Raw genomic sequence first — 57,671 nt, 5'->3', positions numbered from 1 at the left:
ATCGTTTTCATCCGGGATACACCCTTAGCTCTTGCGGTACGCACATAATCCTGTCCCAGAACGTCAAGCATGCTGCTCTTGGTAAGACGTGTGATGTATGCCATAGGATAAGCTGCCAACGCAATAACCGGAAGCACATAATTCTGGTTCTCAGGACTCCACACCGGAACCCACTTCAGAGTAACGCAGAATACCAGCAGCAAAAGCGATGCAAACACAAAGCTGGGCAACGACGTAAACAATGTTGAAAAGAAAATGATCAGCCGGTCAGGAAGATGATTTCTTGTAAGCGCAGCAAGACTTCCAAAGATCAGGCCAAGCACCAGGGCTGTAAGGATTGCCATTCCTCCAAGTTTTGCAGAAACCTTAAAGGATTCAAAAATTGTTGTTTTGATGTCACGACCTGTTTTTGCGGAAACACCGAAATCTCCATGAGCAAGGTTCTTCATATAAAGAACAAACTGCTCTCCTACCGGTTTATCCAGATTAAATCTCTTCTCCAGTGCCTCTTTTACTTCCGGAGAAAGTGCTTTTTCACCGTCAAAAGGTCCGCCCGGAATGGCGTTCATGGCAAAGAATGTGATACCACAGACAATAAAAACGGTGACAATAGCGAGAAGAACTCGCTTTGTAACGTATTTTCCCACGTAAATACACTCCTTTTTGTTTTTTCTGACAATATTAAAGGGATGCGCTTTTATTCGTATAATTCAGGATTTTCCTATAAAAGAGTTCCTCTGTTTTCGTTTTTTACCACTTTAGCGTAAACATTTGTCCTTATATAGCGGACACTCATGATAAAAAAAATAACAGTCCTTCAGGCTCCTATCTATCCCTTTATTGCATTTACACATTATATCTGATTTCACAAAATTATTCAACTGTTTTTTTGATATCATCTGCAAAAATACGCAAAAAAATTACAGTTTTTTCCTCTGTTCCATGTATTTCCCACAAAAAACAACAGCCTGATCCCTGTTATTCTGCAGGATATCAGGCTGTTACTCTGTTTCCAGCTGCTTTCTGAGATATCTTCCGACGATTCTCGAAAAGTTATATATGTCCCGGATATAGGCAAAATCCTTGCCAAAAATTTTCTTTTCTGTGGCAAGATCTTTTTCCTCCCCGGCGAACACCCCCAGTACACTGACCTCAAGATTTCTCAGTCTGCGGACTTCTGTAGCTGTATCCGAAACCGCAAGATTTCCGCGGTATGGCTGAGGATTTTTGGCATTCGGTCTGTTGACGATCACATCATAGGGCCGCCCGTCGCTGAGTACAATGAGGATCTTCTTTTCTTCCTGTCTTTGGAGAAGGCTGTAGCCCACTGTTTTTATGGCAAGCCCGTCCCGGTTGTTGGAAGAAGTCACATAATTAAAAATATTCTCATTTTCTGTTCTGGGATCATCATACTCCCGGAATCTGTGCAGGATCGTATAGTCCCAGAAAGTACAGAAGCTCATAACTCTGTGAGGAATCTCTACATTGCTCAGAGCCTCACTGATAATATATGCCTGAGCTGCCACCTCGCCCTGACGGCTCATCTGAGATCCGCTTGCATCGATCAGCACATCCACCACAAAATCAGCCGCATCCGCTTTCAGTTCTCTCTGAAATATTTTTGCATCGCTGCTTCTTCCGATCCTCCACAATCTGGACGGAACGATCGTTCCTCTGTCCGACAGCACCGTCTGAGTTTCTGCTCTCAGAGTAAGGGATTTACGAAGGGTATCTGTCAGCTCAGCGATATTATGCTTTACAATTCTGTGCCTGTCATGATACAGCCAGATGTTTTTATTTTTCAGACGGACCGCATATTCATACTGGTAATTTCTCTTTACAGGATTTTTCAGTATTCCCTCTGTGAAATAAAGACTGCAGTCTCCATGTATTCCCCGGCACATCAGATGGTTGATCCGCTTTTCTTCCGCCTCAGTCAGGTAGGTTTTGCCGTAATTCAGTTCTACATACGTGTGGGCTTTTTCCAGCACCTCCGGAGGAAGAACCGTGATCTTCTGTTTTGTCCTTCGTTCTTCTTCCATAGATTCTGTAACGGACCGGTCTTCCAGCGCTGTCATATTTCCTGTCAGCTGCTCCACATAGCTTTCCAGAGCCTCCTCATACAGCTCTTCTGTAAGGTAATCCTCCCAGGGATAATCTGTAAGTTCCTTTACGCTGACCGCAAGTACCTTTTCCAGATTCCCGTGAACAGCTTCAAAAGACGGATCCACAAGACGGTTATAGAGCTCGTCCACAATCCGGATCAGATCCATGGTGTTTTGCGCTCTGCCTGCGCCTGCCACTGTTTCTGTCAGTTCCTGAAGCTTTTTTTCCGCCCGGTAAGAACTGCCGTCCAGACGCCTTCTCAGCACTGCTGCTCTCAGCCTCCCAAGTGTATTGCCCGGAGCGCACATCTGCTCAAATTCCTGATCCAGAATGTCCTCACAGGCTTTTCGCTGAATGGAACGGATTCCCGGACGTTCCTGACAGACTTTTTCTCCCACAGCTTCTTCAATACAAAGCTGGGCAAGCTGCGTCAGGCACATTTCATCTGCCTGCAGGAACACTTTTTTCACCAGATACATTCCCATCATATCTCTGTCATAAAACCTGGCAAACGCCCCCTGTTTGATACCGTCATAAAGGGCAATTGCCTCTGATCTTAGAAACAGGGACACATCCGGTTTCATTTCCAGCGCATAATCTCCGCTGACAGTCCAGAGAAGATTTTTCAGTCTGTTTTCCAGTTCAAACCGGCTGTCCTCCAGTTCTATGGGAAATTCCTTATTCATAGACATCCTCTTTTGTCCATTCCCGTGGAATACGGGTTCTCACTACATCCTCCACGATCTCTTTTTCAAAAACGTCAAAAGTTTTGTTGATCACGCCCATCTGCACCGCCTGCCAGGGAGAAAGTCCTGTATCTACGATCTTCATGGCTGCCAGAAGTCCTCTGAGATCCAGAGGCTTTGTGGAAATCTCACTATTCATGGCTTTTTTCTGAAGATCCAGAAAGACACCGGCAAACTGTTCTATCGCCGATGCTCTGGCGCCTGGAAACATCTGATCAAAAATAAACTTCAGAGAATCCTCTGTCTGAGCCGGCATATCGATCACCAGGAAACGGGAAACAAGAGCTTCATTCAGTTCTTTTGTTCCTGCATATCCATAATTCATGGTTCCGATAAATCTGGCTGCCGGATGGAGGTCAATTCTGTCATAACCCGGAACATCAATGGAGCGGCGGTAATCAAGGGTCGCATGAAGTACAGATACCGCATCATTTTTCGCCATATTGATCTCATCCAGGATTCCAAAACCGCCAAATTCCGCACACTGATAAATACTTCCTTTACGAAGCTTTACTTCGTTGTCAACAAATGTATCTGTTCCAATCAGGTCGCCGCTGTTGGTATTTACATGAAAGGATACATTATAGGAAGGTCTGCCGAAAATATAAGCAAGATTCTCTGCCAGGATATTTTTTCCTGTTGCTTTCGGTCCTGTCAGAAGAAGATTTTCACCCCGGAGAAGACCTGCAATGGCCATCTCCAGGATGTCTTTTCCATAAAAGGGGATCGAGGGCTTCACAATTCTGTAAACAGCAGCCTCATCTGTGGTATAGGTATTCCGAAAGTCTTCTACCTGACGGATCAGTTCCGGAGAAACCTGCTGCTCCTCCAGAAATCTCAACTCTTCCATATTACACCTCAAAAATCAGATCGCCGTAGGAAGGCATTGGCCACATTTCCTTATCCACCAGCATTTCCAGCTCATCCACCGGTCTGCGAAGCTCTTCCATGGCTGTCACTACCTTTTCTCTGCAGTATACGGCACGTTCTCTTCCTTCCGAATACTCTCCGATACGTGATACCATCTCTGCCAGATTCTCCATAGCCTCGTTTGTCTTTGCAAGACGCTCAGAGCATTTGGTAAGAAGTCCAAGCTGTACGCTGACGTCCACTGCCGCTGCTGCACGGACTGTGTTTACAGACTGGGCAAGCACCGTAGTATATTTGATCACTGCCGGAATGATCTGCTTGGTAGCAATATCCAGCATGGTCTTTGCCTCAATATTAATGGCTTTTGCATAAATCTCATACTGGATCTCCGCACGGGATTCCAGTTCTGCCTTTGTAAATACATGGAAGGTTTCAAAAAGCTCTACTGCTTTCTCTGTTGTAAGAGCCGGAATAGCGTCTACCATGGACGGAAGCATTGGAAGTCCCCGGCGTTTTGCCTCTTCCTCCCACTCCGGAGCATAGCCGTTTCCGTTAAATACGATTCTCTGATGCTCTGTTGCATATTCCTTGATCAGATCATGGACTGCCAGGTCGAAATCAGGAGCTGCCTCCAGACGGTCGCAGGCTTCTTTGAAGGCCTGGGCTGCAATGGTATTTAAAACCACATTACATTCAGAAATAGAATCTCTTGAACCTACCATACGGAACTCGAATTTATTTCCTGTAAAGGCAAAAGGAGAAGTTCTGTTTCTGTCTGTGGCATCTTTCATAAAGTCAGGAAGCGTTTTTACACCTGTGTGAAGCTTGCTTCCCTTTTTGCTGTGAGTTGCCATTCCTGTACTGATCAGCTGATCCAGCACATCCTCCAGCTGTTCTCCCAGAAATACGGAAATAACAGCCGGCGGCGCTTCGTTTCCTCCCAGACGGTGATCGTTTCCTACATCTGCCGCAGATTCACGGAGAAGATCTGCATGGATATCCACTGCCTTCAGAATACAGGTAAGAACAAGGAGGAACTGAATATTCTCATGAGGTGTTTTTCCCGGCTCCAGAAGATTGATCCCGTCATCTGTAGTCAAAGACCAGTTGTTGTGCTTACCGGAACCATTGACGCCTGCAAAAGGTTTCTCATGAAGCAGACAGCGCAGACCATGGCGGCTTGCCACTTTTTTCAGAATACGCATCATCATCTGATTGTGGTCTGCTGCGATATTGGCCGGGGCATAAATAGGCGCAAGCTCATGCTGAGCCGGAGCCACTTCATTGTGCTGGGTTTTTGCAGTGATTCCCAGTTTCCAGCACTCTTCATTGACTTCTTTCATATATGCGGAAACTCTCTGACGAATGGTTCCCAGATAATGATCGTCCATCTCCTGGCCCTTTGGCGGCATTGCGCCGAACAGAGTTCTGCCCGTGTAAGTCAGGTCTTTTCTCTGAAGCCATTTTTCTTTATCTATAAGAAAATATTCCTGCTCTGCTCCTACAGACGGAGTTACCTTTTTTGATGTAGTATTTCCAAAAAGACGGATCAGTCTCAGAGCCTGTTTATTTACCGCCTCCATGGAACGGAGAAGGGGAGTTTTCTGATCCAGTGCCTCTCCTGTGTAAGAACAGAATGCGGTTGGAATACACAGTGTGGCGCCTGCTGCATCATGACGCACAAACGCAGGGGAAGTGCAGTCCCAGGCTGTATAGCCTCTTGCCTCAAAAGTAGCTCTCAGACCGCCGGATGGAAAAGAAGACGCATCCGGTTCTCCTTTTATAAGCTCTTTGCCGGAAAAGCTTAAAAGAACCTTTCCGTTTTCCATAGGAGCAGTGATAAAAGCATCATGTTTTTCCGCAGTTACTCCCGTCAGCGGCTGGAACCAGTGGCTGTAATGGGTTGCCCCTTTTTCAATTGCCCATTCCTTCATTTCATGAGCAACTACATCCGCGATCTCCATAGACAGCTCTTTTCCTTCTTCTATGGTTTTTTTCAGATCTTTATAAACCTTTTTGGGAAGTCTCTCCTGCATAACGGAATCATTGAACACATCACATCCAAAGAGTTCTTTTACGTTGGTATAGTCTGACATTAGCTTTCTCCTTTATGTTTTCTGTTTGATTGACTTAATTCTTTTTTGTACTTTTTAAATACAGATTCAGTGCTTTATGCATGTTTTCTATTTCTACGGTTTTCTGGTTTCCGCCAAATTCGCCGTCCAGAGTCCACGGTACCGCTTCCTCTGCCTCTATTGTAATTTTTCCTGTTTTAAATGAATGTACAAGATCTGTGTTGTCCTCAGCCATAACAAGAGCCGTCATGATCTCCTGAAGCTCCAGAGGATTCTTTGGTTTTACGATCAGAGTCACCTCAAAAAGTCCGTCATTCATATCCACATTTTTGCCTGTAAGATTCTTGAACCCTCCTACAGATCTGGAGTTTGTGATCATTCCCACCATAAAATCATCTTCTACTTCGATTTCCTCAGATTTTACTTTCATATGATAGGATTTGATATCAAAAAGTCTTTTGACCCCTTCCAGGATATAGGCAACATGACCCAGAACGTTTTTCAGATCCTGGTCTGTCTCGTAAGATACGTCTGTAAAAAGTCCAAACGCCGCCACATAGGCAAAGGTCTGGTTGTTGAATCTTCCGATATCACAGTGATACAGTTCTTCCTCCATGATCATGGACGCCGCCTCTGTCATATTCTTTGGCATAAACAGACTGTTTGCAAAATCATTGGTACTTCCCGCAGGGATATACCCAATAGGCACATCACTCTTTTTTTCCATGATCCCGGTTACTACCTCATCCAGAGTTCCGTCCCCTCCGCTGCACACGATCAAATCTACCTCGTTGGCATACTCCTTTGCCTGCTCATAGGCATCCTTTGGTTTCTGAGTAGAGCGGATGATCACTTCATAATCATTCTTATTAAAAATATCAATAATATCCAGCAGATGGGTTTTGATCTTTCCCTTGCCTGCCCTGGGGTTAAAAACAAAGAGCATTTTCTTTCCCACAGTCCCATTCCCCTTTCGATTATTGTACTGCCTGTGAAATCAGGCATATTCGATTATTATGATACAACAAAAACGAAAAAATGCCCAGAGGAAATTTTATGCGGATACTTTATAACGGCTGATGTACATCCTCCCCTGATCTTATCCTTTCTGATGTCCTGAAAAATAATCTTTCAGAACCCGGATACTTTCTTCCCGCAAAACACCTGACGTTACTTCCGGTTTCCAGTGTGAGCGTTCAAATACCAGATCTGCGCAGTCATTCCCCTGCTCACCCAGGATTTCACATAGATCTCTGTCACTTGCTCCATACACCAGCCTTCCGAGTTTTACCCATACCATGGCTCCGCAGCACATAAAACAGGGCTCACAGCTTGAATACAGAGTATAATCGCTTAAATCCGTAATTCCTGTTTCTTTGCAAAAACGCCGGATCAATCCTGCCTCAGCATGAAAAGTAGGATCTGTTGCCGTATAGATCTGATTTTCATTTGTGTATACTGTTTCTCCATCTTTTACCAGAACTGCACCAAAAGGTTCATTTCCATGCTCCACAGCAAGCCCGGCAAGCTCAATGGCCTTTTTCATAAATACTTCATCAGCAGTCATAATTCCTCCCCTTCTTTATTCTGTTTGTAATCATCAGTATTTTACCATAGCAGGAAAAAAGTTACTATACAAAAACTTTTTTAGCATCTCTAAAACCCTTTGTATATCACATAAATTCCCGAAAAAAATAAAAATAAATTTTTTTCAAAAAAAGTGTTGACATTTATATATATATGTTATATACTAACGAAGTCGGTTGAGGGAAACGAAAAAAACTTCCACTGAACAGACAACAGATATGGGGTCTTAGCTCAGCTGGGAGAGCATCTGCCTTACAAGCAGAGGGTCATAGGTTCGAGCCCTATAGGCCCCATAACAACCGAATAAACAGACATGGCGAGATAGCTCAGTTGGCTAGAGCATACGGTTCATACCCGTAGTGTCGAGGGTTCGAATCCCCCTCTCGCTACTAAAATCCGAAACTTCAGGTTTCGGATTTTTTGTTGTCCTAAATCCCATTGATCTTTTCTATTTTTACTTCAGCTACAGTCAAAACTCAGCATTTTTATGCTAATCATATCCTTTTCCAATTATTTCATATTAGCTTTTGTGTATTTTGCACAATTATGTCTCTGTTTTTTCTACAAAACCGATTCTTTTCTATCCATATAAAATATGATAAAATAATTACAGATTTTACTTCAGGTACATACAGAAAAAGAAACACCAATGATATTACATAAATATCTTCGGAATCTGCAGAAATCTCTGTTTCCCGGATTCCACATTTCTTGAGACATTTCTTTTTTCTATTGCCAAAGATAAAGTAAAATCTAATAAGGGGTATTACAAAATACATTTTTTTAATGTATTTTGTAATACCCCTTCTCTATCTGTAAAATCCTATAAACGTACACTCTCCCGTTTTCTGTTTATTTCCCGGAACGCCCTTGGCGTCACATGATACTTTTCCCTGAAAACACGGTGAAAATAGCTGCCATTCTCATACCCCACAGCCGCAATGATATCGCTGATCGGAAGATCTGTCTCGCACATCAGCTCCACAGCCTTATTCAGCCGTTTCCTCTGGAGGAGCTCCTTAAAATTGAACCCTGTGTTCTTTTTGATCATTTTACTGAGTACATGCATGGGCAGGTGAAGCTTAACGCACAGCTCTGTCAGGGTAGCCGTCTTATAATTCTGCTCGATATAATCCAGAGTTGTCATGGATATCATATTTTCATACTGATTCGGCACTCTCATCTCTGCATACTGGACAGAATCCAGAAGATACAGAAAAATCAGTCCCATAGTTGTTTGATTGATCCGATTCTGATCTCCCCTGCCTGTCACCAGTGAATAGATCATGTTTTCTAGAAGATTCTGAATCTGCAAAACTTCTGCCACCCGAAAATGAAGATACTCTCCCTTTTCTTCATTCTGCCGCAGCACATTTACAAGAAAATCTGCAAGGATATTATTGCTTCCTGCCATCGAATAGGCCACATCAAAAAATTCCGGGAGAATCATAAAATTAATTGCGATATCATTTTTTTCTGCCGGAAGGATCTCGTGCCTGGTATACTGATTCAGAAATAAAAGCTCCCCTGCCTCAACAATTACCTGCTTTCCCCCTATGATATTAGTAAGGGAACCTTCACATACATAAAGTACCTCAATAAAATTATGCCTGTGAGACGGAAAATATACAAATCTGGTGTGAGTCCGTACTGCGATCAGTTTTCCCTCTTCCAGCATTTTTGCACTGTCCACAGTAAAATCTGTTCCTGATGTATACAACCCCTGGTCTACCTCTGACGCTCCATCAAGAATTCTCTGCTCTTCTTCTGTTATTTTTCTTAAATGATCCAAAAGCGCCTGCTGCATGTTCCGCCCCCTCCTGCTGATTTTCTTTATCATAACACATATAAGAAAGAGACGCCAGGTTCACAGCGTCTCTCTTTAAAAAGGATTCTTAAATGAGTTGGTATAAAAAAGCTTCTTATTTCTATTGCTTTATTTTAGTACAGCTCTGCATACTCTTCAATGTTCTCAGGTGTGAACTGAAGCGGCTCGCCAAGAACAATCTCTGTTCCTTTGTCGTCAGCCTCCGTGATTGTATAATCGCCAAGATTGCCAGCTGTAAATGTCTCGTCAAGTGCGCCTGTAATGTCACCCTTTACAAGTGCCATAGTTGTGTAAGCGCTGAGTTTTCCAAGACCCTGCATATCCCACAGATAGAAGTACGGGCAGGAATGAGCATCGTCATCGCCTGTGTATTCAAGCATTTCAGAGGGAAGGCCAAGACCTGTCAGTTTACATGTGGATTCATTGTCCTGAAGATATTTTGCAGCTGCTGCAATACCAACAGTTGTGGGCGCGCAGATAACTTTCAGATCCGGATAGTTCTGAAGAAGAGCTGCTGTCTGATCTGTAGATTTCTGTGGCTCGTCATCACCGTAAGCAACCTCTACAAGTTCCAGTTTGCTGTATTTTTCATCTTCTTCCATAATTTTCTTCATAGCGTCAATCCATGCGTTCTGGTTTGCGGCCTGAGATGTGGCAGAAAGAATTGCGAACTGTCCTTCTCCTCCGGAAATATCAAGAACAGCATCCATAAGAGCCTGCCCTACCGCCACAGTACCAGCCTGGTTTACAAATACCTGACGACTGTCTTTGTTTGGCGCAGAGTCAAAAGAAGATACCTTGATTCCTGCATCCATTGCCTCTGTCAGTTTTGCCTGAAGAGCGTTCACATCATTTGCAGCAATACAGATTGCGTCAAAATCCTGGGAAATCAGGTTGTCAAGAACTTTGATCTGAGCATCCGCAGTCGCTGTTTCCGGATATACAACCTCTACTTTTCCACCTTCTGCTTCAACCGTCTCCTTAAAAGAAGTCGCTGCAATCTCAAAAAACGCATTACCTGCCGATTTCCCAACAAGTGCTATCTTCTGTCCATCTCCTGCACCTTCAGCCATAACTGGAGTTGCTGCTCCGAAAACCATTGCTCCACAAAGAAGTGCGCTGATAACTTTTTTGTTCATTTTGTTTTCCTCCCTTGGAATAATATAGTTTTTGGTTACTGAAATCAGTAACTTTTCTGCTGCATAAACTACAGCATTTTTATATGGAACTGCTCTCATCTCAGAAAAAGCAGTACCTTTCATAAAACAATATTTCATAATTTTACAATTGTTTATTTACTTTTTGCAGTTCTTCTGAGCTGTCCGATAATATTTGGAAGAGCAACTGCCGCAATCAGAAGAACTCCGATAATAAGAAGGATTACCTGTGCATGCACATTCTGCTGTCCCAGTCCGACACGGAGACATACGATGATAAATGCCGCAATCACACCACCTGCAATATTTCCTTTACCGCCTGTAGAGGAGATTCCTCCGAATACTGCCATAGCAATAGCGTCCATCTCAAAACCGTTTCCTGTTGTAGTATTGGCTCCAAAAGATGATGACAGAAGGAAGATAGCGCAGAGACCGGAAACCATTCCCATCACTGTATAAATAATCATGCGAATCTTCTGTACATGAATGCCGGAATAATATGCGGTCAGTCGGTTTGTTCCAATAGCATATACTCTTCGTCCAAAAGTGCTTTTTCCAAGAACAAGGGCAAAGATCACAGACAGGATCACAACCAGAAACAGAATGTAAGGAACCTGCCCCACTTTTCCTGCAATAGCAGTGAAACCATCCAGATTTGTCATTGTGATACTTCCGCCGCTTCCCAAAATAATCTCTGCAATACCACGGAAAATAATCTGAGTTGCCAGTGTAACAATCATTGGAGGCAGCTCTGTAAATTTTGTAAGAATCAGTCCGTTAATAGCGCCACACAGAGTTCCCACAGCAAGACCGGTAAGGACTACTACAATAAACGGTGCATCCATGTTGCACACAATGCAGCACATAGTCGCTGACAGACACACAATAGAACCAACAGAAATATCAATCTCACCAAGAACCAAAATATAGGCCATGGGGAGCATAAGAAACACCTCTGCCAGATAAACCGGCATCTGACGAAGCAGACTGCTGATATTGTAAAACTCAGAAAACATTGCACAGAAAATATTGACGGCAATAAAAATCAGAACCAGAATCCCCTCCCAGGAGAAAATCATTCGCTTTACCGAACTTTCTGGTACATTATTTATACTTCTTCCGGATTTTCCAGCCATGATTACATCTCCCTTCCTTTCAGTGCATTTTTGTCTGCCACACGCTGCAGCACTACGTTCATTACAACTACGATCAAAATAATCAGTCCTTTTATGGTATTCAGCCAGAGCTGATCAAAGAATGGTATCAAAGGAAGCGCCTTTGCGATAGTCGCAAGGATCAAAGAACCGAACAAAGCCCCCAAAACACTTCCGCGACCGCCGTTCATGCTGACACCGCCGATCACGCAGGCAGCAATAACATCCATTTCACCGCCATACTGCATATCAGGCATTGCAGATGCATATACCGAAACTTGAAGAGCTCCACCAAGACCTGCAAGAAGCCCCATAATCACATAAACAAGTAGTTTAATATTCTTTACATTGATACCAGAAACCTCTGCCGCACTGGCATTACTTCCTACCGCATAAATCATTCTTCCTGTTCTGGTCCACTTCATAAACCAGAAAAAGAATGCATAACACAGAATCACCACCCAAATTACATGATTCAATCCCAGAAAAGTACCTGTAGCAAAATTTTTAAAATCACCAAGTGCCGCTGCACTGGCCCACTCGCCGCCATTAGATACCAGATATCCCCTAGCGCGAAACACGTACATAAATCCCATTGTGGCAATGATCGGAGGCACATCTGCCCTGGATATTACAAGACCAACCACAAGCCCACAGATCATACCAATTCCCACAGCAATCAAAAACACCAGCGGTGTGCCTGTAATCTTGTCATTTTTTAAAAGCATACCAATAGACATACCGGACAGTGCCAGAGTAGACATAATGGAAATATCAATTCCGCCTACCAACATAACGCACAGCATACCCAGAGCCATTACCATGGTTACCGCATTGTTCTTCAGCATATCCATCAGAGATTTTGTAGTCAAAAAAGCCGGATTAATGGCTGTTATGACAATAAAAAGCACAATCAGAACAACTGCAAGCAGGGCTTCACGAGAGCCTGTAAACTTTTTTACCAATGATTTCTTTTCCATTATTTTGCAGCCCCCTTTTCCATGGCAAGTTCAAGGATTTTTTCCTGAGTTGCTTCCTCTCTTCCAAGCTCACCGGTCTTTCTTCCGTTGCACATTACAATAATACGATCTGCCATACCAAGAATCTCAGGCATTTCTGAAGAGATTAGAATTATGGCATATCCTTTTTTTGCCAGTTCTCCCATAATTCCATAGATTTCTGCCTTTGCTCCAACGTCAACGCCTTTGGTGGGTTCGTCCATGATCACAACCTTCATTTCCTGACTCAGAGCCTTGGCTACCACCACTTTCTGCTGGTTTCCACCTGACAGAGAGCTGGCAGGCTGGAAAATATCCACGGCCTTGGTATCTACCTCTTCTAGAAGCTTCTTTGCCAGATCCCGTTCTGTCTTTTCGTCATTCATTCCGCCTTTTGCATATTTACTGATGGTTGGAAGGGTTACGTTTCTTCCTAGTCCCCAGCTCATAATCAGCCCCTCTTTCTGACGGTCTTCCGGAAGAAGGATAATACCTTTTTCCATTGCATCAGACGGTTGCTTGATATGAACTTCCTTTCCTTCCAAATAAATCTTTCCAAAATCCGCACGGGTAATTCCGCACACAGCTTCCACCACTTCTGTACGGCCTGCGCCTACCAAACCCGTCAGACCAAGAATTTCTCCTGCTCTTACCTCAAAGGAAATATCTTTAAAATATCCTGTTCTGGAAAGTTTTTCCACTTTCAGAATTTCTTCTCCCGGCTGAATCTCAGGTTTCGGAAAAAGATCAGTGATCTCACGACCTACCATTGCCTTGATCAGATCTGCATTTGTAATTTCATTTACATCATAGGTTCCAATGTACTGGGAATCACGAAAAACAGTAACTCTGGAAGCCAAACGGTACATATCTTCAAAACGATGAGAAATAAAAATAATGGAAACTCCCTCTGACTTTAATTTGTCCACAAGTGTGTAAAGTTTTTCTGACTCAGATCTTGTCAGCGCAGCAGTGGGCTCGTCCAGAATAATGATTTTTGCATTGGTAGACATTGCTTTTGCAATTTCCACCATCTGCTGCTGGGCCACACTTAAAGTTCCCATTTCCTCTGTGGCATCAAAATCTGCATCCAGCTGCGCAAGAAGCTTATTGGCTTCTGTATTCATTGCCTTCCACTGGATTATTTTGTTTTTAATGATCTCATGACCCATAAAGATATTTTCTGCAACGGTCAAATGAGGATAAGATGTAGGATGCTGATATACGGCTGCAATTCCTGCCATCTGAGCGTCCTTTGGTCCTCTGAACTCCACTTTCTTACCGTTCAGAAACATTTCTCCTTCTTCTGCTTTATGTACACCAGTAATTACCTTAATAAACGTACTTTTTCCGGCACCATTTTCACCCATAAGTGCATGAACCTCGCCAGGCTTAAGCTGAAACTGTACATTATTTAATGCCTTCACACCCGGGAAAATTTTTGTAATGCCTTTTAACTCAAGTACATATTCAGACACGGCTCTTCCCCTCCTTTTTTATATCTGTTCATTGATTCTATTTTACCATTGGTTATTTTTTTATAAAATGGGAATATCTTTTGAATCCGGGTAATATCTTTTCATTTATATGCACAAAACTTTCTGCTTTTTTCTCGTATTCATGTTTAAAATATGATAAACTATATCTGACTTTTACTTATAACAAGGAGAATCCTATGAAATTACTGATCGTAGACGATGAAGAACTTACTCGCACAGGATTGATCAGTGCCATCGACTGGGCCTCCCTTGGCATTGACCAAATTCTTCAGGCTGACGACGGAATTCACGGTCTTGAAAAGGCCCGTCTTTACTGTCCGGAGATTATTCTGTGTGATGTACGTATGCCCCGCATGGACGGGATCACTATGCTGGAACGGCTGGAAAAGATTCTTCCAGATTCTGTTCCCGTTTTTATGAGTGGCTACTCAGATAAAGAATATTTGAAAGCAGCCATTCGTTTAAAAGCTGTCAGCTATATCGAAAAACCGCTGAATCCTTCTGAAGTTTCCCAGGCAGTCAGAGAAGCGACTGAGCTTTACATACAAAAACGCCGCTCACGAAGAGGGGAATTTCTGAAATCCATGGAAACAGCTTCCCGTCTGGCGCTGCTTCTGACACTTCCCTCACTGCCTGATATTCAGACTGCTCGCAGGCTTTCCAAAGAACTTGGTTTTGCTATGAACAACTCCACCTTTTTTATTTCCTTTATTATAAGAATGGATACATTTCCGGAGCTATCTTCTCTGGAGCTGTTTTATCAGGCACTGTCTGATTTTCTGGAAAAAAGAAATATTCATTTTGTTTACACAGACAAAAAACATCAGAATCTCCTGGGTTTTTTGTTTGGTCAGACAGCCCCATCCTCCCGATGTCTTAGAGAAATCGAGGATTTTATTTGCCATCATCTTTCCTGTATGGGAAAATATTCCATGGCTCTTGGCGAAACTGTTTATGGAATGGCAAAAGCCTATCAGTCTTATGCTTCCGCTGTTATCCTTTTACAGAACAGTTTCTTTTTCCCGGAAAACACACTGCTAACGCCTAATAAACTGAACAGAGATACAAAAGTCTCCCCTGATTTCTGTTTTACCTCACCAGAAATCGACTTTGCAAATTCACTTTCCTCTGAGCTTCCGGAATCAACCTTTGTTCTTCTGGATGAACTTCGGGAATATTTTACTGAAAATACAAAAGTGTTTCAGAATGCTGTAAAAGATCTCTATTATAAACTCTTCCTGGCTCTTGATAAAGTCCGAAAACAAACTTTTCCGTCAGAAGATATTTACGCAGAACCTATTGCGGAGATCATTGACAGATGTTTTACTTTTTCTGAACTGCATCAGACCCTTCGACAGCAAACAGAATATTTGTTGAAACATGTCGGAAATCAGGCACAGGAAAATCCAACCATTCACCTAATCAAAAGCTACATCGGAAAGCACTACATGGATGAAACACTTTCAGTCAAAGATATCAGTGAGCATGTTTTTCTTTCAGCTTCCTATGTCTGTACCTTTTTCAAAAATGAAACAGGACACACTTTAAACCAGTATCTTACCGAATACAGGATGGAAAAAGCCAAGCAGCTGTTAAAGGATTCCAGATACCGGATTTCAGACATTTCATCCCGAGTAGGCTACAGCGACGGCAATTACTTTGGAAAGAGCTTCCGGAAATACAGCGGACTTTCACCTTCTGAGTACAGGGAGAAAAATCTGAGATGACAGGATTATTAAGAAAATTACGTCAGATCTACGGAGACATGAATCTGCAGTCAAAGTTCACCATTGTACTGATTATTGCCATCACTATTCCAGTACTTATCGTTGGAATCTTTTTTTACAGCAGACTGTATGACATGGTTGTTTCTGATACCATACGCAAAGAACAGGACACTTCCTCCAAAGCTGCACCTTTGATAGAATCCAGCATCCAGAAAATTCTGGATGCCTACGAAGAGATTACAGAGTTGGAATTTTATAAAACATTATTTCACCAGCCAGTCAATTCTCCTTTCCAGATGCTTCTGGATTCCCACAATGCAGAAACATTCCAGAAAAAAGTTCAGGAGCTTATTGACCAAAAAAACATTACTGGACTTCAGATCTACATGGATTTCCCAACAGAATCCGTGAAACTTTTTCATGATGAGCTGACTCAGGACTACTTTGTTCCAATGAGTCTTGCCCAGGGAACCTACTGGTACGGAATTTTTCAGGGAACCGGGAAATCCGAACTTTACTGTCCCGAATTTTATCTGGGAGAGCGGGAAAAAAGCACCTTCGGAGACATGGCATACATTGTTTCTACTACCTTTTATTATCAGGGAAAGGCTCATCAGGCTTATATTTCCCTTTATTCTGCCTCAAATCAGCTGACAAAAATATTGAGAAAGAATCTGACTCTGGATGGTAGCATATCTTACATTATTAATGAAAGAAATGCCATTGTAGCATCTACTGATAAATCGGGAACAGGCATTTATCTTTTAGATTACCAAACCGTTGAAGATTCCTTTATGGCTTCCAACGGTTTCATTGAAAGAACAATTCTCGATCAAAAGATTTATGCAGGATTTTACAATATCCGGCAGCCCGGTTGGTTTATGATAACTGTCCTGCCCTCTTCTTCTCTTTTAAAACAAAGTAATTTTATCATGTTGCAGTATATACTCATGTACCTTGCCGTGTTGTTACTTGCCTCAGTCATGGCACACTTCCTGGCCCGATCTGTAAGTAGCCGGATTTCCTCTGTAATTCATCAAATGGGCAAAGTACGGCAGGGTTCCCCTGTTCCCATGGAGAACCCTGTTTATCATGACGAGATTGGCGATCTTATAGATACCTATAACTATATGACTCGAAAAATCCAACAGCTTATGAATGAGCAGATGAAAGCAGCAGAAGAGCTTCGAATCGCAGAATTTAATTCTCTGCAGGCACAGATTAACCCACATTTTCTGTATAATACTATGGATATGATTAACTGGATGGCGCTTCAGGGACAGACCTCCGAGATTTCCAGTGCTGTGCAAAGCCTTTCCCGATTTTATAAACTGACACTGAGCCGTAAAAAAAATATCAATACCATCGGTGAAGAGGAAGAACATGTTTCTATTTACCTGAAAATCCAGAACATGCGCTATCACAACAACATTTCCTTTATTTCTGATATTCCGGATGAGTTGACAGACTATCAGATACCAAAACTTACCTTACAGCCTGTGATAGAAAACTGTGTTCTCCATGGAATTCTGGAAAAGGATACCAAATCCGGAACAATTGTTCTTACCGGATGGATGGAAAACGAAGATATCATACTTCTGATCTCAGATGATGGTGTTGGAATTCCTCCGGAAAAACTTTCCACAATCATTTCCGAAAACAGCACAGGTTCTTCCTCCGGCGGCACAAACATTGCTGTATACAATACACACCAAAGACTTCAGTTGCTGTATGGTAAATCTTATGGTCTCTCCTATTCCAGCAATCCGGGGCAGGGAACCGAAGTTCAGATCCGAATTCCGGCTCGGAGAAATATCCGTGAATCACAGACATGATAATTATTTAAGATCATCTCTAATGACTAGAACTAATTTTTTATCATTTAAAATAGAAACCTATAAACTGAACAGTCATTCTTGACTGCGCTATTACGATACCAGGAGGTGTTTTTTTGAACACATTTGATTTTAATAACCTAAACCGCTCCTCAATGGGCAGTATTTCTGCTCCCAGACCCCAGATTCTTCTCTACCATTTTCCACAGGATGAGCGCACCAGACAGATCAGACGATATCTGAGAAAATCCGGTGTTGATATCCGTGAGGTATCTGCTTCCGAGCTGTTTCATCCTCTGGGATATCTTTTTGAGATTCCTGGATTTACACCCAGTTCCATGTTCCCTATGGGCGAAAATTTCAGCGAGGAAATGTTGGTTATGAAGGATTTTTCCAACAGCCAGATGGATTCATTTCTTCAGTTTTTCCGGGATAACCAGCTGAAAAATGTTGATCTCAAAGCAGTTCTTACCCCTGTCACCGCACACTGGAATTCCATGGAACTTTACCGTGAACTGAAAAAAGAACATCAGAAGCTGAAATAAGGCCTGTGAAATTATGTTCATGCTGTAGCTCTGGACAGTATTGACACAAAACTTCAGCTGATTTCTTTTTTATCAAAAGATTTTTATCCCCCCCAATATTTATCATAGAATCCCAAAAAGGAACCTCCCGCAGACCGATTATGGTTATGCGGGAGATTCCTTTTTGAATGTGTGCAAATATCAGATACTTTTCCAAAACAGAAAGATCTGTTTTATCTTGTGACGATCTCAACCGGAACGTTAAAGATTTTTGCAACTTTAAGGATTGTGTCAATATGTCTTCCGGTTGCAGCTGCCATGTGGTGCGTAGGACCGGCCTCACTCCAACGGTTTACAAACTCTCTTGCTCCGCAGGTAAAACGGGTTCTCATGTTGGTATCGCCAAAGGAAAGAATCGGACCTTCCTCATTTACACCTTCTGCCACAACAAACTTGAAGTTTCCATCCTTATCCTGTGTAATGGCAAGATAAGTAACAGGACCTGTATATGGATAGAACTGTGTCAGATATCCACCGCCAGTTTTGCCGTGGAATACCTTCACAATCTTCATAGTCGGTTTTCTGTCGGAGATGTCAGCATCCCCGCTGCCAGAATGCCCGATGATACAGATATCATCATTAAAGTCAATAGAATACATCTCGGAAAGCTGTCCGGTTCCGGAAATTGTTTTCAGGATACTCATTGCCATGGCAACCTTCATATCTCCCTCAACCGCACATGCAGTTCCCTGCTTGATCAGCATGGAAAATGCCGGGATCAGCATACTGTCAAGAACACCGGCCTTGCCCTGAGCAAAACCATCGTAATGGGAAGCAATCATACCAAGATGCTCGTCTTTTACCCACTGCTCAAAAGCAACCACATATTTTGCCATATCCCAGACTTTTTCGATTGTACCGCCGCCTTCGATTTCAAAAGTATCCAGAATGTTCTGAGCCTTTGCGCGGATCGCATCTTCATCTGTGATATCGTCCGCGATAGCCCACATCTTTTCCCAGTCAAACTGTTTGGTATAAAGGAACATTCTGTTATAGAGGTTTGTTTCATCAATATACAGATCCATCATTCCCGGATACGGTCTGCCGATCTGTGCAATATTAGTTTCACGAAATCTTCTTCTCACCTGGGCAGCTCTGCACCAGTCTTCAATCTCCTCCTGAACAGCCGGATCTCCGCCTTCTGCAACACCTGTGATCACAGCATGTCTCTTTCCTGCTCTTTCAAGGTCTGCAACTGCTTCGCCTACTGCTCCGCAGGCATATCCTTCTCCCAGCCAGGAAGCAATATCTGTATGCTCATAATCCAGGGCTTTCAGCTTCTGGATATTTACCAGAACTACCGGAACATCAAGATCGCGGATTGCCGGAAGCATATTGTAGGAAGTGGCATAAGTCAGCATCTGAACAAATACAAGGTCAACATCAGCCGCCCGGAATTTATCTCCTGCCTCCATTGCCTGTTCCTTGGTTGTCACCATTCCTCCGTCAATAACCTCTACCGTATCCGGAATTGTTTTAATGAACGCAGCGTACTGTGACTCAAACTCCGGAACCAGTGACGGGAACTGTGGAAGGTAAGCTCCCAGTGCAATAGAAAACACGCCGACTTTTGCTTTCGTATTAACTAACATAATGAACTCTCCTCTTCATATAAAATAATATAAAGCTATTTACGCATTATAAATTTTGATATCAAAGGACTCGTGAATTACTGTTCTTGCTTCTTCAATAGATTTAAATTCCTCTGCCTTTAACATCTGGGCAGTGATATTACCGATTGCAGTTGCCTCTCCCGGACCTGCGTGAACTTCTTTGCCTGTAGCCTTTGCTGTCAGTTCATTCAGATATCCTGCATTGGAACCGCCGCCTACAACATGGATACGGCTGTAAGTTCTTCCTGTGATCTCCTCCAGCTCTTTTGCTGTCTTTGCATAGCACTCTGCAAGGCTGGCATAGATAACAGTAGCGACCTCACCAAGAGTTTCCGGAACTTTCTGTCCGGTTCTGCGGCAGTAATCTTTCACTTCTTCTGTCATATTTGCCGGTGCCAGGAAGCACTCGTCATTTGCGTCTACTCTGGACGGGAAATCCTTTGCTTCTTCTGCCATAGCGCAGATCTCAGCAAAACCGTATTTGTCGTTGATCTCATGACGTACAGACTGGATCATCCACAGACCCATGATATTTTTCAGATAACGGAAACGACCTGCGTAGCCGCCTTCATTTGTCAGGTTCAGCGCACAGCTCTCTTTTGAGCAGTCTGCAACCTCTCTCTCAAGTCCCATCAGTGACCATGTTCCTGAACTGATATAAATAAAGTCGTCATCATTTGCAGGTACGGCAAGTACAGCGGAACCAGTGTCATGAGTTGCAGGAGCAACTACCTCAAGATCAAAGCCTACTTCATTTTTCACAGCTTCTGAAAAATGTCCGATGCTTGTGCCAGGCATGATCAGCTTCTGGAAAATTTTTCTCGGGTATCCCAGTTTGTCGATCAGCTCATAGTCCCAATCCTTTGTAACAGGGCTTACCAGCTGGCCGGTTGTTGCCTCTGTATACTCGCAGGACTTTACGCCTGTAAGAAGATAATGGAAGTAATCCGGTACATGAAGAAGGGTTTCTGCCTGCTCCAGATACTCCGGATGTTTTGTTTTTACTGACATAAGCTGATAGATGGTATTGTAAATTGCTTTCTGAATACCGGTTCTCTCATACAGTTCTTCCTGGGAGATCACTTTGTAAACTTCCTGATCCATTCCCTCAGTACGGCTGTCACGATATCCGACTGTGTTTCCGAGAACATTGCCGTCTTTGTCCAGGAGAACAAAGTCAACGCCCCAGGTATCAACACCCATGCTCACCGGAATCTTACCGATTTCTTTACATTTTTTCAGGCCGTTGATCACCTCTTTGAACAGGCGGTCAAATTCCCAGCAAAGCTCGTCACCTTTTTTTACCATACCATTTTCAAAACGGTATACTTCCTCCAGGATCATTTTTCCATTTTCCATATGTCCCAGAATGTGTCGTCCGCTGGATGCACCAATGTCTACTGCAAGATAATATGTTGCCATGATTAAAACCTCCTAAATATGTAAGATATACACAGAAGATTCCTTTTAGTGTCTGCTGTGTTTTATAAGTTCTTCCATATTTAATAATATCATATTACATGAAAATACTTCAAGTCGGAAGAACCTTGTTTGTCTAAAAAGTGTCCTTATTTGTCACTGTACACTCTGTTTCCAGTAATCTGTAAACCATTACTTTATCTGTCATCTTCCATGACAGATATGAATTAATTTAAAATATCCCCAGAGAATCCTCTGGGGATATAATGAATATTGTGTAAAACTTAGAGACTAGAGATTAGTCATAAAGGTTAGGAGCGATTTCCTCGTCTTCCATGTTTGTTGCGTCATACCAGTAACCAGCTGTCGGAACATCAGAAACTTCATCTCCGTTTGCTGCTGCTGTCAGAGCGTAGATTGCATAGTATCCCATCATAAGAGGAGACTGTGTAACAGCACCAAGGAATGTGCCATCCTGTACAGCTGCTTTGATGATAGAACCAGCATCGAAACCAACACCGATAACATCGCCTGCTGCTGCGTCAGAACCAAGAACGTTCAGGTTAGCGTTAGCTGCAAGAACACCCTCAGCTGCAACCTGGTTGGAACCGAAGATAGCGATGCAGTTTTCTTTGGAAAGGATAGCCTGAGCCTCTGTGGAGCAAAGCTCTACAGTTGTCTGAGCCGGAACTGCAACCTGGATAACAACGTCTGCATCTGCTTCTTTAGCATCTGCGCCTTCTGCTGCGTCTACATAGAATTTGTTACCAGCAACTGCAACAGTTTTTCCGTCAGCCTGGATAAGCTCGATCATCTTGTTGATGAATCCAGCACCACGCATCTGGATGTTCTGAGCTGTAGCATCCTGGTTAACTTCACCGATGATAACCTGACCTTCAGCGTTTGCAATAACGTCTTTGATTGCTTTGTACATATTCTCAGCTGCTACTGCACCAGCCTGAGCATTGTCTGTAACAACTTCTGCTACTACAGATCCTTCCGGAGCATCTGCAACACCTGTATCAAATGTTACAACCGGAATTCCGTCTGCTGCACATTTTTTAAGAGCATCTGTTACAGAAGATGTGTCGCAAGCTGCAAGACCAAGACCAACTGGTTTGGATGCGATAGCTGTATTGATCATGTTTACCTGGTCAGCGATATCAGACTCACTGTTCGGTCCCTGTGCTGTGAAAGTAACGCCCAGCTCATCAGCGGCTTTCTGCATACCTTCAACTGCTGCCTGCCAGTATGTGGACTGGAAGGATTTAACCATCATCGGGAATTCATAAGCTTCGTTAGCTTTCAGTCCCTCAAACTGAGCTGCCGGATCAGCAGCTTCTTCTGTTTTTTCTTCCTCTGCTGCTGCCTCTTCTGTTTCAGCAGCTTCCTCTGTTGCTTCTTCCTCTGCTGCGAATACCGGAGCAACTGTCATACCGGATACCATTGCTGCACAAAGGCCTAATGCGATGAGTTTTTTAATTTTCATTGTTCTACATCCTCCTTAAAAATTATATAGTTTTTATGCTGAACCGTCAGACATAACCGCCTGACGGTTTACATACGTGATTGAAAACTGTATCTTATAATGCTGCAGCTTTCTTTTCTTTGATGATATCAATCAGTACCGCAACGATCAGTACAAGACCTGTGATGATCTGCTGCCAGTTTGCCTGAAGTCCCACATATGGAAGACCTGTTTTCAGAAGCATGATAACAAAGATACCAACAAATGTTCCAAGTACGGATCCGTAACCACCTGTAGCGGCCACACCACCGACAAATACGCCACCGATGGCATCCATCTCAAGTCCGGCACCAGTACCTGGCTGTACAGTAGGAGTTACTGCTGCGTATGCGATTGCTGCAAGACCTGTGAACAGACCGCATACAACATATACCATAACATGGTAGAATTTAACATTGATTCCGGAAAGAGCTGCTGCTTCTTTATTGGAACCGATAGCGATGGTATAACGTCCGAATTTTGTATGTTTCAGAACATATTCCATCAGAAGAACCAGAATGATCATCCACAGAAAACCGATTGGATAACGATCTGCGCTTCTTCCTGTACCAATTGTAAGTTTGAAGATGGAATGGAACCATCCGCCTTCCTGTGTAAGACCCGGCCATGGTGTAGCAGTACAAAGAGATCCTGCACCACGGGTAATCATACAGGTACAAAGAGTTGCAAGGAATGGTGGCAGGTTCATTACACCGATAAGAACACCGTTCAGTGCTCCAATCAGAACTCCAAGAAGCACGCAAACCAACATAGCAACAACAACAGGTACGCCATGGCTTCTTATCAGAGTTCCGCCGATCAGTGCGTAACATACCATACCAGTACCGATGGAAAGGTCTACACCTCCGGTAATAAGCGGGAAGGTAACACCGATTGCCATCAGAAGATCATAGTATGAAAAATCCAGCAAACTCAGCATTGTGTTGTACTGTCTGAACTCTTTACTCATAATGGAGAATACAGCTGTCAGAGCAATAACAACAATTAAAACGATAAATCTCTGATCACTTAATATACTTTTTTTCTTCTTAGTCATGACTGTCCTCCTTAATCAATACTACGTGTAGCCTTATCCATGATGTTTTCCTGGGTAGCTTCAGAAATATCAATATCTCCTGTCACTTTACCCTCACACATGATAATGATACGGTCACTCATTCGGAGAACTTCTGTCATTTCAGAAGAAATCATGATGATTGATTTACCTTCTGCTGCCAGTCTGTTCATCAGTTTATAAATTTCATTCTTGGCACCAACGTCGATACCTCTTGTCGGCTCGTCGAAGATCAGGATTTCACTGTCTCTTGTAAGCCATTTTGCAATAACCACTTTCTGCTGGTTACCACCGGAAAGGTTTACAACAAGCTGATCTGCAGTAGGAGTCTTGGTTGCAAGCTCTTTGATGTATTTCTCAGTTACTTCTTTTTCTTTCGCTGAGTCGATCAGGAAGCCTTTTGTAAACTGCTCCATTGTTGCCAGAGTTGTATTCTCGATACAGGACTTCTGAACAACGCATCCATATCTTCTTCTGTCCTCTGACAGATAACCGATACCATATTTAACAGCATCCTGCGGACTGTTGATCTGTACTTCACGCAGCTGACCGCTCTTGTCCATAATGGAAATTTTACCGCTCTGTTTCGGATCTGCACCAAACAGCGCTCTTGCTGTCTCAGTACGACCTGCACCCATCAGTCCGGAGAAACCAAGGATTTCACCTTTATGAAGCTCGAAGCTTACGTCCTGAACCATCTTACCTGCGTTCAGATGTTCTACTTTAAGAACAACCGGTGCATCCGGTGCAACCATGCTGTGCTGCTTCGGATCTTCGTAGATAACACGTCCAACCATCATGTTGATAATGTCTTCTTTTGTACTGTCCTTGGTGATAAGTGTTCCAACATAACCACCGTCACGCATAACAGTAACACGGTCTGTAATAACCTTGATCTCATCCATACGGTGAGAAATATAGACAATACCCAGACCTTTTTCACGAAGGTCACGAATGATAACGAACAGATCGGCAATCTCTTTTTCAGTCAGAGCTGCTGAAGGCTCATCAAAGATGATAACTTCTGCCTTGTGGGAAATTGCTTTTGCGATCTCACACATCTGCTGTTTACCAACTGTCAGATTATGCATTTTTTCTTTTGGATCGATATCAATGTTCAGATCCTGGAACAGTTTCCTGGAATCCTCGATCATTTTTTTGTCATCAATGCGGAAACCTTTTTTCGGCTCACGACCGATAAAAATGTTCTGAGCAACTGTCAGGTCACCTACCATGTTCAGCTCCTGATGCACGATAACCACACCGGCGTCCTGAGCTTCTCTTGTGTTATGAAATTCTGTTTCCTTGCCTTTATAGACAATGGATCCTGAATCTTTCTGATAAATACCGGTAAGAACTTTCATAAGTGTGGACTTTCCGGCACCGTTTTCTCCCATAAGCGCATGTACTTCGCCGCGTTTCACTTCAAAATTAACGTGATCCAGAGCATGAACTCCAGGAAAGGACTTATCAATGTCCTTCATAGTTAAAATAACTTCACCCATTGTTACATCCTCCCTTCCGATCAGTTCTTTCTGCGTCTTGCAGAAACGTCAGCGTAAACTGCAACGATTACAATGATACCAGTGATGATCATCTGCTGTCCTTTACCAAGACCAAATGCCATGATTCCCTGCTGAAGAAGAGAAATGATGAACACACCGATTACAGTACCGCCGATGGAAGCAAGTCCACCAACCATGGATGTACCACCCATTACGCAACCAGCAATAGCCTCGTTGTTGTACTGATCACCATATCCTGGCTGAACAGTTGTATATGTAGCTACAAAGAACAGTGCGGCAATACCTACCAGAGTTCCACAGATCATATAAGAAAGCATACGCCATTTTCTGGTGTTTACACCGGAAAGACGAACCGCCTCACTGTTGGAACCAAGACAGAGAATATAACGTCCCGGTTTTGTACGATAAAGGATAATTCCGCAGATCAATGCTACTGCAAGGAAGATCACAATACCTACAGGAAAATCTTTATAAGAAACAATGTTTCTGAACCATCCGTTTTCCGGATCGCTGCCCATAGGCCAGCTTACAGACTGTGTTTTTGTAAATACAGACGCAAGACCTTTTGCAATGTTCATAGATGCCATAGATACGATAAACGGCGGTACAGACATGTAAGATACAAGCCATCCGTTAAAAGTACCAAAGCAAAGACCGATCAGCACACATAATACCATAGCAGCTGCACATGGAACACCATAGCTTGTCATGCAGTAGCCAGAAACCAGCGCACAGCAGAACATAACCGGTCCGATGGAGAAATCAATTCCTCCTGTAGCGATTACAAAGGTAACGCCCAGTGACAAAAAGCCCAGGAAATAAACATAGTTCAATGTAGACTTGATACTGTCTCCTACCGGAAACTTATCTCCAAGAACCACTTTGAATACTACGAACATGAGAATCAGGATCCCAACAAGCAGAATCCTGTTCAGGCCGAGCTTTTTTACGATTGGATTTTGTTTCAACTTTTCCAATTTCTTCACCCTCCTACTGTTTTTTCACACTCTCTGTGTTTTCTTAATCTATAATAACGTGAAAACCTGATAATTGTAATAGAATATCTTACAAAAAAAGGTAAAATATTTACGGTATAGTAAATATTTTACCTTTTTTCCTGACTGATATCCCCAAATTTCACTGTGGATTGCCGTCTGTTTTTGTTGTTTTTAGTGTGTTAAACGGAAAAAGAAGTTTTTCGATTTCGCTGGTGTACATATTTTCCGGTGTCACCAACTCACAGCCGGAGTTGATCTCCGCCTCATAGGTTTCTCCTTTAAGCAGACGAACTGTTTCCTGGACTCCCAGATATCCCATTTTAAAAGCTTTCTGTACAACAATCCCCTGAAAAATACCATGTTCCATCAACTGAACGGCTTCCTGAGAACTGTCCACGCCTACCACCTGAATCTTCTTTTCTGCTCCGGCGGCTTTCACCGCTCTGGCCGCCCCCACTGAAGAATACTCGTTCATTCCGGCGATCATTTTCAGTCCCGGATACTTTTTCATGAGTTCCATGGTAAGTTCATAGGATTTATCATATCTGGAATCACAGTACACCACATCTACAATGTTTTTTTCAAGGTTTCCAAGGCCCTCCCGAAAGCCTTTTTCCCTTTCCACAGCAGTGGAAACACCCTTTACATGAGCAACGATTGCGATCTGATCCTCCGGTTCCAGCAGTGAAGCCGCAAATTCCCCAAGTTTTTTTCCTGCCTCCACATTGTCTGTGGCAACTGTAATCTCCTGAATGCTTTCCTCTGTATAAGAATCAATAAAAGCAATCCGTATCCCCTGATCTCTTGCTTCCCGAAGAAGACTGTCGGATTCTGTAAAGCTGGACGGAGAAATAAGAATCGCATCTGGATTTTTAAGGATTGCCTGCTTCAGAAGTCGATTCTGTCCTTCCACGTCATTTTCTTCCTCCGGAGCCATAACTTCAATATCTACATTCGCTTCCTGTGCGGACATACGAACTCCCTGAATGAGAGATGTCCAGAAATCATTTCTGCTGTCCACTACTTTTGGAATATAAATCATAGAAAGACGATTCTGGTCTTCTGTTCCGTTTTTATGATAATTTACTGCTACCGCAGCAAATACCAGGCTGAGAAGCAATGCCACTGCAATCCATTTTCCATATTTTTTCATGACAGCCCCTCCTGTTGTCCCGGTATTGTAATTGTGGCAGTAGTTCCTTCACCTACCTTACTTTCATAGACAATTCCATACTCGTTTCCATAATAAAGCTGAAGCCTTTTCTGGACATTGTAGATCCCGACACCGTTAGAATGATAATCCACTTTATGTCTTTCGTAAATATGATCCAGGGTTTCCTGATCCATGCCCACACCATCGTCAATTACCTGCAGTACCACATTTCCATTTTTCATAAATCCTTTTACCTGGAGAAAGCCCCTGCTCTCTTTATATTTCAGGCCATGGTAAATGGCGTTTTCAATAACCGGCTGTAAAACAAGTTTTATCAGACGTATATTTAATATAGAAGGTTCTACTTCAATCTGAAATTCCAGTTTGTCCTTATAACGCATTTTCTGGATTGTCAGATAGCCTCTGGCATATTCAATTTCCTGCCCTATGGATACCAGTTCATCCTCATTACTGATACTCTGTCTTAAAAGGCGGGCAAGCGAAGCAGTCATCAATACAACCTCTTCGTTTTTTTTGCCTTCTGCCATCCAGATAATGGAATCCAGAGTATTATACAGAAAATGAGGATTAATCTGTGACTGAAGAGCCTTCAGCTCGCTTTTTCTCTTTGCCTCCTGTTCCCGGATATTCTGCACCATAAGCTCATGGATTCTCTGAGTCATAACGTTAAAAGATTTTGTGAGGCTGCCGATTTCGTTTTCGGAATCCACCACAATATCAGAAACACTGAAATCTCCCTCCTGGACCCGTTCCATGGAATCACATAGCCGCTGAATAGGAAGCGTGATGCTTTTTGCCACAAAACGTGAAAAAAATAAAGCTACTGCCATCAGCCCCATTGCCACCAGAACATAAATACTCTGAGCTTCATTACTTCTTCGCAAAAGCTCTTCCACCCTTACACAGTCTACTACCGTCCAGCCTGTTTTTTCTGATCTGGAAATGGAGTACATTTTTTTGTTGATCCCCTCACCCCAGGTCACAATATCAGAGTCAGAGTTCATAACAAGATCAATATTCTCTGTCTGAAGTTCATTGTAAAGCTGCTGCTGCTGCGGATGATACACAATATTTCCGGCTGCATCCACGATAAAAGCATAGCCCTGATTTCCTACCATATTCTGGTCGCACAGCTCACTGATAGCACTGTAGTTCAGATCAATAAAAAATACGCCTTCTTTTTCCTGTCCTGCCCCTTTTTCCATATTGCGGATTCCCCGGCTCAGAGTGATTACCCAGGGACGTTCTCCGCTGATCACATGCTGAACATGAGATGATGTAAGATAAACGCTTTCTCTGCCTTCCAGCGCATTGGTATACCATTCCTGAGAATGGATATCCAGATCCGGATTTGCAAGACGCTGTCCGTCATTGATCAGCATTCTTCCGTTTTCTGCAATAATTCCCAGATTCAGAATATCACTGCGGCTGTCCAGAATTGTCTCAAACTGACTGAGAATGCGATCTCTTGCCTCAGGATCCGCAGTGTCCCCAAAAAGATACTTCTGTACGTCCTCATTACTGGAAACCAAATAGGAAGTATTTTCCATATAATCAATATAAGAATCAATATTCTGATTCATCTGCTGGATAATGGTCTGCGTATACAAAGATGAATTTTCAAACACAGACTGCCTGGTATAGCTTAAAGAGATTACAGTCATAATAATCACTGCACCCAGAAGCAGTACAGACAGCACTGCAAAAATAACGCTCTGAATACTTTTAAATTTTTTTATCATCAGGTCGCCCGGTTGGATTTTTTTCATTTTCTCCGCTCCCTGGCATATTCTGTAGGTGTGACTCCTGTCATCTTTTTAAAAGAAATGCCAAAATAGTGAGGATCAGAAAATCCAACTTTTTCTGCAATCTCATAATTTTTCATAGTAGTGTTTTCCAGAAGTTCCTTAGCCTTTTCCATTCGTGTCCTGATCAGAACCTCTGTAAAAGTTTCCCCTGTCATCTCTTTAAATATTGTACTGAAATAACTGGTGCTGATATTCAAATAAGAGCAGATATCGTTCAGACTAAGGTCCGGATCCATATAATTTTTCTGGATATAGTTCAGAGCCAGTCTTGCCTGTCTCTGTCCGGTAGAACTATTCATATCAGAAAGCAGCTTGAAGATTTTCATAATATAATCTTCCACGATCCGGCAGGCATTGTCAAAAGACTTCTGTTCCGTAATGCTGTGGAGAAGCTCGTCCCTTCCGCTGAGAATTCTCTTCATATCCACAGATACATCCTCGCATACCCGGTCGATGGTTCTGACAATCTGCTGCAGATACATACAGGCACGGCTTTTTTCTACCAGCGCCTGGCAGATAGAATCTTTTATCTCCCGGAACGTACTTTCCACCTGTTCTTTTTTTCCTGTTTTTAATGCCTCGGACAGTTCATCCAGAAGCCGGTCAAGAGGCACGATCTTTACGGAACGCTGCTCTGCCATATCGATCAGAAGATCTCCACCCAGAAGATACCGGTACTGCATCACCTGAGCAGCCATATCATGGGACAAGATCAGTTCTCCCGGACTCTTTACCCAGTCTCCGATTCCCATTGATACGTCTATCCCCATTACCTCTTTCATCTTATCCTTGATCTCCCTGCAAATTTCTTTTGTCTTTGCAGTAAAATCACGGCTCCATTTTTCCTGAAACAGAATGCACACCCTGTTTCCGCCTTCCTGATAAACAATGCCGGCCTGTTCTCTCTTTACAATCTCATCACTGATATTATAAAGTACAAACGCCATCAAAGCGCTTTCCTGGCGTTTTTCCATATCCAGCTGATACATATCGGAATAAATATCAATGTCAAACATAGCGACTCTGTATCTGACTGCCGACGGATCAATTCCCATATTTCTAAGCCGCTCCAGGCTTTCTTCCACATTGGTGGTACAGTTTACCAGCGCTTCTATTGCTTTTGACCGTATGACCTGGGCATTTCTGCGGTAACTCTCAGAAGCCTTGGTAAGCTTTTCCATTTTTTGCTTCTCCTGTCGCTTCTGATCCACCTTTTCTTTCATTTTATTGATCACACCGGTCAGCTCCATAGCCGTCACTGGTTTTAAAAGATATTCGCTGACATTATACTGGATTGCCTTTTTAGCATATTCAAACTCCCCAAATCCACTGAATATCACAATCACAATATCAGGATAATTGTCGTGAAGAAAATGGCTCAGTTCCATTCCATCCATATAAGGCATCAGAATATCTGTCAGCACAATATCTACCGGATGCTCCTTTACAAATTCTGCTGCCTGCTGACCATTTTCACAGTCGCCTACCAACTGGCATCCGATTCCTTCCCAGTCTATATTTTCCTTTATGGCATCCCTTACAAGGATCTCATCATCTACAAGTAATATGCGATACATAAACTGCAAAACTCTCCCGTTCTGAACATATAGAATAATCTCTTATGAAGTATCTTACCACAAACCAGGGGAATATGGAATATGGCAATCATTTGTTTTTATATCCGGTTGCCGTTTCTGCTTTACCTGTGTAGTGATTCCATTCATGCTCACAGAAAAATAATGTGTTGTTTTCCGCGATCCTCTCATCTCTGTTTTTTTAATAGAAATGTTTCTGTCAACTGGAAAATATTCATCTTTTACAGGAAAATATTCTATTGTCAACAACTGAAGATACAGGTAAATTTTATATTAGAAAATTTTATTCTAAATAAATGGAGGTATTGTTATGTTAAAAGGAATTCCTGAAATCTTATCACCAGAATTATTAAAAGTATTATGCGAAATGGGACACAGTGACCGTCTTGTTATTGCTGACGGAAACTTTCCTGTAGAATCCATGGGAAAAAATGCAATTACTATCCGTTGTGACGGACATGGCGTACCGGAAATCCTGGAAGCTATCCTGAAAGTTTTCCCACTTGATACTTATACAGAGCATCCTGTAAATCTTATGGAAGTTATGCCGGGAGACACTGTAGAAACTCCAATCTGGGATACATATAAAGAGATCATCCGTAAATATGATGACAGAGGAGATGCTGTTGTAGGAAATATCGAGCGTTTTGCTTTTTATGATGAAGCAAAAACTGCTTACTGCATTATTTCCACAAGCGAAAAAGCCCTGTATGCAAATGTTATGCTTCAGAAAGGCGTTGTGATTAACGACTGATTCTGCAACTTTTATACAAAGGGCAGCAACGCATAGGCGATTCCATAGAAACCGGAATTTCCCGTAAAATAAAAATCAAATTTTTCAGATTATGCAAAAAGTACAGGTTCCTTTTTGATATCATTCCTCTTTTCCTTACGTCTGATCAGAGGGAAACATATCACTTTAAGGTTCCTGTACTTTTATTTTTTATCTCTTTTTAAAATGATAAATCAGAACACCCACGGTTGCCCCTACTGTTATGGCTGCAATCCATAGAAACGGAGCCGGGATCCCGGAAGATGTTTTTACAGTCTGCCCGGATGTTTCCTGTAGCTTTTCTCCTGTACGATTTTCTGTATTTTTGTCAGAAGTTTCTTCTTTCTTTTTGATGTTTCCTTTTTCTTTATCGCTTTCTATATTACTCTGTCCGGTTTTTTCTGTGGATTCCGCTTTTTTAGAAGCCGCAGATGAGCGCTCTGCATTCGCCTTCTCAGATACAGCGTTGACTTTCCCGGAAAAATTTTCTGCTACAGCTTTCGGTGTGGAGGTCACCGTGGAATTTCCCGCTGCATCCGGAACCGCAGAAGGAGTCAGCGTAGTTTCCGTTTTTTCCTCTGCTTTGGATGTTGCAGATGATGTTTCTTCCTGTTTTCCGGCTTCTTCTGAATTTGCTGGCAATGCTGTTTCCGGTTCTTCCTCTTCTTCTTTGGATACTGCAGGATCTGGCGTATCAGAAGTTTTCGCATTTTCTGCTGATAAAGTATGGTCTGTCCTGCCAGTAATCCGGCTATTTTCTGTACTGTCTGACTGCTGAAGCTCCTGTTGATCCGGATTTTTTACTTTATCCAGATTGACCCAGCCCTGTTTTCCATCTACTGTAGTCATCCCCCAATAACTTCCGTCGTTCATGTGAGCATCCTGAGTAATATGTAATGTTTCGCCGCTTTTTATATCACCAACTCCCGGTACTGTTCCATATTTTTCTCCCGGTCCCTGATACAGCGCCATATCTCCATTTTCAACAACCATAATATCATAATCAGCCTGATCGTTTACATTATCTCTGCCTGCCAGATACAGTTCTGAATCAATAGCCTCCTGCCGGGATGCAGCCGGACGGCAGTCATCCAAAGGCACAAATCCGTTCATTCCATGGTACTGCACATATCCCCAAATACGGCTGTGTGCTTTATCCTCTACTTCTCCCTCAATATGCAGCGCTGTACTATTGGGAATCATTTCCTTAGCCAGCTTCGCAGATTCAAGATCAGGGTTGGCATAAATATCAATCCCCCCTGCTTTGGATTCCACGATCATATAATAGTCGGTTTTATAATCCGGTTCTGTCTTTTTATTCTGAACATCTGCCGAAACCGTCACTGAAATAATCATACACAATATGGCTGCCAACCAGATTCCCGCTGTTTTTTTCATCTTTCTTTTCCCCTTGCTCTGTGCGTTTCCCCGAATCCCATTCCTTTGTATGATTTCCTTATTAACTTACGGATTCTGCTGTTACTGTAAAACAATCATAGCACAGTTTTAATGGTTTGATAATCCCTTTTCGTTCTCCTTTTTCCGATAAATAACGACAAAGGTTACGTTCCATTTTGTTTAAAAAAATCACCGGAGCGCGCCTGTACCGGGCATAATTCTTCGGTTTCTTCCCAGAAGCAGGTACGCATCCAGTCAGCCATATATAAAAAAATCCCCCGGATTTCTCCGGAGGATTTTCGTCTGGCATTTAACTGCCGATATAAGTCTTATTTGTAAAGAGGTCCGTAGTTCTTGCAAGCACGGAAGTCTGCTCCCTCTTTGTCCATTCCAAATGCATTCCATGCAGCCGGACGGAAGATCTTCTCTTCCGGAACGTTGTGCATGCAAACCGGAATTCTCAGCATAGAAGCCATTGTGATAAGGTCTGCGCCGATATGTCCGTAGGAAATTGCACCGTGGTTAGCGCCCCAGTTGTTCATTACATTGTAAGCATCCTTGAATGCGCCGTCTTTGCCATCGCATCTTGGCGCAAACCATGTACAAGGCCATGTGTAGTCTGTACGTTTCCAGAGAGTATCAGAAACTTCTTCCGGAAGAGCTACAGTCCAGCCCTCTGCAATCTGAAGAACCGGTCCAAGTCCTTTTACAAGGTTCAGACGGATCATAGTTGCAGGCATCTGATCTTTTGTTTCAAATCTGGAGGAGAATCCGCCTCCACGGAAATATCCGTTGTCTGCTGCGTTCCAGGTAGTAGCATCCATGATTGCTTTCTGGTCTGCTTCTGTTACATCCCACCATTCTTTCATAACAGCATTGCCGTTTTCATCTTTCGCACCGCCGTTAGCGTCAAGGCAGCATGCACCGGAGTTGATCAGGTGGATGATACCGCCGTTCTCTTTTGCAACACCTTCCAGATCATGTCCAGTTACTCTCTTCACTGCATCCGGGCTCCAGTATGTACGAACATCTGCGAACATCTGTGCACGGTTTGTAAGAAGTTTCATGAACAGCATTCCAAGTCCGTTGAGAACATCGTTCTCTGTAGCAAGGATGTATGGCTCTCTTGCGCCATTCCAGTCAAAGGAAGTATTAAGAACTGCCTCTGCAAAGTCACCGTTCGGATAGAAGTCTGTCCACTGTCTCTGTCCCTGGAAACCTGCTGCGATAGCATTGTGTCCGATTGCTTCCTCGGAGAATTCCGGAGCAAGATTGTCACAGCCGTTCATAAGCTCTTTAATGATAACTGCCATCTTAACAACAAATTCGAACTGCTCTTCTTTCTTCTCTTCGGACATCTGAAGTTCTTCCGGGTTCTTATCGAATCCGATCTTGCAAGTTTCTTTTGCCCATGCAAGAGCTCTCTCGAACTCATCATGATCATAGATACCCTCTGTCATACGACGGATGATTTCTACCTCGTCAACAGATTCTACACGCATTCCAAGGTAGGACTCAATAAAGTCGGAATCAACGATAGATCCGCCGATACCCATACAGATAGAACCGATCTGCAGCCAGGATTTTCCTCTCATGGAAGCTGCTGCAACTGCTGCACGACCGAATCTTAAGATTTTTTCTTTTACGTCTTCCGGAATTGTTGTGTCGTCAGCATCCTGAACCTCATGTCCGTAGATACCAAATGCCGGAAGTCCTTTCTGTGCATGTGTAGCCAGAACGGAAGCAAGGTAAACTGCACCAGGTCTTTCTGTTGCGTTAAAGCCCCATACAGCCTTGATTGTCTGAGGATCCATATCCATAGTCTCAGAACCATAGCACCAGCAAGGTGTAACAGTCAGAGTGATATCAACACCCTCTCTTCTGAATTTATCAGCACAAGCTGCTGTTTCGCCAACACGACCGATTGTTGTATCTGCAATAACAACTTTAACCGGCTCTCCGTTGGAATATTTTAAATTCTCTTCCAGTAATTTTGCTGCAGACTTAGCCATGTTCATTGTCTGCTCTTCCAGAGATCCTCTTACATCAAGCGCACCTCTACGACCATCGATTGTAGGTCTGATTCCGATTACAGGATAGCTTCCGATTAATCTACTCTTAGCCATAATGTTTATTACCTCCATTTTGCGTTCGTTTACTCAGGACAAAATCTGCTTCCTTCCATTTACAGCAACGTACCAAATCTTATTGCCGATTCTATTCTGCAGCAAAATTCAGTTTTATCTCTCTGGATTTCTGTATGTTGATATCAACTCATCCCAAAGAATCGTGCTGTATGGACAGAAGCCATAATTGCCCCTGGTATTTATATGCTTATTATACAATTGCAATACTGTAATTACTTGTGTTATAATGGCAAAAAATAGTATAATATTCACTTTTTTAGATTCATGTATAAAATTTTTATAAACTGTCGGAAGGAGGTTCGCTGTCTTGCATGATCTTGACCGAAATGAAAGCAGAAAAAGAGGGACCTACGAGTTTCCTTTTGAATTTCACCATATTGATTCTTCCCATCCCCGCTATATCATGTCCTATCACTGGCATGTAGAATATGAAATCATGCGTATCCTTAAAGGAAGTCTCACTGTCACTTTAGACGAAAAAAGTTTTACGGCCACAGCCGGAGATATCATTTTTGTACACAGTGGAATCCTTCACAGCGGAATGCCTGAGGATTGTGTCTATCAGTGCATTGTTTTTGACGGAAATGCTTTTTTAAAGCACAACTCTGTCTGCGCCGGATACATGCAGAAAATCATTCATCAGGAAATTATGATTTTTCATCACTTTACAGACTCCGCAAAAGATATCTGTACTACTGTAAACAGTATTTTTGATGCTCTATGGCAAAAACAGGACGGGTATGAACTGACTGTAATTGGACAATTTTACCACTTTTTCGGTATTGTTTTTGGTAAACATTACTATCTGGAAAATGTGCGAAAAGCACGAAAAGACTACAAAAGAATCCTCCAGCTGAAACAGGTACTGGAATTTATCGAGCATAACTATGCTTCTCCTCTGACTCTCCAGGAGCTTTCTGATTCTGTGTCCATGTCACCGAAGTATTTCTGCAGATTTTTTTCTGAAATGACTCACCAGACACCTATGGACTATCTGAACAGACAGAGAATTGAACAGGCCTGCTATGAGCTTTCAACAACTGACGACTCTATTACGGAAATTGCTTACAGAAACGGTTTCAACGATCTCAGTTATTTTATCCGTACATTCAAAAAATATAAAGGGATCACACCGGGAAAATATAAAAGGACTTAATCTTCTCTGACCGAAAAAAAGGAGCGCCAATGCGCTCCTTTTCTATGTTTCTTTTTTACAGGATCTCGTTGAGAACTGAAAGTCCGTACTCTGCCAGACTGTGGTCCTCCTCTCCTGTGCCTCCGCTGATGCCAAGGCCTCCAATGATCGTATCTCCTACCTTCAGCGGTACACCGCCTCCAAAAATCACAATCTTGCCGTTGTCCATCTTATCTACGCCATAGAAAGTTCCTCCTGGCTGAGCAAGAACACTGAGTTCTTTTGTGGACATCTTGACTGCCACGGAAGTATATGCTTTCTTGGTTGCCACATCAAAGCTCACCAGAAAAGCGCCGTCCATCACATGAACTGCAATTGGATTTCCATCCGGGCCACAGACTGCAATCACTGCTTTTTTGCCCCGGCGTTCTGCTTCCTTTTCGATCTTTTCTATAAGACGCTTGGCGCTGTCCAGTGTGATTCTGCCCTGGATTCCCATTCTTTTTAATACTTCCTGAATCACAGCTTCGCTTGTCCGGGTTCCCTGATCTTCTGCCATGAGCTTCTCCTTTTCCGCACCGGATACCTGTATATCTCCGGAGTTTTCCGCTTTTTCCGCCTGGGTAGCGTCAGTATATCTGGCAAGCACATACAGATAATCTGCCAGACGGTTCATATATTTTTTTGTTCCGTTATCTGCTCCGAACTTTACACTGACTGCTGCCAGCGCACGTTCTGCCCTTCTTGCCACTGTCCGGGCTATATCCAGCTCAGCGGACAGTCTGTTGGTTCCGGGAAGGACAAATTCCTTAGGTCTCTGAAACAGACCTTCCAGGCGGTCGATCTCCTGTTCCAGAATCTCTACCGGAGTATCTTCTATTTTATAATCTCTGTTATAAGGATCTGCCACTCCTGCCATAACTGTGATCAGCCTGCGCTGGATTTTTTCCAGCATGGCAACTGTGTCCTTATCCTCCATCATTGTCTTTACCAGTCCCAGATGGCTTGTCAGCTCATCAATCGTTCCCACAAGCTGAATACGGTCGTCTGACTTGGATACATTTTTTGTGCGGACAAGATCTGTTGTTCCTTTATCACCGCTTTTTGTATAAATGTTCATAACGACATCTCCCTGTTTTCCCCGTAAACCGGCTTAAACGGCATTTTTTTTACCGCTCTTGCGCTGTTTGCCCCAAGATTTCTGCATTGCCAGAAACGAGGATTGTTCAACTCAAATACATTTTTTCCTCTGGGAAGTTTTGCCATCTGCATGGCAATTCTTTGTTCTTCAATGCCAATTCCTGAGCCCAGCATAGAATCCTTTGCCGCTTCAAATGCAAGCTCATCCATACCGGTGTCTCTGGAATGAATCTCATATAGAACGCCTTCCTCTTCGATTCCCGCACAGATTTCCCTTAAAAAATCTTCATCCGGATCTCTGGTATATATAATTACAGTTGGTTTTTTGACGATCATGCTTCCTCCTGAAACTCTGCCGTCTCTCTGACCGGACTTTGTACGATACTCTCAGTATAGCACATTTTTTTCTTCAAAACAGCATTTATCTGAACAATTTACGTTATCATCCGCTCTGTTTCCAGTAATTTGAGCAATTTCCATTCCGGATTACCTGCAACAATGATATTTTATCCTGCGTATCCCGGCAGTTTTACGCAAATATACAAAACACCCAGCAGAATATTACCTGTGAACAATAACAACGTATATCCTCATCTCAGCTGTTTAAATATGACATTAACAAACCTGTGGCCACTGCATTTCTCGGCCCCTCTGTCCCCCGGATATTCCCCCGTCCGCAGACGATCCGGTATTCTGCAAGGGCTTCTGTCAGCATTTCCGGAATCTCAAAGTCCTCAGCGGAGCCGCCAACCAGAACCACGTTTGATATTTTTCGTAAATTATGATCAGGAGCCACAATTTCCAGCGCCCGAAGAGCATTTCTCACAAATACTTTGCGCTTTGCTTCTCTTCTGACTTCAAGAATTTTTTCCATTGGAATATCTTCTTCCACCTTCAGCATTTCACCAGGGGCCAGAAGTACCACATGGCCATAATATCTCGGATCTATGGACTCCTCAAAAAACTGCATGGAACCATTTTCCAGTCTGATATGAAAAAGGCTCTCCACCTTTCCCATCGGATATTTTTTGATCTGTTCCGCCGTTGTACGGCTTCCCAGTCCAAGCTCTGTCTGTATCAGCATGGTGACAAGCTCTCCGGCACCTGCCTGATGTGTGGTGCGGACTGTTCCGTCCTCCTCCAGCACTGCAGCGTCTGTAGAACCGCCTCCCATATCAAGAATCGCAAGGGGAAGTTTTGTTCCCGGTGTGGTCAGAGCGCCAAGAGATGCCATGACTGCTTCCACACCTGCAACTACCGCCTTCACTTTAAGTTCCTGTTCCAGTTTTTCTGCTATTTTCTGCATGGGAAGGTGTCTTGTCTTTACCATTGCAGCAATTCCCACAGCCTTTTCCATACAGGTTTCTCCGGCAAGTGAGCCGGATATCTCAACGGGCGCCAGAGTATCCACTGCAAGAATGTCTGTAATTCTTACCTCCTGCTCCCGGTCTGCGGCAACATCCGTCATACTTTTTTTGATCCGATCCAGCATGTTTCCCACATTGGTATTCTGCTGCCCGTCAATATCACGGATCTCTCCGGCTTTCTGGAGCGTATCCATAATGATATCTGCTCCGGTATCAATATTTACACTCAGCTCCCTGCTTCCATGAAAATGGATCTCGCCTGCAGGAAGTACATTTTCTCTGATATTTCCGTTTGGCGTACGGATCACAACCGCACTTCTTTTTCCGATCAGGCTCTTTGCAATAGGGGTAACTGCTCTTGTTTCCTCTGCATCCAGTCCCAGAAGAGTGGCAATTCCATAAGGATTACTCAGCATCCGTATTCCGGTTCCCGGCAAAGCTACTTCGATCGCTGCCAGTTTATCTTCCGGAACCCGGCTGATATGCCTGACTTCATCAATAATGGGAATCTTTTTATTCAGACGGTTTTCCACAAGGACCGCTTCATCGGCCTGAAGGATCAGCCCCCGGATATCCAGCTCCGGAATGTGCTGATTCAGTCTTGAAGCAACCTCTTCATAAGAAAACTTATTTGCAGCCACCACAATATAAGGAACCCCCGGCTTCCCTCTCCAGATATTTTCCAGATGAAGAAGATAGCCTGACGCCTCCCCTGCTCCTGCCGGAGTGGAGGGATTGTGACCGATCATAGAAGATTCTGTAATGATAGTCTCCGTAATGGTTTCCATTGCCGTATCTCCGATCACAGGCGCAGCCTCATTAAGGCGCACAAGGTCAAGAGCGCTTAAAGGCTGCCTGATCTTGTCCAGAGCCTCCAGAAGCGCTGACTTTATTCCGTGAACGTTTGGCAAAGTCCCCTTGGTTCCGGTTGTCATCCGGGAAGCTCCGGAGAGGAAATGGAAACTTCCATCCTCTCCCACACTCCCGATGCATACTTCAGTTGTGGAATTTCCTATATCAACACCCGCAATCAGTTTCAAAGAAGAATTCCCCTTTTTTCATAAATCTCTGCTGCTTCCAGAACCAGCTTTGCACAGTGCGGCGCACTGTATTTTTCCAGAAGTTCCTGTGCCATCAACACAAGCTCTGTTTTTGTAGAACGGTTCGGGCGCAGTTTGTTGTACATGTTCAGTATCACCTCATCAGGCACATTTGCAAGTTCAGAAGCCCTCTGGAAATTTGCTTCCATCTGAGGATTGTCCGCCTCTTTTGCTACCTGTCCCTGGCGTTTCAGCATTTCCGGAGATATTTTAATATCCTCCGCCTGTACATTACCTCTTTTTACTTCATCCAGAGTAATGTCCGAAAGCTTTTTTCCTGTTTTGGAGGTAATGGTATCTGCTTCATTCTGTCCTAACGGATAGCTGCTCATCTTACTCCCTCCCATTCGATCATTCCTTTTTCCGGGTCCAGCTGTTCTGTTTCCACAATGTGCATCAAAGCTGCTTTTACCTGGTATTTCGCACGTACCATAGGGTCGTTGGTACACTCAATAGGCGTTACCTTTTCACCTTTTACGTACTTTGCTGCATTCTGACCGATCTTACGGTAGGTTTCCAGATTCATAAGCGGCGCCTGAGGAAAAAGTTCCAAATTAGAAAGAGGATACAGATCCTTCTGATGAATGACTGTAGTTCCTTTTGACTGGATTCCGATACCAATACCGGAACCGGAAAGCTTAGCTGCCTGAAGCGCCATAAAACATACATCTGAGGTATCCAGAACTTTTACCACACGGGAAGTCATTCCTTCCTCCTCAATTCCGGCTTTTACATTACGAAGAACCTCCTCAAGAGGGATTCCTCCCATGGTCTTATGGATTTCTGTCTGAAAAGCAGCTCCAACACCGATCACAATCTCTCTGGGATCTGTTCCCTGAGCTGCCTTTACAGCAGTTTCATAGGAACGCTTCGGGCGCATCCGTGTTCTTCCGGCAAGGCTTCCGGAGCCGGATGCTTCCGGTGTCTGAACTTCCTTTTCCGGCTGTGCGCCATTCTGGTGAAGCTGCTCCACAACCGCCTGAGTGATCGCACGGATCAGTTGTTCATTTACTTCCATAGCGCACCTCCTAAAATTCGTTTACATTGATTCTGTGAGGAATTGCCTTGATCTCCTCCCAGCGTTTGCCGGAAACACGATATCCGGTTCCCGGCCCCATATAGTCATTTGGTGTATTTACACCGGACATCACCTGGAAATGTTCATCCAAAATTGCTGCCGTATGCATATAATCACCAATAACTCTCTGTTTCAGCATATTCAGGATATTTTCTGCAAGCTCTGTATAACCGCTTTCGGCAAGAGCTTTTACCACATCAACACCTGTAATGCCACGCTTCATCATTTCATCCGCAGACATCAGATCTGCTGCCGCATCACGCTTCAGCGTATCTTTGCTTCCATGAGCATAGGTAACTGCCTCAACCTGCTCGTCCGTTACCTCAGTTAAACCAAGATATTTGAACACAGCCTGGACAGCCTTGCCTGCAGTGCGGCGCACACGGATCACGTCTTCCTCTGTAACAGGACGAAGACCTCCGTCCACCTGCATATCTCTCTGCATTACATTATAATCGTCAAAGTCCTCGGCATCAAAGTTGGAGCCTGCGAACATATTGTCATAATTGGGCTCTGCAGCATATCCGGAAAAGATAAAGTCTGTTCCCGGCATAAACTGAAGCATAGTCCTTGCTGTTCTTCTCATATCAGAATTGGAAAAACTCTGGTCATTGGAAGATGCACATTCCAGTCCAAGAAGGGCTGCAACAAGGTTCTCACCAATAACCTCACGGATTCCCGCCGGTACACCTGCAGTGACACCGATACAGCTTACAGAACCGTTCTGGATTCCCTGACTTCCTGCGCCTTTTGTCACATAAAGACAACGGCACTCAAGGTAAAGCATGGATTTCATCTCGCTGCTTCCCATAAGCACTTCACTTCCTGCACCGGAAGTAAAACGTACCTTTAATCCTCTGGAAGCATAGGCAGAATTCAGAAATGCCTTAGAATACGGAGTGTCATCTCCGTCAATAAATACTTTTTCCGTACCATAAACAGAAAGTGTTTCCGCATAAGTGGTAAGTCCGCGGATACCAAGTTCCAGCTCTGTAGCTTCCTCAGCAGAACACTGAGTCAGCACTCCCGGACGTCCCACCTGAGAACCGATCAGAAGAGCCATTGCGCTGAATGGAGCATATCGTGCCACACCCATAGTGGTTTCTTCCTCACTGAATCCTCTCAGAGCACCTTCAGCAGCATCCGCTGCAATCTGCACCGGATCATCCTTCAGGTTTGTAATATGAGCCTGATTTCCCGGAATCTTTCTGGCGCGCATTTTCTGCATTCCCATCATCATTTCCACCACATTCAGGCAGTTGATGACTTCCGCCATTTTTGCCGGAGTAATTCCGGATACAATCTCCAGTATCTCCTTACGGGAAACATTGATATCTACGATTTTTCTGGCAATCTCCAGGGAAGGAACTGCCATAGATGCCTCAGCTCTGTCTGTACGGATTGCATAATCCGCAATAAACTGATCCAGAAAATCAAAATCTTCTCTCTTTTTTCCGTCCAGTTCTGTGATAATATTGTTTTCTATTTTTACAGAAGGCTTCGGATCATAGGGACTGTGCATTGCCACAAATCCCATTTCCGGCCATTCGTCAATAAATCCGTCTTTATTTACTGCCCGGCGATCCAAAGCCTCGATTCTTTTCGATCTTTTCATATTGTCTACCTTTTCAGAAAAGTCTGTTTCAGTTTCTATGTTCCTTTCCGCTTAAAAGGACCACAGCTTTGTATAAATCTTTATAATATCTTCTTTTGTCGGTACACGTGGATTTGAAGGAGTGCAGGCGTCTGCAAGAGCTGCCTCAGCCATTTTATCCACCGCCGCAAAGTACGCATCCGGTGTAATGGTTCCGATTTCCTGAATGGTAAGCGGAATATTCATCTCTTTCAGCATAAACTGGATCCAGTTTACAAGTGAACGGACGCTCATTACTTTATTATAATTACTCAGTCCAAGGATATGAGCAATATTTGCATAACGTTTTACCGCAGGAAGGTATTCCTTCTGACTTTTGCTGTGCTTATTGATGTTCGCATTAAATTCCACAATATGAGGAAGAAGCATTGCGTTGGCTCTTCCATGAGGAATATGGAACATTGCGCCAAGCTGGTGCGCCATACTGTGTGTGATTCCAAGACCTGCAGTATTAAAGGAAAGACCTGCAAGACAGGAAGCTACATGCATTTTCTGACGCGCATGCATATCACTGCCATCCAGATAAGCTCTTAAAAGAAATACTCCGCAGATTTCAATGGATTTTTCTGCCAGAGCAGAAGAAAATTCATTGTGACCTGTGCTGACATAGGATTCCAGTGCGTGTGTAAATACATCCATTCCTGTGTCCGCTGTAATAGACGGAGGAACACTTTTTACAAGCTCTGCATCCAGAATTGCCTCATCAGCTGTAAGGCTGTCTGAAACAAGCGGATATTTCACTTTTGCCTCTGTGTCATTCACAACTGCAAAGGAAGTTACTTCTGAACCGGTACCGCTTGTAGTCGGAATTGCGATCAGTCCAACCTCTGCATAATGATTGATCTTTAAAGCAAATTCGCGGATCGCTTTTGAAGAGTCAATAGCGGAGCCTCCGCCAACTGCCACAACAACCTCTGGCTGAAAGCTCAGAAATTTCTTTACTCCATCTGCAATTTTATCTACAGGCGCATCCGGTACTACGTTGTGGAAAATATCATATTCTTTTCCGCCTCTTGTCAGAGGCTCTGTTATCAGGTCGATCATTTTGCTCTGAACAACAAAGGGATCTGTAATAATCAGAACTCTTTTATAAGGAATATCCTTCAGTCTTTCCAGTGCGTTCTCCCCAAAATGAATCACTGTTTTCATCTCAAAAGTATTCATGTCTGATGCTCCTTTTTTATGGCTGTGTGGGATACCGGCACTCGATTCCGGCATCTGCAAAACGGGCAAGCCACTTTTCAGTGGGCTTTCTGTCTGTTACAACCACATCTAAATCCCGCAGTTTTCCTGCTACAGAAAAAGCGGTCTGATCAAATTTTGTACTGTCAACTACCAGAATTTTTTTGCGTCCGGAAGCGATCATGGCTTTTTTGGTTGTGCCAAAAGCCTCCTGGGATTCCATGATCCCCCATTCCTGGTCAATAGATTTACAGGAAAAGAACACCTTATCCACATAATAGGATCGGATTACCTCCTCTGTTCTTGACCCCAGAAACGCAAGGTATCCCTCTTTCATAACTCCGCCGGTGGAAATAATATTCCAGCCTGACACGTCAGAAAGCTCTATCAAAATCTCCATGGAATTTGTAATAACGGTAAGCCGTTCCTTGTCCTTTATGGCTTTTGCAATAAAAACTGCGGTGGTGCTTGCATCCAGAAAAATATGATCTCCGTCATTCACCATCTCTGCCGCAATCTCTGCCATTTTCTGTTTTCCGCTTACATTCTGGTTTTTACGAATATTAAAAGGCAGGTCAATGCTTACATTTTCATTAATAACGGCTCCGCCATAGCTTTTTGTGGCAAGCCCTTCTTTTTCAAGCTTGTCAAGATCCCGGCGTATTGTTTCTTCAGACACCTCGTAAAGTTGGCTGAGTTCACTTACCACAACCCTCTTTTCTGTCTGAAGCTTCTCAAGGATCAGATTCCGTCTTTCTAATGCCAGCATTTCTCCTGCCCCCTTTTTGAGAACTTATTATAAAATAGAATCGATCATACGTCTGTCCGGATGAGCAATAACAGAAGAATCAAGATACATACCTTTTTCTGCAACAAACTCTTTTGCTCTCTGGATGGACGCTTCTACTGCGGATACTTCTCCTGTAAGCATCATATAAGATTTTCCACACATACCCTTTGCAATACGAAGCTCGATCACATCTACGATAGCTGTCTTGGCAGCCTGATCAGCTGCTTCGATAATGGAAGCAGCATCATATGTTTCCAAAATTCCAAGTGCGCTGATATCCTCGATCACAGTTGTTCCATACATTGCCGGAAAAAGTGATTCGTGAGGGTTACCCAGTACAAAGCTGTCAATACATTTATCTTCATAAGTGGTAACTGCCGCGTCAACAGCCGCTTTTACCGCACTTAAATCACCGGTAATAATTGCAATATATTTACCCGGACATACGGTCTGTGCCTCAACGATCTCTACGTCAGAGGTCTTTACCATGGCATCCGCTGCTGTGATACCTGTGGCAGTGGTTTTAAATTCAATCATTCCGATTGCTTTACTCATGTTCTGCACGTCCTTTCTACTTTGCTGCAATTATGATGTAGCGGTCTGTTACTTCAGTTACTTTTCCGCAGATACTTGCATGAATGCCGACGCTTAAACCGTCAGCAGGCTTTGCAATCATCTGACCTCTTGTTACTTCATCGCCTGCTTTCACAATTGCCTGTGCCGGAGCGCCGATATGCTGACTCAGAAGGATCTTAACCTTCGGCACAGCTACCAGAGTTTCATCCATCGGTGCATCCTTGTCATATTTTGTCAGTCCAAGACGGGCCATCAAACGTTCCTCCGGAACTTTTCTGTATTCTCTGGACTGCTGCACCGGTACCGGCTGTACGCCCTGTGCAGGTCTGATTCCTGCTTTTCTGAGTCCGCCTTTCATATCTGCCAGAAGTGTTCTGGGTGCCAGACTCTGAGGGCATGCATACATCTCGCAGACACCACAGGAACTGCAGAAATGAGAATCCAGATATGGATTCAGATCTCTAAAATCTCCATTGGCAGCCGCTCTCATAAAGCGTGCCGGATCGATCGGATGTCCCAGATTGTTTCTCGGACAGAGATCTGTACAAGTATTACACTGGCAGCAAATAGACGCTGCACGTTTTAAATCTATAGAAGAAGTTCTCTGCTTCTTCATAACGATCAGATGATCCTTTGGAAGGACCAGAATCGCATTTGTTGTCTTTGTTACAGGATCAGAACCGCTGCCGATTCTTCCCATCATAGGTCCGCCTACAAAATATACGGCGTCCTTTGTTGTAATTTCACCAGCCTGTGCCACAACTTCATCCAGTGTACATCCAATAGGTACACGAACTGTGACAGGCTTGCTTACCTCTGCCACAACAGATACATATTTATCTGTTACAGGCATCTGTTTTTCCAGCGCGCGGTATACGTTGTAGATCGTCTCAACATTGAACACGATAACGCCCTGCTCAATAGGCAGACCTCCAGGTCTTACCACACGTCCGGTAGCTTCATAGATCAGAACAACCTCGTCGCCCATAGGATAAACTTCTTCAAGAAGATGGATCCTTACTCTCGGGAATTCTTCAATATGCTGCTGAAGTGCTTTTACTGTCTGCACATAAGATTTTTTAATGCCGATAATCGCCTCTGATGCACCGACTGTTTCTGCTACAAGATTGAAAGTTTTCATAATCTCATAGGCATGCTTTTCCAGCAACTGTCTGTGCAGTTTAAGCAACGGCTCGCACTCCGCACAGTTCATGAGAATGGTATCCGCCTTATCCGTAAGCTTGGCATAAGTCGGGAATCCGGCTCCGCCGGCACCTGCCACACCGCTGTCCTGCATTATTTTCTGTAATTCTTTGATTTCCATGGCGTTACTCCAATCCCGCACCGTCATCAATGATTCCGACTATCGCCGCATCAATAGGTGCTGTTTCTTCGCCGCAGCCAATTCGCGCTGCGCTTCCTTGTGCCACCAATACATACTCTCCGATTCCCGCACCGATCATATCGATTGCGACAATCTGGCTGAGTTCTGATTTCATATGATGCACCGGCTCTACAATCATAAATTTCTGTCCGATCAGTTTTTCACTTTTCCGCGTGGAAACCACGCTTCCAACTACTTTGCCTACAATCATGTGAGCCTCCGCATAAATATTTTTCTTAAATCCTCCTATGGGGATGCGGCGCATATATCCCAAAGGATCTTTTCCTGTGCTGCATCCCCTGCTTTTCGGAGGAACCTTATTTTATAATAGTAACTGTATTGCCTGTGGCAATCTTTGCCGCATTGGCCTCATCTGTATCAATATGCATTTCCAGTGTAAAGCTGTCGTCTACACGGATCTTTACCTGATTAAAGATCGTTCCGCGTTCATTGTCAGCCTTAACAGAAACGATATCGCCGTCCTTTACACCTGCTGCCTGAGCATCTTTCGGAGACATGTGAATATGGCGCATAGCCACAATACATCCCTCTTTCAGATAAACAGCCCCCTTGGGACCTACAATTGCAACAGGAGCGCTTCCGCTTACATCTCCGGATTCCCGAACCGGAACCTGCATTCCCAGTTTAATGGCATCTGTTGCAGATACCTCAACCTGAGATGCTTTACGAACTGGTCCTAAAATCCTCACATTCTCAATGGCACGAAGCTTGAGACCTACAATAGTGACAGTCTCGTTTGATGCAAACTGACCTCCCATCAGCTCTTTTTTCTTTGTAAGCTGATATCCCGGTCCGAATAAAGCCTCTACATGCTCCTGTGTCAGATGGATATGTCTTGCGGAAACTCCAATGGGAACCATGAAGCCCTGGCCCTTGCTTTCATTTTTATTAATGGACTCAATCACCATTTTGGTGATCAGCTCTATGTTCTTTGCTTCCAAGAATACACCTGCTTTCTGAATAAACATCCAGCCATGCGTCAGACAGCCGGGTCAGAGCCACCGCATATCTGCGGAAAGCTCCAGTCCTTTTGTCTGGTCTGCAATAAGACCCGGCCGCATGACTGAACCGCCTACTCTGACTTATTTAAGAACCGGAAGGATCTTCTCAACGTCTGTGTGAGGTCTTGGAATTACATGTGTAGCTACAAGCTCTCCAAGTCTGGATGCTGCTGCGCTTCCGCTTTCTACTGCAGATTTAACAGCTCCTACATCTCCGCGAACCATAACTGTTACAAGTCCGGAACCGATTTTCTCTGTTCCTACAAGTGCAACGTTTGCTGCTTTGCACATCTGGTCTGCTGCTTCGATAGCTGCTGTAAGTCCTCTGGTTTCAACCATTCCTAATGCTTCCTGTGTCATGATTTTTCCTCCTTGTCAATAATCCCTGTCAGGAAAATATCCCTGAATTATTTTTCCGGCTGTTCAGCCTTTTCTTCTGTCTGTTTTTCAGACTGTTTTTTCCATCGGCTTGCGCTGAGCTCCACAAGCTTTACAATTTCCTCATGGGGCCGCGCGATCACTGCATAACTTGCCGGTTTCTTAATTGCTTTGGCTACCGCTGTTTCAACGGCTTCGGTGACAGCCGACACATCACCCTGTACAATAAGAGTTACCAGGCGTCCGCCCAGCTTACGTTCCCATGACGCCAGCTCAACGTCTGCAGTTTTACACATAATGTCCAGCGCATCCATAGCGGCTACGACACCTGTAATTTCAATAAAACCATATGCTTTATTCACGAGCGAACTCCTTTACGCCTGTATGTTTTATATCTGCTTTTTAAACAGTCGGCAGAATTTTCTCAACGTCTGTGTGAGGTCTCGGAATTACGTGAGTTGCTACAAGCTCGCCAAGTCTGGATGCTGCTGCGCTTCCGCTCTCTACTGCAGCCTTAACAGCTCCTACATCTCCGCGAACCATAACTGTTACAAGTCCGGAACCGATTTTCTCTGTTCCTACAAGAGCAACCTCTGCTGCTTTTGTCATTGCGTCTGCTGCCTCAATTGCAGCGGTAAGTCCTCTTGTTTCTACCATTCCTAATGCTTCCTGTGCCATTTTATTTCTCCTCCTGAATCAAGTTTATATAATTGGGGACTATGTTCTGTCAGCTTTTATCAAGTGCGCTGATCTTTAACATTTTTTCCGTTCCCTCTTCAGGGTTCGGAATAATATAGTGCTGTACCACACCAGTCATCCGGTTCGCTACTTCCATTCCAGTTTCAACGGCTGCTGTCACATCCGTCACACTTCCGCGGAATTTGATGCATACCAGAAGCGGTACCGGCAGGCTGTCTGCATTTGCAGGTTTATTCTTATCGAATACCTCCAGGCGGACATTTGCTGCCTTACATCCGGCATCTGCCGCTACAAAGGCTGTGGCCAGCCCAAACACTTCCAGAATTCCTACAGCTTCTGCCATTTTGCTTCTCCTTTATTCTCCGGATTATTCATTCACAATGGCAATCTTCAGACCTGTCATTGCAAGGTTGGTCTCAAGAGCCTCGTTGATCTGCTCAAGCGGGAATTTGTGAGTGATAAGATCAGACATTGGAAGTCCGATTGCTTTTGCTCTCTTAAGGAAATCAAATGTAGTTGCATAATCTCTCAGAGTGTATACCCAGGAGCCAACCAGATTGATTTCTTTGGAGCAGAGGTCAAAGTGAGGATTGATCTGTGCATCTCCGCCGTTGATAAAGAAGCCAAGTTCACAGAGTCCGCCGCCGTTGCGGATAAATTTGTAGATGTTTGCATGTGCCTTCGGATTTCCTGTACACTGGAATGCGAAATCTGCAAGATGTCCGTCCTGAGCTTCCTCAACTGCTGCTGTAAGAGCTTCCACACCCTGATAGTTCATAAAGTTTACAGTTGTGTCTGCACCCATTTTCTTTGCAAACTCAAGGCGCTGCTCGTTTCCGTCCACTGCACAGATATGCTCAATACCCATAGTACGGAGAACTGCAATACAGATAAGACCGATCGGTCCGCAGCCCTGAACAACAACTCTGCTGTTGAATTTCAGGATGCCTGTTGTTTTTGCTCTCTCTACTGCATGTACAAGAACTGCACATGGCTCGATCAGAATACGTGAATCCAGATCCAGATCACTTACATTAAAGAATGTGGAACCGAATTTTCCGCCTCTGATAAAGATGTAATCAGCGAACCATCCATTGAATTTTACATCATCATCCGGAAGAAGTCCATATACATCTGCGCCGCCCACGTTTTTCTTGTTCAGGTCAAACATGGTGATCTCCGGATCATCCTTGAAGATCATGCAGGTAACAACTTTATCGCCTACTTTTACCGGTTTGCCGGCTGTATCAACAGTTACGTTTTTACCCATGGCAACGATCTCACCGGTTCCCTCGTGTCCGAGAACTACCGGAATCAGACCAAACGGGTCGTTTTTGTATTCATGAGCGTCAGTTCCACAGACACCGCATCCCTCAACTTTAACAAGGATGTCGTCATCTCCCAGTTCCGGAAGCGGATACTCCTGAAGCTCAAAATGTTTTTTCTCGGTCATCATTGCCACTCTTGCAGTTTTCGGAATTCCACCGTTTGCTGCCGGAGCTGCAGTAGCAGGAGCAGAAGTAGAAGCTACAGGAGCCTCTCCCTTTCCTGTCATACCGGAAAGAACCTGTTTTACAATTTCTTCAATATTTACATTGTTCATATCCATTGTTCTATTCCTCCTGATTAACGAATGCAAAGGCTGTCAGACATTACGCAGCGTCTTCTCTTTGTAAAGGTACTTGCGCTTGTAAGTCCCTCTCCTGTACGGCTGGCGATCGTAAAGGTGCAGAAGCCTTCTCCGCCGAATCCAAGTGCAGAATAAGACGGGCCATTCTTTACAAGGATTGCAGTATCGATTGCTCTTGCATACTTTGTGATATTGTCAACGTTTTTGGAGTGGATATGTGCTGAATGGCGATTGCCATGCTCCAGCCATACAGCCTGTTCTACCGCATCGTCAAAGTCTCTTGCTCTTACCATACCAAGGATTGGCATCATAAGCTCTTCAGTGATCAGCGGATGCTCCTTCGGTCCTTCGAATACGATGCAACGGATATTTGCCGGCGCATCAACTCCGATCATGGACAGAAGTGTTCTCGCATCGCGACCAACACATTTACGATTCAGCTTGCCGCCTGCCAGAACAACCTCTGTAAGTTTGTCCTGTTCTTCCTTTGAAGCCAGGTAGCAGTCATTTTCAGTAATAAGATAATGCATCAGCTCGTCTGCAATGGAAGATACTGCAACAATTTCTTTTTCTGCAATGCAGGGAAGATTGTTGTCAAAAGTACATCCGTTTACAATATCCTGAGCCGCTTTGCGGATATCAGCAGTCTCATCAACAAGCGCCGGAGGATTTCCTGCACCTGCACCGATTCCTCTTTTTCCGGAGGAAAGAACTGCTGTCACAACACCCGGGCCGCCTGTTGCAGCGATCAGGTGAATGTCTTTATGTTTCATCATAATACCGCTGGTTTCCATTGTAGGATGTTCTACTGTCACCGCGATATTATCCGGGCCACCTGCTTCCAGGGAAGCCTCGTTCAGTAGATTAACTGCATAAATAGAAGTTTTGATTGCTGCCGGATGAGGATTGAATACAACTGTATTTCCGCCTGCCAGCATTCCAATCGTATTGCACAGAACTGTTTCGCTTGGGTTTGTACACGGTGTGATCGCGCCGATTACGCCAAAAGGTCCCATCTCGATCAGAGTAAGTCCTCTGTCTCCAGACCATGCTGTTGTGGTAATGTCTTCCGTACCCGGTGTTTTGTCAGCTACAAGATGATGTTTCAGGATCTTGTCCCCAACATTTCCCATTCCGGTTTCTTCCACACCCATACGAGCCAGAACTTCTGCATTTTGTTTAATTTTTTTGCGAATGCAGGTAATGATCTTTTCTCTCTGGTCCATGGACATTCTCTTCACGATCAGTTCCGCCTTTTTGGCAGCCTCGATCGCATCATTCATATCCTTAAAAATTCCATGTTTTCCGGCCGGAGCTTCCGCAATCTGCATTTTCGCCATAACTTCCTGTACAATTTCCTGTACCATGTTCTCACTTATTGGCATGAGATTGACCTCCTTAATTCATTCCGTCAGAATTATTTCATTCCAAGCTGTGCCATTACCTGTTTTGTGATGTTTGCGATCAGTTCAGCGTCTGATTCCTGAGCGCATGCTTCCGGAGCATGAGCAACCATGCAGCCACCACAGTTATGGCAGTTTACGCCGTCTTTATTCTGACAGAGATCTGCCGGATGTTTGCCCGGAAGTCCCATTTTTCTTCTGATCTCATACAGTTTTTCGATAGTTTCTTTGTCGAATTCCTTCGGGCCGCCCAGAAGTTTGCTCTGATACAGAAGCTGTGCGTAGAACTCAACAGACTCCATTTTCATATATGCAGCGTTCAGGTCTGTAGACCATGTAAGTGCTCCGTGGCTCTCAAGAAGAACTGCATCAAAATATGGAAGATATTTTTCCAGTCTGTCCGGAATCTCATTTGTGGAAGGTGTACCGTACTCAGCGATCGGAACACATCCGAGAGCGATAACTGCCTCAGGCATGATCGGCTGTGTCAGCGGAATACCTGCGATTGCAAAAGAAGTTGCATATACAGGATGAGCATGTACAACAGATCCTACGTCCGGTCTCTTCTTATATACTCTCATGTGCATTTTAATCTCAGAAGAAGGTTTGAATCCCGGGTTAGCCTGGATCACATTACCCTCTGCGTCTACCTTACAGATATACTCTGGTGTCATAAATCCTTTGGACACGCCTGTTGGTGTGCAGAGAAACTCATTGTCATTCAGCTTTACGGAAATATTTCCGTCGTTTGCTGCTACCATGTTGCGATTGTAGATACGTCTTCCGATGTCACAAATCTGTTTTTTGATTTCAAACTCGTTTACCATGCTTTTTTCCTCCTTAAGCAATTAGGTGTCTTATTTTATTTCTAAGGAGATTTTACTCCTTAAAACCAAAGTTGTCAAGGAATTCTTGTTGATTCCTGTTGTTTTTATCGGTATTATGTTGTTGTTTTTGTTGTGTTTCTATTTTTTGTCATTTCCTGAAAAAACATACAATTGCATATTCTCTGTTCTCCCCAGGCTCTGACTTTTATTACAATCCACTGTAATACCGATATTTTATCCGCCAATCTGAACATACAGGGAAGTGATACTTTCTGCCGCCCGCTTCAGAGTTGTCATTTTTTCTCTGTCAGGAGGCAAAATCCCATCCATCAGATACTCCCTTCCCAGTCCTTCATATTTATCCTGCCCCAGTCTGTGATAAGGCAGAAGGTGAAGTTCTTTTACTCCGGGAAGAGAATCTGCAAAAGCAGCAATCCCACGGATTTCTTCCACAGTATCATTAAAGTTAGGGATCACCGGTACCCGTATGATCAGTTTTGTTTTTCCGGAGAGGGCAACCTTTCTGGCATTTTCCATCATCAGCTCATTGGATTTTCCCGTAAACTGTCTGTGCTTTTCGGGGTCTGTATGTTTGATGTCCATCAGATAAAGATCCAGATACGGAAGCAGTTCCTGAATGGTATCAAAAGACGCACATGCCATACTTTCGATCGCCGTGTTAATGCCCCGCTCTTTCGCCGCCCGAAGAAGATCTCTGGAAAACTCAGGCTGACAGAGACATTCTCCTCCGGAAAGGGTCATTCCCCCTCCGGAACGATAATAATAAGGTCTGTCTTTTTCCACCTCGGCAATCATCTCCGCCACTGTGGTGTCCTGCCCGATCACCTTATCCTCTCCCAGCACCTTCATGGTCTGTATCCTGTATTCCTGAGATTCCGGATTACAGCACCAGCGGCATCTGAGCACGCAGCCCTTCAGAAAAACAATGGTGCGGATTCCCGGTCCGTCGTGAACAGAGTATCTCTGAATGTCAAAAACTCTGCCCTTGGTATCTAAATAACTCATATTATGCCTTTCTGTTCATACTCTCTCAGGTTCTGATCCACTGTCCTGCTTCTGTTATATTTCGCCCGGACACCTTCCCATGATCAGAAGCCCTGTTCTGTTCTCCGGATAATATCATCCTGAAGAGATCTTGACAGAGTTGTAAACAGCGCACTGTAGCCGGCAACACGGACAACCAGATGTTTATATTTCTCAGGATTTTTCTGAGCATCCAGAAGCGTATCTCTGTCAACTACGTTAAACTGCATGTGCATTCCCTTCTGATCAAAATAGGAACGGATTAGAGCAGTAAATTTCTCAAGTCCCTCTCTTCCTGCCAGCGCAGAAGGATGGAATTTCTGATTAAACAGAGTTCCGTTTGATACAATAAAGTGATCCAGTCTGGCAACAGAGTTGGCAGCTGCAGTAGGTCCGTTTACATCCTTTCCTGCTGAAGGAGATACTCCGTCTGCAACAGGGGTATGAGCGTAACGTCCGTCCGGTGTCGCTCCTGTCTGTCCGCCAAGGGGAACATTTGCAGAAACCGGATAAAGACCTGCCTGGAACTGACCGCCTCTTGGATTCTTATAATTCTGAAGAGGTCTTGTATAGGTATAAGCCACATCTCTTGCGAAATAGTCAACCTCCGGGATGTCATTTCCAAACTTCGGAACCTCATCGATCATATAATGGATTTCCTCAAAACGTGCCTTCTGATCTTCTGACGGCTTCATGGTCATTACTGTTTCCAGCACAGATTTCACAGTGTTTTCATCAATGGTACAACCCTGATGCTCCATCTCCTTCAGGATAGATGCGGTCATATCCGCAGCCGTCTGACTGTCAATGCCTTTTCCATAATTCCATATAAGAGCTTCTTTATATTCCTCCATGGAAACTTTTCTGTCTTTGTATACAAGCTGACGCACTGCGTAAAGAGAATCTGCCATATTGGCGATTCCAAATCCCTGAGGACCGGTAAAATTATATACCGCTCCGCCTTCCTGAACAGAGAGGCCTCTCTTCATGCAGTCATCTACCATGGAAGACAAAAACGGCAGCGGGCATCTTTCTGCGTGAGCCACATCAATGGCATTGTCAGCATTTACAAGAAGGGAAATGCAGTAATCCATCTGTTTTTTATAGGCATCATAGAATTCCTCAAATGTAGTCATTTTTGTTACATCACCTGTAGGAATTCCCACCATTTCCCCTTTGTCCATTCCATTGGAAAATACCAGTTCCAGAGGACGGCACATATTGAAGAATGCTGCATCATGCCAGCCGTCTGTTTTTCCGGCTTTCTGAGGCTCTACACATCCGATAATGTTATACTCTCTGGCATCTTCAAGAGAAAGTCCTCTGTTCTGAAGAGCCGGAATGATCACTTCGTCATTATAATAAGCAGGAAGTCCGATTCCTGTTCTGGTCAGTTCTGCCGCCTTGATCAGAAATTCATGTGGAGTTCCGTTCCATACTCTTACAGAAAGAGACGGCTGCGGCAGATGAACATGCATGGACGCCTGGATGCACATAATTGAAAGATCATTTGTCACATCCTCTCCGTCTTTGTTCTGTCCGCCTGCGATCAGATTCTGGAACAGGCTGTAGCCGGCAAATCCTTCTGCTGAGGCAGCATCACGACATTTGTTCAGGTCGTTCAGTTTTACCCAGATGCAGTCCATAAGTTCCTGCGCAAACTCTCTGGTAATATTTCCATTATCAAGATCCCTTTTATAATAAGGATACATATACTGGTCAAAACGTCCCGGAGAGATGGAATGACCGCTGGATTCCAGCTGAATAAGCTGCTGAACAAACCAGAAAGACTGACATGCCTCATAAAAACTTCCGGCTCCCTTGGCAGGAACACGACTGCAGTTAAGAGCAATTACCTCAAGTTCATTTCTTCTTACAGGATCATTGCATTCAGCAGCCATTTTTTCTGCCAGCGCCGCATAACGCTGTGCATATTCAATCACTGCCTGACAGCTTAAGATCACTGCATTTAAAAAGTGAGATCTCCTTGCATAATCACCGTCTCCCACCTGACATTTGTCCAGCTCCGCCTGGGCTTTTGCCATGATTCCTTCATAGCCGATTGCAAGAACTTCCTCATATTTTACGGTTACATGACCTACACCGTTATAAAAATAGTTTCCAGGTGTAAAAATATTATGTTCAATGGCTTTTATTGCCTCCGGAGCCATGTAGGAGGTTGCCAGCTCACTGGTTGTCTTCCCTTTCCAGTATTTATGTACCTCTCTTAACTCCTGTTTTGTTTCTTCGGCAATGTAAAACGGGTCCGCGCTCCTCGTTTCAACCGTATCCAGCTCATCCTCCAGCCACTGATAAGAAAATTCGGGATAAGTCTGACAGCCTCTCGGCGCAATGGTACTGCTTCCTACGATCAGCTCCTCATCGCGTATAATGATGGGGATATGACGCAGTATATGAGCAAATGCCTCCGCACGCCTGGTAATCATAGGTTTGCCTTCGGTTGCCTGATAAGATTCTGTAATCAGCTTTGCTCTGGCAGATTCGATCACCGGCATTTTCTCATACAGATGGTCAACCAGTCGTGTGATTCTGGGTGACTTTGGAATATCTGTGGTATTAAACATTTCCACGCTTCTCCTTTCTCACAGCTTTTCCGGACAAAATCCGGCTGCCGTGTATCATATACAGTCATTATACGCCATCCTTCCCTGTGCGTCAACAAAAAGCAACATACCTTTTTCCAAACAAGCGAGGTTTTTGTTGTTTTTTATATGTGTTTTTTTGTTGTTTTTTATTTATTGTATTTTTATATGAACATTGAAAAATCCCTGTATCAGCATCCTTTCGGCTGAAATCCCGAAACTTTTATAGAAAAAGGGACTGGTGATCCTGCATTATTTCTGTCAATAATCCAAAATTTTCCAGTCCCTTTTCACTTAATTTTTATTGTATTTTCTTAATTTTAACCTATAAAGGCGTCCCTGCCGCTCATGGCAACGAAAATATCAGGATTTTCTCTCTCATATCATTCCCGGGAAACAGATCCATGCACTGGATAATCCCTCTGTACTGCAATTCGTCCAGTCCATTAAGGTACATCTCATATTCCTGAGAAGGATAATAAAAATACAGTCTGATCTCCCGTTGATTTTCATACCAGGATTCCAGTATCCTTGCCATTGCCTGTTTGAGAATCTCCAGACAGAACGGATTAAAGAAAAAACACCGGTCCACCTGTTCCGGAACCTGATAAACTGCTGCATCCTGCTGCTCAAAACATACTTTTCCGGAAGAAACTGCCTTTTCCCGGTTCCGAAGAGCCGCCTGATAAAACCGCTCATTATATTCAATTCCGACAGATCTGCACCCAGTCTGATAGGACAAAAAGAAATCTACCCGTCCCTTCCCGCATCCATAATCAAGAACCGTATTTTTCTTTCCTATCTCACCACTGTTTCCAAGCCTTTCCAATACCGAATAAGGCGTGGGTTCATAAGGATATTTGTACTGGTCTGAACCTGTATCATCCCGTCCTGATGTACGGATTTTTAACATTCTGTCCCAGGAATCTTCTTTCATGCCAGACACTTCCTCCTGCTATTTCTGAACTTCATTTTCCAGATGTTCCTCCAGTGTAGGATTCATACGACGGATCACCATAAGAGTTATCAGCATCAGAACAATTCCCACCGGAAGAGCAATCCAGGCTGTTTTTACAAAGCCTGCCACCAGATAGGTAATAAAGGATACTACTGCTGCCATCATAGCATACGGAAGCTGCGTAGACACATGATTCACATGATCGCACTGCGCTCCGGCAGATGCCATGATCGTTGTATCTGAAATCGGTGAACAGTGATCTCCACACACTGCCCCTGCCATACATGCAGAAATAGAAATGATCATAAGCTCCGGATCAGAGTTCTCAAATACAGCTACTACAATAGGAATGAGGATTCCAAAAGTTCCCCATGACGTTCCTGTTGCAAAAGCCAGTCCGCAGCCAACCAGGAAAATAATTGCAGGAAGAATGTTCATCAGTCCGCCTGCCGCAGAACGCATCGCATTTTCTACAAACGCAGCTGCTCCAAGGCTGTCTGTCA

The 57,671-nt window shown here is 43.8% G+C and carries 50 protein-coding genes and 2 tRNA genes (2 of these 52 cut by a window edge); 7 read left to right on the top strand and 45 right to left on the bottom strand.

The genetic code is table 11. The annotated features are described in order from the left end of the window. The 6 genes from LU279_RS08560 to LU279_RS08535 form a co-directional block, all read right to left on the bottom strand. On the bottom strand, positions 1 to 647 hold the 5' portion of the coding sequence (locus LU279_RS08560; RefSeq protein ID WP_274422151.1) for an ABC transporter permease. Its footprint begins 265 nt before the window's first position; the window shows 647 of its 912 coding nt (coding positions 1-647); it begins with the start codon at positions 645 to 647; the stop codon falls past the left edge of the window. 354 nt (positions 648 to 1,001) lie between these two features. Continuing rightward, the gene (locus tag LU279_RS08555) at positions 1,002 to 2,792 is read right to left on the bottom strand and encodes a cobaltochelatase CobT-related protein (protein WP_274422150.1); all 1,791 of its coding nucleotides are present in this window, start codon (positions 2,790 to 2,792) and stop codon (positions 1,002 to 1,004) included. After that, entirely contained in the window at positions 2,785 to 3,702 is a 918-nt protein-coding gene (locus tag LU279_RS08550) for an AAA family ATPase (protein ID WP_274422149.1), read from the bottom strand. The genes LU279_RS08555 and LU279_RS08550 overlap by 8 nt, the downstream gene beginning before the upstream one ends. Position 3,703: 1 nt before the next feature. Next, positions 3,704 to 5,818: a glutamine synthetase III family protein gene (locus tag LU279_RS08545; RefSeq protein WP_274422148.1), complete on the bottom strand. Its 2,115-nt coding sequence runs from the start codon at positions 5,816 to 5,818 to the stop codon at positions 3,704 to 3,706. A gap of 34 nt (positions 5,819 to 5,852) precedes the next feature. Beyond that, on the bottom strand, positions 5,853 to 6,755 hold the full coding sequence (locus LU279_RS08540; protein ID WP_274422147.1) for a diacylglycerol/lipid kinase family protein: 903 nt from the start codon (positions 6,753 to 6,755) through the stop codon (positions 5,853 to 5,855). 141 nt (positions 6,756 to 6,896) lie between these two features. Next, positions 6,897 to 7,364, bottom strand: coding sequence for a nucleoside deaminase (locus LU279_RS08535; RefSeq protein ID WP_274422146.1), 468 nt, complete (start codon positions 7,362 to 7,364; stop codon positions 6,897 to 6,899). A gap of 240 nt (positions 7,365 to 7,604) precedes the next feature. On the opposite strand from LU279_RS08535, the gene LU279_RS08530 reads away from it, so the two are divergent. Together LU279_RS08530 and LU279_RS08525 are read left to right on the top strand one after the other, a co-directional pair. Beyond that, positions 7,605 to 7,677, top strand: a tRNA-Val gene (locus LU279_RS08530). Positions 7,678 to 7,699: 22 nt separating this feature from the next. Next, positions 7,700 to 7,773: transfer RNA gene (locus LU279_RS08525), tRNA-Met, on the top strand. A 434-nt stretch (positions 7,774 to 8,207) separates the two neighbouring features. Here the strand turns inward: LU279_RS08525 and LU279_RS08520 are convergent. The 5 genes from LU279_RS08520 to LU279_RS08500 all read right to left on the bottom strand — a co-directional run bounded on the left by LU279_RS08520 (position 8,208) and on the right by LU279_RS08500 (position 13,999). Continuing rightward, on the bottom strand, positions 8,208 to 9,191 hold the full coding sequence (locus LU279_RS08520) for an AraC family transcriptional regulator (RefSeq protein ID WP_274422145.1): 984 nt from the start codon (positions 9,189 to 9,191) through the stop codon (positions 8,208 to 8,210). 134 nt (positions 9,192 to 9,325) lie between these two features. Beyond that, a complete protein-coding gene (locus LU279_RS08515; RefSeq protein WP_274422144.1) occupies positions 9,326 to 10,351 on the bottom strand; it encodes a substrate-binding domain-containing protein in 1,026 nt (341 codons plus the stop codon). Positions 10,352 to 10,503: 152 nt separating this feature from the next. Beyond that, the gene (locus LU279_RS08510; RefSeq protein ID WP_274422143.1) at positions 10,504 to 11,505 is read right to left on the bottom strand and encodes an ABC transporter permease; all 1,002 of its coding nucleotides are present in this window, start codon (positions 11,503 to 11,505) and stop codon (positions 10,504 to 10,506) included. A gap of 2 nt (positions 11,506 to 11,507) precedes the next feature. Continuing rightward, on the bottom strand, positions 11,508 to 12,503 hold the full coding sequence (locus LU279_RS08505; RefSeq protein ID WP_274422142.1) for an ABC transporter permease: 996 nt from the start codon (positions 12,501 to 12,503) through the stop codon (positions 11,508 to 11,510). After that, complete coding sequence (locus LU279_RS08500) at positions 12,503 to 13,999, bottom strand: sugar ABC transporter ATP-binding protein (protein ID WP_274422141.1); 1,497 nt, start codon at positions 13,997 to 13,999, stop codon at positions 12,503 to 12,505. Before LU279_RS08500 ends, LU279_RS08505 begins: the two co-directional genes overlap by 1 nt. A gap of 197 nt (positions 14,000 to 14,196) precedes the next feature. Between LU279_RS08500 and LU279_RS08495 the strand changes: the two genes are divergently transcribed. From LU279_RS08495 to LU279_RS08485, 3 genes are all read left to right on the top strand, one after another. After that, on the top strand, positions 14,197 to 15,747 hold the full coding sequence (locus tag LU279_RS08495) for a response regulator transcription factor (RefSeq protein ID WP_274422140.1): 1,551 nt from the start codon (positions 14,197 to 14,199) through the stop codon (positions 15,745 to 15,747). Further along, positions 15,744 to 17,582, top strand: coding sequence for a sensor histidine kinase (locus tag LU279_RS08490; protein ID WP_274422139.1), 1,839 nt, complete (start codon positions 15,744 to 15,746; stop codon positions 17,580 to 17,582). The genes LU279_RS08495 and LU279_RS08490 overlap by 4 nt, the downstream gene beginning before the upstream one ends. A gap of 116 nt (positions 17,583 to 17,698) precedes the next feature. Then, complete coding sequence (locus LU279_RS08485; RefSeq protein ID WP_274422138.1) at positions 17,699 to 18,127, top strand: DUF3783 domain-containing protein; 429 nt, start codon at positions 17,699 to 17,701, stop codon at positions 18,125 to 18,127. 212 nt (positions 18,128 to 18,339) lie between these two features. On the opposite strand, the gene LU279_RS08480 is transcribed toward LU279_RS08485, so the two are convergent. The 9 genes from LU279_RS08480 to LU279_RS08440 form a co-directional block, all read right to left on the bottom strand. Next, positions 18,340 to 19,758: an arabinose isomerase gene (locus tag LU279_RS08480; RefSeq protein WP_274422137.1), complete on the bottom strand. Its 1,419-nt coding sequence runs from the start codon at positions 19,756 to 19,758 to the stop codon at positions 18,340 to 18,342. A gap of 39 nt (positions 19,759 to 19,797) precedes the next feature. After that, positions 19,798 to 21,201 (bottom strand): rhamnulokinase, encoded by a 1,404-nt coding sequence (rhaB, locus tag LU279_RS08475; RefSeq protein ID WP_274422136.1) that lies wholly within the window; start codon positions 21,199 to 21,201, stop codon positions 19,798 to 19,800. 295 nt (positions 21,202 to 21,496) lie between these two features. Further along, the gene (locus tag LU279_RS08470; RefSeq protein ID WP_274422135.1) at positions 21,497 to 22,687 is read right to left on the bottom strand and encodes a substrate-binding domain-containing protein; all 1,191 of its coding nucleotides are present in this window, start codon (positions 22,685 to 22,687) and stop codon (positions 21,497 to 21,499) included. 94 nt (positions 22,688 to 22,781) lie between these two features. Continuing rightward, complete coding sequence (locus LU279_RS08465; protein WP_274422134.1) at positions 22,782 to 23,762, bottom strand: ABC transporter permease; 981 nt, start codon at positions 23,760 to 23,762, stop codon at positions 22,782 to 22,784. A gap of 11 nt (positions 23,763 to 23,773) precedes the next feature. After that, on the bottom strand, positions 23,774 to 25,285 hold the full coding sequence (locus tag LU279_RS08460) for a sugar ABC transporter ATP-binding protein (RefSeq protein ID WP_274422133.1): 1,512 nt from the start codon (positions 25,283 to 25,285) through the stop codon (positions 23,774 to 23,776). Positions 25,286 to 25,305: 20 nt separating this feature from the next. Then, the gene (locus tag LU279_RS08455; protein ID WP_274422132.1) at positions 25,306 to 26,283 is read right to left on the bottom strand and encodes an ABC transporter permease; all 978 of its coding nucleotides are present in this window, start codon (positions 26,281 to 26,283) and stop codon (positions 25,306 to 25,308) included. Positions 26,284 to 26,443: 160 nt separating this feature from the next. Continuing rightward, complete coding sequence (locus LU279_RS08450) at positions 26,444 to 27,457, bottom strand: substrate-binding domain-containing protein (RefSeq protein ID WP_274422131.1); 1,014 nt, start codon at positions 27,455 to 27,457, stop codon at positions 26,444 to 26,446. Continuing rightward, positions 27,454 to 29,247, bottom strand: a complete 1,794-nt coding sequence (locus LU279_RS08445; RefSeq protein WP_274422130.1) for a cache domain-containing sensor histidine kinase — start codon at positions 29,245 to 29,247, stop codon at positions 27,454 to 27,456. Before LU279_RS08445 ends, LU279_RS08450 begins: the two co-directional genes overlap by 4 nt. Further along, positions 29,244 to 30,863, bottom strand: a complete 1,620-nt coding sequence (locus tag LU279_RS08440; protein WP_274422129.1) for a response regulator transcription factor — start codon at positions 30,861 to 30,863, stop codon at positions 29,244 to 29,246. Before LU279_RS08440 ends, LU279_RS08445 begins: the two co-directional genes overlap by 4 nt. Before the next feature lie 328 nt (positions 30,864 to 31,191). Between LU279_RS08440 and LU279_RS08435 the strand changes: the two genes are divergently transcribed. Then, positions 31,192 to 31,635, top strand: coding sequence for an RbsD/FucU family protein (locus LU279_RS08435; protein WP_274422128.1), 444 nt, complete (start codon positions 31,192 to 31,194; stop codon positions 31,633 to 31,635). Positions 31,636 to 31,824: 189 nt separating this feature from the next. Here LU279_RS08435 and LU279_RS08430 read toward each other — a convergent pair whose 3' ends face one another. Together LU279_RS08430 and LU279_RS08425 are read right to left on the bottom strand one after the other, a co-directional pair. Continuing rightward, positions 31,825 to 33,051 (bottom strand): hypothetical protein, encoded by a 1,227-nt coding sequence (locus tag LU279_RS08430; protein ID WP_274422127.1) that lies wholly within the window; start codon positions 33,049 to 33,051, stop codon positions 31,825 to 31,827. A gap of 329 nt (positions 33,052 to 33,380) precedes the next feature. Continuing rightward, positions 33,381 to 35,177, bottom strand: coding sequence for an L-fucose isomerase (locus tag LU279_RS08425; protein WP_274422126.1), 1,797 nt, complete (start codon positions 35,175 to 35,177; stop codon positions 33,381 to 33,383). A 328-nt stretch (positions 35,178 to 35,505) separates the two neighbouring features. Here LU279_RS08425 and LU279_RS08420 point away from each other — a divergent pair, with 328 nt between their 5' ends. Then, positions 35,506 to 36,354 (top strand): AraC family transcriptional regulator, encoded by an 849-nt coding sequence (locus LU279_RS08420; RefSeq protein WP_274422125.1) that lies wholly within the window; start codon positions 35,506 to 35,508, stop codon positions 36,352 to 36,354. 55 nt (positions 36,355 to 36,409) lie between these two features. Here LU279_RS08420 and LU279_RS08415 read toward each other — a convergent pair whose 3' ends face one another. From LU279_RS08415 to LU279_RS08305, 23 genes are all read right to left on the bottom strand, one after another. After that, positions 36,410 to 37,453, bottom strand: coding sequence for a cob(I)yrinic acid a,c-diamide adenosyltransferase (locus LU279_RS08415; RefSeq protein WP_274422124.1), 1,044 nt, complete (start codon positions 37,451 to 37,453; stop codon positions 36,410 to 36,412). Then, positions 37,450 to 37,809, bottom strand: coding sequence for a glycerol dehydratase reactivase beta/small subunit family protein (locus LU279_RS08410; RefSeq protein WP_274422123.1), 360 nt, complete (start codon positions 37,807 to 37,809; stop codon positions 37,450 to 37,452). Before LU279_RS08410 ends, LU279_RS08415 begins: the two co-directional genes overlap by 4 nt. Before the next feature lie 259 nt (positions 37,810 to 38,068). Then, a complete protein-coding gene (locus LU279_RS08405; RefSeq protein ID WP_274422122.1) occupies positions 38,069 to 39,880 on the bottom strand; it encodes a diol dehydratase reactivase subunit alpha in 1,812 nt (603 codons plus the stop codon). Beyond that, entirely contained in the window at positions 39,877 to 40,272 is a 396-nt protein-coding gene (locus tag LU279_RS08400; protein ID WP_022067855.1) for a diol dehydratase small subunit, read from the bottom strand. The genes LU279_RS08405 and LU279_RS08400 overlap by 4 nt, the downstream gene beginning before the upstream one ends. Next, a complete protein-coding gene (locus LU279_RS08395; protein WP_274422121.1) occupies positions 40,269 to 40,958 on the bottom strand; it encodes a propanediol/glycerol family dehydratase medium subunit in 690 nt (229 codons plus the stop codon). The genes LU279_RS08400 and LU279_RS08395 overlap by 4 nt, the downstream gene beginning before the upstream one ends. A gap of 10 nt (positions 40,959 to 40,968) precedes the next feature. Next, positions 40,969 to 42,633 (bottom strand): propanediol/glycerol family dehydratase large subunit, encoded by a 1,665-nt coding sequence (locus LU279_RS08390; protein WP_274422120.1) that lies wholly within the window; start codon positions 42,631 to 42,633, stop codon positions 40,969 to 40,971. A gap of 51 nt (positions 42,634 to 42,684) precedes the next feature. Beyond that, on the bottom strand, positions 42,685 to 43,836 hold the full coding sequence (locus LU279_RS08385) for a 1-propanol dehydrogenase PduQ (RefSeq protein ID WP_274422119.1): 1,152 nt from the start codon (positions 43,834 to 43,836) through the stop codon (positions 42,685 to 42,687). 16 nt (positions 43,837 to 43,852) lie between these two features. Next, on the bottom strand, positions 43,853 to 44,623 hold the full coding sequence (locus LU279_RS08380; RefSeq protein WP_274422118.1) for a DeoR/GlpR family DNA-binding transcription regulator: 771 nt from the start codon (positions 44,621 to 44,623) through the stop codon (positions 43,853 to 43,855). A 27-nt stretch (positions 44,624 to 44,650) separates the two neighbouring features. Then, positions 44,651 to 45,199 carry a BMC domain-containing protein gene (locus LU279_RS08375; RefSeq protein ID WP_274422117.1) on the bottom strand — a complete coding sequence of 183 codons (549 nt, stop codon included), beginning with the start codon at positions 45,197 to 45,199 and terminating at the stop codon, positions 44,651 to 44,653. Between the two features lie 16 nt (positions 45,200 to 45,215). Continuing rightward, on the bottom strand, positions 45,216 to 46,544 hold the full coding sequence (locus tag LU279_RS08370; protein ID WP_274422116.1) for a 4Fe-4S dicluster domain-containing protein: 1,329 nt from the start codon (positions 46,542 to 46,544) through the stop codon (positions 45,216 to 45,218). Positions 46,545 to 46,548: 4 nt separating this feature from the next. Continuing rightward, a complete protein-coding gene (locus LU279_RS08365; protein WP_022067862.1) occupies positions 46,549 to 46,815 on the bottom strand; it encodes a EutN/CcmL family microcompartment protein in 267 nt (88 codons plus the stop codon). Between the two features lie 106 nt (positions 46,816 to 46,921). After that, the gene (pduL, locus tag LU279_RS08360) at positions 46,922 to 47,533 is read right to left on the bottom strand and encodes a phosphate propanoyltransferase (RefSeq protein ID WP_442870151.1); all 612 of its coding nucleotides are present in this window, start codon (positions 47,531 to 47,533) and stop codon (positions 46,922 to 46,924) included. Positions 47,534 to 47,707: 174 nt separating this feature from the next. Continuing rightward, a complete protein-coding gene (locus tag LU279_RS08355; protein ID WP_005427721.1) occupies positions 47,708 to 47,986 on the bottom strand; it encodes a BMC domain-containing protein in 279 nt (92 codons plus the stop codon). 47 nt (positions 47,987 to 48,033) lie between these two features. After that, positions 48,034 to 48,366 (bottom strand): BMC domain-containing protein, encoded by a 333-nt coding sequence (locus LU279_RS08350; protein WP_274422114.1) that lies wholly within the window; start codon positions 48,364 to 48,366, stop codon positions 48,034 to 48,036. 40 nt (positions 48,367 to 48,406) lie between these two features. Further along, positions 48,407 to 48,682, bottom strand: coding sequence for a BMC domain-containing protein (locus LU279_RS08345; protein WP_022067865.1), 276 nt, complete (start codon positions 48,680 to 48,682; stop codon positions 48,407 to 48,409). Positions 48,683 to 48,731: 49 nt separating this feature from the next. Continuing rightward, positions 48,732 to 49,046 carry a BMC domain-containing protein gene (locus tag LU279_RS08340; RefSeq protein WP_022067866.1) on the bottom strand — a complete coding sequence of 105 codons (315 nt, stop codon included), beginning with the start codon at positions 49,044 to 49,046 and terminating at the stop codon, positions 48,732 to 48,734. A gap of 24 nt (positions 49,047 to 49,070) precedes the next feature. After that, positions 49,071 to 50,312: a zinc-binding dehydrogenase gene (locus LU279_RS08335; protein ID WP_274422113.1), complete on the bottom strand. Its 1,242-nt coding sequence runs from the start codon at positions 50,310 to 50,312 to the stop codon at positions 49,071 to 49,073. Between the two features lie 17 nt (positions 50,313 to 50,329). After that, a complete protein-coding gene (locus LU279_RS08330; RefSeq protein ID WP_274422112.1) occupies positions 50,330 to 51,718 on the bottom strand; it encodes an aldehyde dehydrogenase family protein in 1,389 nt (462 codons plus the stop codon). A 32-nt stretch (positions 51,719 to 51,750) separates the two neighbouring features. Beyond that, positions 51,751 to 52,563 (bottom strand): class II aldolase/adducin family protein, encoded by an 813-nt coding sequence (locus tag LU279_RS08325; protein WP_274422111.1) that lies wholly within the window; start codon positions 52,561 to 52,563, stop codon positions 51,751 to 51,753. 234 nt (positions 52,564 to 52,797) lie between these two features. Beyond that, positions 52,798 to 53,589 carry a glycyl-radical enzyme activating protein gene (locus tag LU279_RS08320; protein ID WP_274422110.1) on the bottom strand — a complete coding sequence of 264 codons (792 nt, stop codon included), beginning with the start codon at positions 53,587 to 53,589 and terminating at the stop codon, positions 52,798 to 52,800. Between the two features lie 83 nt (positions 53,590 to 53,672). Next, on the bottom strand, positions 53,673 to 56,192 hold the full coding sequence (locus tag LU279_RS08315; RefSeq protein ID WP_274422109.1) for a glycyl radical protein: 2,520 nt from the start codon (positions 56,190 to 56,192) through the stop codon (positions 53,673 to 53,675). A gap of 364 nt (positions 56,193 to 56,556) precedes the next feature. Continuing rightward, a complete protein-coding gene (locus tag LU279_RS08310) occupies positions 56,557 to 57,147 on the bottom strand; it encodes a class I SAM-dependent methyltransferase (RefSeq protein ID WP_274422108.1) in 591 nt (196 codons plus the stop codon). An 18-nt stretch (positions 57,148 to 57,165) separates the two neighbouring features. Then, positions 57,166 to 57,671, bottom strand: the 3' portion of a protein-coding gene (locus LU279_RS08305) for a Na+/H+ antiporter NhaC family protein (protein WP_330684608.1). The gene runs 1,141 nt beyond the window's last position; the window shows 506 of its 1,647 coding nt (coding positions 1,142-1,647); its start codon lies off the right edge, out of view; it ends in the stop codon at positions 57,166 to 57,168.

Source organism: Blautia sp. XA-2221 (assembly GCF_028767025.1).
GTDB lineage: Bacteria > Bacillota > Clostridia > Lachnospirales > Lachnospiraceae > Blautia_A.
This window is presented reverse-complemented; position numbering and strand designations above follow the sequence as displayed.

Bases quoted from the DNA above. Each gene is read 5' to 3' on its own strand.
- LU279_RS08395 (WP_274422121.1), bottom strand. From the start codon at position 40,958: ATGGAAGTAAATGAACAACTGATCCGTGCGATCACTCAGGCGGTTGTG.
- LU279_RS08450 (WP_274422131.1), bottom strand. From the start codon at position 27,457: ATGAAAAAATATGGAAAATGGATTGCAGTGGCATTGCTTCTCAGCCTG.
- LU279_RS08335 (WP_274422113.1), bottom strand. From the start codon at position 50,312: ATGGATATGAACAATGTAAATATTGAAGAAATTGTAAAACAGGTTCTT.
- LU279_RS08480 (WP_274422137.1), bottom strand. From the start codon at position 19,758: ATGTTAGTTAATACGAAAGCAAAAGTCGGCGTGTTTTCTATTGCACTG.
- LU279_RS08320 (WP_274422110.1), bottom strand. From the start codon at position 53,589: ATGAGTTATTTAGATACCAAGGGCAGAGTTTTTGACATTCAGAGATAC.
- LU279_RS08365 (WP_022067862.1), bottom strand. From the start codon at position 46,815: ATGATTGTAGGCAAAGTAGTTGGAAGCGTGGTTTCCACGCGGAAAAGT.
- LU279_RS08340 (WP_022067866.1), bottom strand. From the start codon at position 49,046: ATGGCAGAAGCTGTAGGAATTCTGGAAGTGTTTGGGCTGGCCACAGCC.
- LU279_RS08555 (WP_274422150.1), bottom strand. From the start codon at position 2,792: ATGAATAAGGAATTTCCCATAGAACTGGAGGACAGCCGGTTTGAACTG.
- LU279_RS08515 (WP_274422144.1), bottom strand. From the start codon at position 10,351: ATGAACAAAAAAGTTATCAGCGCACTTCTTTGTGGAGCAATGGTTTTC.
- LU279_RS08440 (WP_274422129.1), bottom strand. From the start codon at position 30,863: ATGTATCGCATATTACTTGTAGATGATGAGATCCTTGTAAGGGATGCC.
- LU279_RS08510 (WP_274422143.1), bottom strand. From the start codon at position 11,505: ATGGCTGGAAAATCCGGAAGAAGTATAAATAATGTACCAGAAAGTTCG.
- LU279_RS08495 (WP_274422140.1), top strand. From the start codon at position 14,197: ATGAAATTACTGATCGTAGACGATGAAGAACTTACTCGCACAGGATTG.
- LU279_RS08535 (WP_274422146.1), bottom strand. From the start codon at position 7,364: ATGACTGCTGATGAAGTATTTATGAAAAAGGCCATTGAGCTTGCCGGG.
- rhaB (WP_274422136.1), bottom strand. From the start codon at position 21,201: ATGGCAACATATTATCTTGCAGTAGACATTGGTGCATCCAGCGGACGA.
- LU279_RS08380 (WP_274422118.1), bottom strand. From the start codon at position 44,623: ATGCTGGCATTAGAAAGACGGAATCTGATCCTTGAGAAGCTTCAGACA.
- LU279_RS08355 (WP_005427721.1), bottom strand. From the start codon at position 47,986: ATGACACAGGAAGCATTAGGAATGGTTGAAACCAGAGGACTTACAGCA.
- LU279_RS08425 (WP_274422126.1), bottom strand. From the start codon at position 35,177: ATGGCTAAGAGTAGATTAATCGGAAGCTATCCTGTAATCGGAATCAGA.
- LU279_RS08325 (WP_274422111.1), bottom strand. From the start codon at position 52,563: ATGGTAAACGAGTTTGAAATCAAAAAACAGATTTGTGACATCGGAAGA.
- LU279_RS08370 (WP_274422116.1), bottom strand. From the start codon at position 46,544: ATGGAAATCAAAGAATTACAGAAAATAATGCAGGACAGCGGTGTGGCA.
- LU279_RS08490 (WP_274422139.1), top strand. From the start codon at position 15,744: ATGACAGGATTATTAAGAAAATTACGTCAGATCTACGGAGACATGAAT.
- LU279_RS08400 (WP_022067855.1), bottom strand. From the start codon at position 40,272: ATGAGCAGCTATCCGTTAGGACAGAATGAAGCAGATACCATTACCTCC.
- LU279_RS08460 (WP_274422133.1), bottom strand. From the start codon at position 25,285: ATGGGTGAAGTTATTTTAACTATGAAGGACATTGATAAGTCCTTTCCT.
- LU279_RS08520 (WP_274422145.1), bottom strand. From the start codon at position 9,191: ATGCAGCAGGCGCTTTTGGATCATTTAAGAAAAATAACAGAAGAAGAG.
- LU279_RS08410 (WP_274422123.1), bottom strand. From the start codon at position 37,809: ATGATCGTCAAAAAACCAACTGTAATTATATATACCAGAGATCCGGAT.
- LU279_RS08445 (WP_274422130.1), bottom strand. From the start codon at position 29,247: ATGAAAAAAATCCAACCGGGCGACCTGATGATAAAAAAATTTAAAAGT.
- LU279_RS08550 (WP_274422149.1), bottom strand. From the start codon at position 3,702: ATGGAAGAGTTGAGATTTCTGGAGGAGCAGCAGGTTTCTCCGGAACTG.
- LU279_RS08470 (WP_274422135.1), bottom strand. From the start codon at position 22,687: ATGAAAATTAAAAAACTCATCGCATTAGGCCTTTGTGCAGCAATGGTA.
- LU279_RS08385 (WP_274422119.1), bottom strand. From the start codon at position 43,836: ATGAATACTTTTGAGATGAAAACAGTGATTCATTTTGGGGAGAACGCA.
- LU279_RS08315 (WP_274422109.1), bottom strand. From the start codon at position 56,192: ATGTTTAATACCACAGATATTCCAAAGTCACCCAGAATCACACGACTG.
- LU279_RS08465 (WP_274422134.1), bottom strand. From the start codon at position 23,762: ATGACTAAGAAGAAAAAAAGTATATTAAGTGATCAGAGATTTATCGTT.
- LU279_RS08430 (WP_274422127.1), bottom strand. From the start codon at position 33,051: ATGAAAAAAACAGCGGGAATCTGGTTGGCAGCCATATTGTGTATGATT.
- LU279_RS08345 (WP_022067865.1), bottom strand. From the start codon at position 48,682: ATGGCACAGGAAGCATTAGGAATGGTAGAAACAAGAGGACTTACCGCT.
- LU279_RS08390 (WP_274422120.1), bottom strand. From the start codon at position 42,633: ATGAAAAGATCGAAAAGAATCGAGGCTTTGGATCGCCGGGCAGTAAAT.
- LU279_RS08330 (WP_274422112.1), bottom strand. From the start codon at position 51,718: ATGCCAATAAGTGAGAACATGGTACAGGAAATTGTACAGGAAGTTATG.
- LU279_RS08545 (WP_274422148.1), bottom strand. From the start codon at position 5,818: ATGTCAGACTATACCAACGTAAAAGAACTCTTTGGATGTGATGTGTTC.
- LU279_RS08375 (WP_274422117.1), bottom strand. From the start codon at position 45,199: ATGAGTAAAGCAATCGGAATGATTGAATTTAAAACCACTGCCACAGGT.
- pduL (WP_442870151.1), bottom strand. From the start codon at position 47,533: ATGGTGATTGAGTCCATTAATAAAAATGAAAGCAAGGGCCAGGGCTTC.
- LU279_RS08435 (WP_274422128.1), top strand. From the start codon at position 31,192: ATGTTAAAAGGAATTCCTGAAATCTTATCACCAGAATTATTAAAAGTA.
- LU279_RS08310 (WP_274422108.1), bottom strand. From the start codon at position 57,147: ATGAAAGAAGATTCCTGGGACAGAATGTTAAAAATCCGTACATCAGGA.
- LU279_RS08505 (WP_274422142.1), bottom strand. From the start codon at position 12,503: ATGGAAAAGAAATCATTGGTAAAAAAGTTTACAGGCTCTCGTGAAGCC.
- LU279_RS08415 (WP_274422124.1), bottom strand. From the start codon at position 37,453: ATGAACATTTATACAAAAAGCGGTGATAAAGGAACAACAGATCTTGTC.